Genomic DNA, 57,671 nt, shown 5'->3' with positions numbered 1-57,671 from the left:
CTGCTTCAAATGACTGATTATGCTAGACTCTAAATCATTTTCTGAGAATGACTGGTCCGGTGACATTCCTAAAAATTCCGCTACAACTGGATTCTTTATAAACTCAAGTTTATCATGCTGATAAGATGCTGTTTTTTCCTTCATCTCCTCAACTACAGGCTCTTTTAACTGTGATTTCAATATACGATAATAATACTGGGTTTCAATATTTCTCTGTAATGTACGCACAGACCATGTTTCATTGGCAGCCTCTTTCTCATACCACAATCTTGCTTTTGAATCAGATACCCGTAATAGGACAGAATAATGTGTCCAAGATAGCATAGGAGAAGATTGTGCAGTCAGTGATTGCACAATCTCTGGGAACATACGATAAAATTCCAAATATTGATATAGTGCTCTTTTGGAAAAGCCCCTCCCATACTTTTCAGTAAGCTTAGTTGAAAGTGTAGCTATAATCTTCAATCCATAATTATCTTCACGCTTGTTGCTGACCAGTTCTTCTTCAGCAATTCTCTTTCCCAATAACCAGTTTCTTTTCAACAGTTCAACATTCACCGCGTGAAAAGCTGCCTTCTGAGAATTTTCTATTATCCTGCATACATCATCAACTATATTGGTAGTTACCTCATAGTTAATATTCAGCACCTCATTGTTAGCCATAATACTGCTTCCTCCCAACTTTTATCATTTCTCCACAACATTTTGCAAACACAATTACCACCTATACATAATATTATTAATTATATATTATACTTTATCTAATAATATTACGCAATTTTATTTTATTTTCTTATTAATATTAAAAAGAAAAGACCCATGGGAAAGTTATGTAGAGTGTAGAGACCCCCATAGGTCCTTTTCAGTATCATAAACAAACTATTCAATGCTTTGATGGAACGAGCGAAGCATAAGACTCACCCATCAGAACATGCTTATACCCATCCCCTGATTCTTTCTGTGGACAGGTGAGGCTTACATCCACACAGGATTGGAATACCATAACAATGTCGCTGCCACCAAAGAGGAAATACCCCATAGGATCCCCCTTTTTGACAACATCCCCCACAGCTAGATTTTCTTCCCAGTTACAGGAACAGATCTGGGACATTCCAATCGGCAAAACAGCCACAAGACCGTACTCATCTGTATCAATAACAACGCAATCACGAGTCTCAATCATTTGCCATCCTGGGATAGCGTCAAGTAATGAATAGCGGGACAGCTTTGGATCCCATTCGGTAACTCCGCCGGCAGCGTTGGTTCCCGGGATTTTGCGTAGCTCAACAATTTTTCCGCTAACAGGGAAATGATACCGATGATAGTCATTTACATCAAGGAAAGTATGGGTTAAGGTACCACCCTTAAATGCATCGCCATAAGCGGAGCCAGGTCCCAGCAATTGAGGGATAGATGTAAAGTTAGCGGACTTAATGGCAACCCCTTCTTTTTGTATAAGATTACCTGTTTCGTCTATCTGCCAAATTCCCTGTGGGGTGGAATCTGCCGGAGCAACCACCTGGCTATCCGCAATCGGACGAACAGATGGATCTACCAAATGGCGGGCAAACCAGTCGTTAAAGCTGTTCCATACATTATGGTCTGCATACCAACCATACTGCATATTCATGGAAGGATCCTGCTTTATTCTCTGATAGTAGCTGTCCTTCCAGCTCTCCTTTGTGGAGAGGAATTTACCCCATTCCTGGGAATATTCGCGGCACCAAGTAGCTATAGGCTCATGGTACTGAAGGGAAGGATAGTAATATCCCTTGTTCTCAAGCTCCTCCAGTGGCTGATCCACTATAAACCAGAAATAATCAACGCTCTGATCTATATGGCTATATAGTGTAGGATAAGAGGCATCCGAAAGCACATTCCACGGCATACAGGTCACGGCCCAATCCAGAAATGTATATAATTCATCCACACTTTGAATTGGATTGGTGTTGTGGTCCGGATTAATTACACGGGCCTTTGCGATGGATTTTTCCATCAGCCTCATCAGCTCAGGATCATCATTCAGATATTTCATCATGGAGATAGTGGCCTGAGAATGGGGCAAACCTGATGGTGGAACTGCCGTCTGTGCCCCGATGCTGTAAAGCAGCAACACCATCCCCAACAACAACGTAACGACTTTTCTTTGCATAAAAAGAACCTCCTTCCTTTATCCGTAAATGAATAAACATATCGACACAATCTGGTTTTTACTTCGACATATTATTTGAAAAATCCTTCTGCTTTAACTGCTGACACCCCCTCGACAAGCACAAAAAATCCGCACCCACTATAAATGGATGCGGATTGCATTTAAAAATTAAATTTTAAACTTGCCGGTTTCCTGAGAAAGGTCAGTTGCAAGGGATGCCAATGCCTGGGAGGCAGAAGCAATTTCCTCGGAGGACGCTGACTGTTCCTCTGCAGCTGCAGAAATAGTCTGCGTATGGTCACTGGTAACACGGCTTACATCATCAATGTTATCAACAGCCTTTACGATATTTCTGGTACCAGAAGCAACGGTAGCAGCTGACTTACTGATAGAGTGCATCTTCTGTTCAATGCTTGTTACCATTTCCATAATCTTGGTAAACTGTACGCCTACACCCTGCACAGCCTCAGCTCCCTGCTGAACCTCAACAGAGCCCTGCTGCATTGCAGTAACAGCCGCTGAAGTATCATTCTGAACAGAGCTGATACGCTCCTTTATTTCCTCGGCAGCCGCTGAAGACTGTTCAGCCAGTTTTCTTACTTCCTCAGCAACAACGGAGAAGCCTCGTCCAGCATCTCCAGCCCGTGCAGCCTCAATTGCCGCATTAAGGGCCAACAGATTTGTCTGGTCAGCAATGCTGGCAATGGTTTCAACTATCTGACCTATCTGCTGGGAATTATCACCCAGCTTCTGAACAACGCCCTCCAGCTGACGAACTGATTTCTCAATTCCCTGCATACGCTCAGTAGCATGCTTCATCAATTCCTCGCCCTGACGAGCTGCATTGGCTGTTTCTGCAGTATCTGCTGCAACCTCCTGGGCCTCAGCAGTCATGTTATCAATATCCAAAGAAACATTATCTACATTCTCTCTGGTGCCATCAACATTCTGCAGCTGCTTTTCCATACCCTCAGCAACTTCAGTAACCGTTTCAGCTACATTAGTAGCCGCCTGAGCTGCCTGATGGGCTCCAGCAGTCAATTCCTCACTGGAAGCTGCCAACATTTCAGCAGATTTCTTAACACCGCCGATAAGCTTTTTCAGATTTTCGTTCATGTTATTAACATCGGCAGAAAGCTGTCCTAACTCATCCTCAGAATCAACATGGAGCGGACGCTGATCCAATATACCATTGGACATTTCATTAACACGGTCAGCCAAATGCTCTACGACCCTGACAATACGGGTAGAGAATTTCAAGCAAGCAAATACTATCAATAAAATACCAACTATAGTAAGAATACCATACACTATTTTCATAGTGCGAAGCTGGCTAAATACAAAGCTGGTTGGAGCTGATACTACTGCCTTCCAGCCAGAAGTAGGAATAGTAGCATAAGCAACTACCTTCTCTTCGCCACCAGCGTCAGTTACAAAAAAGCCCTTATCATTATTTTTAATCTCGGTGGCAAAGGCCTTAAGAATCGGATTATCATCCGTCTTAGACAGGTTTTCTTCTTCATTGGCAGAGGCAATAATAATACCACTCTCAGGGTTTATCAGCATACCCTTGCCCTCGCCGCGGAATTTGATGGCTTTAGCCTGCTCAGCCAGAGTATCTATCTTAACATCTTCACTAAATACGCCACCGACAGCACCCTTACGATCATAAGGGACGGCAATAGTCACAACCATACTTCCACTGCTGACGTCCTTGTATGGATCAGTATAAATAATGTGACCTGCCTTTTTTGCATCTACATACCATGGACGCTTAGTCCATTCTCCCTGTCCAGTTAAGTCCCCGTCATGCCATGCCATAGCAAATCCGTCATCCATTGCATGAATATCATCAAGGACTTCCTTATCATCGGCAATCTGCCCTACCAATTCATGACGCTTCATTATATCTGTACTATCAGCCGGAATCTGTTTAAATACATTAGCACCAGATATAACTACTTGCCCCTTGGCATTAAGCCAAGCGTCAGCCTGAGCAGACTGTCTTCCTATTTCGGCTATAATCTCTTCTTCCATAGTCTTTTCCAGTGAAGTAGATGCTGTAAAATAACCAATAATAGATACAACGGCCATTATTACACCTGCTATACCAGAAAGCATGAAAAACTTTTGTTTAATACCCATTCCTTTTTTAACACTTCCTTCTTATTTAATAAAATCAAACGCTACCATAATACCATTTACCTATTATTTTTTCAACAAAATAAATATAAAAACACATAATATAATATTTATACCATGCAAATACAGTAATTATTTATAATAATTCTATGTAGTTTGGTTTAATAATTATTTAACATTATAGATATATTGTCCTGTCTTAATGCGAATTGTACATTTTTATGTGCTTATACATAAAACTCGATATTGTTTGACTGGAAGCCATCTCAGGTAATATACTTATCCTTGATATTTTACTTTAAATGAAGGAATGTGCATTATTATGAATACAATTAGTACCAAAAAATTTCTTGCTACGTGCGCAATAATGGCCACATTTATTTCTTTTTGTTGTGTAACAGCTCAGGCAGCTGCCAATGATTACAAGCATATCCCTGCGTCCAGAGAAGAACTTAACAATGCTGAAAGGGATTTAAAGGTTCTCAAAAAAATGTATCCTGACATAGAAGAAAGTGCCTTTATTACTGATAATATTCAGGCACCGCTTATAAAAAACAACCCCGACCTATTAAAAAAAGCCATCAAAAAGCATGACGATGGCCTAAGAAAAGTATATATAATAGATAAAAAACATCCTGAAAGCGTTGGCAAGGGAATTTTCACTGTTTCAGCGGGAAATATAGCTCTTACCCAGGGCTTTATTAATGCAAAAATGGCACTGGAGTCTGGCACATATACTCCAAAATCATACAAGGATTATGATATTTATGCTACAAGCTGCCTGGCTGCCGAATATGCAAAAGAAGCCTCCCGCTGGTACTACAATGAAAAAGTACCACAGGATAATGTAAGGGCAGATAAATTTGCTGTGAATCTGTTGGATAATGTACCCACCTTCAGTGTTGGTGGCGTTCTTATGTCCCGCCAACGCATGCAAACAATAATGCAAGATGATTTCGCTACAGAAGCCAGTGAAGCTTCTTTATATGATCTCTACAGCTTTATTTTAAATACCTCCCAAAACCGCGTAGGTTTTACAAATGATGATATCAACACCAATCAGCTGCTGGTGGCAGACAAAAATGGTGACTACTGGAGTGTTTTCGCTCCCCCACAATTTGATGTGACCAAGCTGGAATTTGAACGCGCATTAGAAGATAAAACTATCATGACCCGTGGTGAGGACAGGGCTTATTATACCGCTGGACAGATTGCCTGGGCCATCAAGAACAATGCTTGGGACTCCAGACATGTTACATTTATGGATGCCCACAAGTATTTCAAGGATTTACCTAAAAATATAAACTTTACAGCTGTTATTGCCACCACTGACAAGGGAAACTGGAAGCTGATTGACTGGTACCTTTCCGACAGCAGCTATCTTACAGAAAGTCAGCAGGAAAATCTGAATTTGTATGTTGATGGCATGAAAGCCAGCTTTGACGATGCCGAAAACTGGTAAAATTTATATTATTGCAGGAGATAAACATGGATAAAAAGAGGCTTATGCAGGTGGGCGCTGGAAAAGTAAAGGCCCAGCTTGTACTAAAAAATGCTCATGTATTCGCTGGTTTTACCGGCAAGTTTATAAAAACTGATATTGCGGTGCAGGATGGGTATATTGCCGGCCTTGGCCAATATGTAGGAGAGAAGGAAATTGACCTTCAGGGGAGGTACATTACTCCCGGTTTTATTGATTCTCACGTTCATATTGAAAGCTCTATGCTGACTCCCTTTGGTTTTGCCCAAGCTGTAGTTCCAATGGGCACCACCACTGTAGTAGCTGACCCCCACGAAATTGCCAATGTAGGTGGAGAAACTGGTATTCAATACATGCTGGATGCTTCCGAAGATCTTCCTTTACAAATAAAATTCATGTTGCCATCCTGTGTCCCTGCCACTCCCCTTGAGGATGCGGGAGCTGTTCTTAATGCCAAGGAATTAAGACCTTTCCTAAAAGATAGTCGCGTTCTTGGGTTAGGTGAGCTGATGGATGTTCCCGGTGTACTCAACGAGTCTAGAACTGTCTGGGATAAGCTGAACATGATTGGTCCCCACCACTTTGTGGATGGCCACGCCCCTATGCTGAAGGGCAAGGAGCTCATGGGATATGCCGCTGCCGGTGTGGACTCAGACCATGAATGTGTAACTGTGGAGGAAGCGGAAGATCGTTTGGCTGCAGGTATGTATCTCATGATAAGGGAGGGCTCTGCCGCCCACAATTTGGAGGCACTGCTCCCTGTAATCAACGACCATAACAGCCGTTTTTGTTGCTTCTGTGCCGATGACCGTCACCCAGGTGACCTGATGAATGAAGGTGGCGTAAATGCTATGGTACGCGAAGCTATCAAGCTGGGACTCCCCGTATGGCAAGCCCTGCAAATGGCCACAGTAAATCCTGCGACCTATTTTGGTATTCGTGACACTGGTGTAATTGCTCCTGGCCGCAGAGCAGATTTGCTGATATTCCCAGATTTGGAGAACTGGGAGCCAGATGAGGTTTATACAGGTGGCAAATTGGTAGCCAAAGATGGCAAATGTATAAAGGAAATCTGGGATACCATTGAAATTCCTCCAGTGCCAACCCGTTTGAGTAAATCCGTAAATCTTCCTGAATTAAAGCTTGAACATTTTTCCTTGCCAATAAATGACAAGATGGCTAACGTAATTGGCCTTATTCCCAAACAGCTGCTTACCCATCATATTTGGCAAGAGGTGCCTGTAAAAGGTGGCATGGCAACAGCTTCCCCGGATGAAGACATACTTAAGCTGGCCGTATTTGAACGCCATCATAACACCGGCAAACGGGGTATTGGACTGGTAAAGGGCTTCGGATTAAAAAAAGGAGCCATTGCCCAAACCATTGGACACGACAGCCATAACCTTATTGTAATCGGCACCAACGACGATGATATGCTTATTGCCTCCAGGAGTCTGGAAAGCTGTGGCGGTGGTATTGCCATAGCAGTAGATGGTAAAGTTGAAGAAATACTCCCTCTGCCAGTTGGTGGCCTGATGACAGATAAATCCGCCACCGATGCTGCAAAGCAAGCGGAAAAAATGGAAAAGCTGGCCTTCAGCCTGGGTGTGGACAGAGAATATGACCCATTCCTTACTCTGGCCTTCCTTAGCCTTCCAGTAATTCCCGAGCTAAAGCTCACTGACCGGGGACTGGTAAAGGTGTTGGACGGTCGTATCATCGGCATTGACGAAAAAATGTAATCATAGTCAAAAAATAAGGCAGTAAATATCACCTGTAGCACGGATTAAATCACTAAAAATTTTCCTTGCTTTCATATAGTGAAAAAAATCATAACTCGCGTCGCTCAAACAAATGATTTTTTTCCACTAATACTAAGGTATAGCAAGTAAATTTTTTAACGTGATTTATCCTATTGCTCCAGGTGATTATTTACTGCCTTTTGTATTACATCTCTTTAATAAAACATTTTTGTCCGTGCTAACGGTGGTGGTTCACTGCCTTTTCTTCTTAGGTTACAGGTGGAAATGCTCCACCTTTACCCTGTCCCCTTCAATATTCAGTACCATAAAGGACTGGGCCTTTCCATCCCTGGGATGAGATACACTGCCAGGATTTATCACCAAACAATCCTCACCATCATCTATCACCGCCACATGGGTATGACCATATACGGCAATATCTGCTCCCTTACTGACAGCCGCCTGGCGAAGCAGTGAAATATCCCGTTTTACCCCATAAATATGCCCATGGGTCAGAAAAATCTTATGGGAGCCAACCTCTGCCAATACCTCATCATCCGTTCCAGAGCTTGGCCAATCACAGTTTCCAGCCACATTAATAACCTTCTTGTCCGTCACCATGGCCAGATATTCAGCATCTTCAATAAGATCTCCTGCATGAAGCCAGCAATCCACTTCTCCTGCCAGCTCTATAGCCCTGTCTACGGCCATGGTGTTGCCATGGCTGTCACTCATTACACCTACTCTCATTGCAAATACTCCTTTAACAGCACCGCCATTTTCCGCAAAGCCTCTCCACGATGACTGATGGCCTGCTTTTCCTCTAGAGTCAGCTCCGCCATGGACTTATCCCCCACATAAAAATATGGGTCATAACCAAAACCGCCGTTTCCCTTGGCCTCTAACCTAATTTCACCACCACAGAAACCCTGGGCCTGCAATATATTTCCATCAGTATCGGCAAAAGTCAAGGCACACTGATAGTCTGCAGGAGAGCTGATCAAGCCCAGCTTTTTCAGCTCTGCCACCAGCTTAGCGTTATTGGAGGAATCATCAGCATTCTCACCGGAATAACGGGCAGAATAAACTCCCGGAGCTCCCCCTAAAGCATCGACCTCCAGACCAGAATCATCCGCCAGGCAGGCCATACCAGTCATTTTCTGATAATGTCTGGCCTTTTTCAAAGAATTTTCCTTAAAGGTATCCCCGTCTTCCACTGCATCTGGAATATCACCATCTATCTCAGCCAAAGAAACCAGCTCCACTGGTAAATCTATAAAGGCATTCTGCATTTCTCTGACCTTTCCCTTATTTTTAGTGGCAATCACTATCTTTTTCATTGAACTATGAACCAACCTTCCCATTGTATTGTTTCTTTATATCGTTTACAAAGGTAATTTTACTACCTTTATGATTTCGAGGCAAACCATTAACCCCATAAGAAAAGGTCCGCATGACTTTTGTCAAACGGACCTGAATATTTATATATCCACGAAGGCAAGCCAATTAGAATTTAAACTGACTAAGAGCCTGCTTCTGCTCAGTTGCCATAACAGACAAGGATTCACTGGCTGAAGCAATTTCCTCGGAAGAAGCTGACTGCTCCTCTGTTGCAGCAGAAACAGATTCCATACGGGAAGATACCTCACGCCCCTTAGAATTAATTTCCACTACAGACTTGGAAATGTTCTGAGCATCCTCATTTACCTGAACAATAGCTGCATCCATAGCCTTGGTTTTCTCAGCACCATCCTGAACCAATTCATGAATGCGTTCAAATACAGACTGGAGCTCCTCAACGGACTTAGCACCATTAACAACTGCCTCACACCCCTGATTCATGGAATCAACAGCCTCTGCAGTATCCTTTTGCATTGCATTAATCAAATCGGCAATCTTATGAGCTGCCTCCTCGGACTGCTCTGCCAGCTTACGAACCTCTTCGGCTACTACAGAGAATCCACGTCCCTGCTCACCGGCACGGGCTGCCTCAATGGCAGCATTCAATGCCAATAGATTTGTCTGGCTGGCAATCTGGGAAATAGTATCAACGATGGCACCAATTTCCTCGGAACGACTACCAAGGCGGGTTACCATCTCAGCGGTACTGCTTACGGTAGACTCAACATCACGAATTTCACGAACAGATTTTTCCAGAGCCTTATTTCCTTGGGCTGCTTCACCGGCAGCAGTCATTGAGTTATTAGAAACCTCGTTGGCATGACCACGCATTGCCTGAATGGAGTCATTAACCTTAGTAAGCAACTCCTGACTATCCTTCAGCATATTCTCCTGATCCATAACCAGATGAGCTGCATCACCTACAGCCTCAGCAGACTGTACAGATGCCTGAGCGGACTGCATGGAAGCCTCCTTCAAGTTTCCGGAGGAATCATTAATATCCTGAATCGCCTTATATACGCCCTTCATGTAAGAAGCCATATTGTGTTGCATCTCAGACAAAACCTTGGAAAGATGTCCGAATTCATCTCCGCGGTCCATAGCGTGAGATGAACCACGAAAATCACCATCACGAAGCTTTTCGCAGATATGAACCATTGCAGAAAGTGCACTGGTGATATTGTTGGCAGTAAATACACTAAATATCCCCTGAATAGCTATAGCTACAATAGTAACTACAATAATCATCATAGCAGCACTACTGTTGTTATCGCTATTTGCCTGGGCTGCGGCCTCAGCTTGAGCATTAACAACGTCCTGCATTCCGTGCAAGGCATCACGCAAGCCACGGGTAGCTGGAGAACCAGCGGATTCATAATACTCCATCGCTTCTTTGCCTTTACCCTGGGAAGCTAAATCAATCGCATGGCCCATAACCTTCTTGTAGTTGGCCCACTGCTTATCAATTTCAGCAGTATCCTCCGCTGGGGTTCCCTTCACAGCATCTCTATACTCAGCCAAAGCCTTTTCAACGCTATTAACGCCATCCTGCTGTTGCTTCTTCCAGGTGTTCAAACGATCCTGGGAAACATCCTGTGCAGTGATAATCTGCAGGGTCTTTACCATCATAACACGGCTGTACTCAACAGCAGTGCCCAAATGCTGTACCCCCTGCATTTCCTTTTGGTACATACTCTGCATACCCTCATCAGCACTATTCAGTGCCCGATAGCCAGAAAAACTGATTACCAGCATAGCCACTGCGGCTACTGCTACTATCATCAATAGCTTTCCAGCCACCTTAATGTTGTTAAACAGCATATTTTTATTCCTCCTAGTAAATTTTTATTAACGCCCCTATAACACACAAAGGGACCAGGTATCCACATAAAGCAGACATCCAGTCCCTAATCAGCACTTTAACTGACCTGGAAAGCAATGTGGCGCCCTTCCACAGACAAAACCATCATTTTTTCAAGCCATTTAGTTATTTTAACATATATTTTTTTGCGGAATTATTATACCAAAATAGTGTATTTTTTTCAAATCTTTATGTATTTTTTAGTTGTTCCAATAGAAAAAGTCTAATTTCTTACCATCAAGAATATTCATATACCAAAAAGGCCAGCAACTATCATGTTTATATAGTCACTGGCCCCAATAAACGCCATCAGATATTTATCCCAATATCTTTAAGAACTCCTTGCAAATTGCTGTATTTCCAGGCCATGCAGGAGAAGTTACCAGATTGCCATCAACAACTGCTTTGTCTACATCAACATTTTGGAAATTTCCACCAGCCATGGTCACATCAGGACCTACAGCAGGATAAGCTGTCAAAGTACGCCCCTTCACCACATCAGCGGCGGTGAGTACCTGAATCCCATGGCAAATAGCTGCCACTGGTTTATTGTTATTCATAAAATACTTGGTAATACTGATTACCTTTGGGTCCAAACGGATATATTCCGGTGCCCGTCCACCAGTCAGATACAGACCATCATAATCCTCAGCGGAGACGTCATCAAAGGTGGCGTTCAGAATAAACAGATGACCTGGCTTCTCAGAATAGGTCTGATCGCCTTCAAAGTCATGAATAGCTGTTTTGATAGCTTCACCACTCTTCTTGCCTGGGCAAACCACATCAACCTGAACCCCTGCTACACCTAGCGCCTGAAACGGAACCATTACCTCATAATCCTCGGCAAAATCCCCAGCCAGCATAAGCACTTTCTTCATTTCCGGATTACCTCTCTTTCTCTACCCAAAATAGGTGCAGGAAAGCTTTATATCCACATAAATCTCCCCTGCACTAGCATGAAGGTGAACCGACTCTTTTCCCACTTCAACCTTCACTGTCCTTTATTCTATGTAATAGCTATAAATCCTGCATTATTTTTGATTTTTTTTAAAAAAACATAATGGCTAACGTATTTTTACGTTAGCCATTAATTTTTATAACATATTAAACAGGTCTTCCGCCAAGCTATACTTTGGCTTCATTACCATATTTTGCTGGGCTGTAAGAGACCTGCCATCCTCCGACTTGGGAACAGGAGAATTTGTATCCGGCACCAGCTCCAAATGAGGTGGTTTCCTATAACGCTCCTTAATCTTACTGCCTACATATTGGGTAATCATGATACTGCCATCAGGCATGTAGCGGCGGACCACTTCGGTAACCATACCTTCAGCCTTTACTGTATTGATTGCTTCCCTTTGGGCCCTCATTTCCTCAAGAGTATCCTGAATGGAACCAATCTTTTCGCATAAAATTGATTGGAATTCCTCCGGGGTACTGACTGTCTTTTTCGACGCTTCCGACGCAGCCTTAACCCCCTCCACATTAGTGGTGTTACTGGTTCTTAACGACATGAGCTCACCTTCCTTTTGCATCTTATGCAATATCCGGTGCCTTCCTTAGCTTACTTAAATCCTATACCAGCTTATCGTCATTAAGAATCAAAAACATAAATCCGTGAATTTACTTGCCATATTCTGCTGCCAGCTTTTTAAAAGCAGGGATTGATTTTTCGATTGTTTCCTGCTTTATGCAGTACGCAGCCCGGAAATAGCCCGGACAACCAAAATCAGAGCCAGGAACCAATAACAAATCGTATTTCTTGGCCCGCTCGCAGAAGGCATAATCATCATCCTCCAAAGCCTTCGGGAAAAGATAGAACGCCCCCTGAGGCTTCTGACAAGTAAAGCCCGCCTCAACAAGTCCATTATAGAGGAGATTTCCGTTTCTCTCATAAGCGGCAATATTTGATGGCTCATCCACACAACGGGCCACCACCCGCTGAAACAGTGATGAGGCATTTACATGGGTCAAAACTCTGGCAGCTCCAGCTATGCCGCCGTAAACCCTTTCAAAATCCGCCACCTCATCAGGCACCACTATGTAGCCAATACGCTCTCCTGGCAAGGACAGAGACTTACTCCAGGAGTAGCATACCAAAGTATTCTTATAGTATTTTGGAATATATGGCACCGTAATACCGCCATAAACCAGCTCACGATATGGCTCATCAGAAATAATAAATATAGGGTGACCATATTCCTTTTCCTTCTCGTTGAGAATCTCAGCCAGCTTCTTTATTGTATCCTCAGAATATACCACGCCACTTGGGTTATTAGGCGAATTAACTATTACCGCCTTGGTATCTGGGGTAAGCATCTCCTTAAATTTGTCAAACTGAATCTGGAAATCCGCAGTATTGGCAGGCACCACCTTCAGCTCAGAGCCCATTGCCTCCACAAAGCATTTGTACTCAGGGAAATATGGGGCAAAGGTGATAAACTCATTTTTTACGTCATCCTCAGTCAGTGCCTTAAAGCAAATTGTGATAGCCGCAGCTGCACCGGCAGTCATAAAGAGATTCTTTCCGGTAAAGCTGCTACCAAAACGACGATTTATACTTTTAGCGATTGTTTCTCTTACCTGGGGATCACCTGGGGCCACAGTATAGCCGTGTAGAGCCACAGAATCCACCTCGTTAAGAATATCTATAATGGCTTCCTTCACCTTGTCAGGAGCAGGAACATTCGGATTGCCAATGGAAAAATCGAAGACATTTTCCTCACCGACCTCTGCCGCCCGCTTGCGACCAAATTCAAAAATCGTTCTGATAGTGGACTTCTTGGTGCCCAGCACATAGCTCTTTTCAGAAATCATTCCAATACCCCATTTCACATATAAATCATTCAAGTAAACACAATTACTTTACAATTATACAATAAAAATAGGTGTAAGGCCAGTTTTGTGTACTGACTTTACACCTTTTGTTTACTCCATAAAGTATTGCATACTGGTTTTCTTCCATTCCCGCTCCGTAAACTGAAGCTCATACTGATCTATGCCTGTCTCCTTGGACAGCTCTCTGGCAAACTCAATGCAGCTTTCCTTGCTGTCCATGTGAATCATGGTATAGAAGTTATATGGCCAGTCCGGTGCGGTATTACGGTCATAGCAATGGGTAACCTCACTATGGGCACACATTTTGGCCGCCACCTCATCCATTTTTTCAGGAGGTACAACCCACACCACCAAGGCGTTGGCTTTAAACCCCACCTCCACATGGCGGAGCACAGCCCCCATTTTTCTAAGGATACCCTCTTTTTTCATATCCTCCAGGCGCTGCAATAGCTCCTCCTGAGAAATACCAATGTCCTCAGCTATTACTTTATAGGGCTCAGAGCAAATGGGAAAGTCACTCTGTAACGCCCGTATTATCTTCTTGTCCGTTTCCGTAAAATTCATAACCGGCCTCACTTCAATTTAAACTGCACATTTATCTTGTATTTCTTCTGAGAATACAAGTCCAGAAGGGAAATTACCCCTGGCAATGCCCGAATTTCCGACAAAATCTGATTTCGACGCTCATCATTGTTGGTAATGGCAGTAAACCACAGTACATAGCCGCAGCTTCGTTGATAATTATGAGTTATCTCAGGATATTCATTTATTTTGGTCGCCACATCCTCAACATAATCAGGTTCAATTTTTGCCGCCACCAAAGTACCGCTATAGCCCAGCTTATCGGAATTGAAGAAAGCTCCCACCTTACGGATAAAACCATCTTTTTTCAGCTCCTGCAGTCTGGAAATGACTCTATCCTCAGATACCCCCAGCTGCCTTGCCATGGCCTCATAGGGCTTGGGTACAAACTGCACACCGCCCTGCAATATATTCAGAAGCTGTTTATCAAATGCTGTTAGCTCCATATTCTCTCCTTATACACCCAAAAACTAAAAAGCTCCTTTGCCCTCAAGCAAAGGAGCCTTTATTATTCTATCAAATACTATGTTTAACAGTCAAGAAAATGTGAAGCCTATTCACTTTTTCTTACTCATTTACCTCATCATTTTCCAATAGGCAGTCCGCAATAACATTCAACAGCTCTTCACGGCCCACATTCTTTACAGATGAATAAGGAAGCACATCCAGCTCAGGCACCCCCAATGAACGTTTAATCTGGGAGATGTTTTTCGCCACAGCATTTTTACTGAGCTTATCCACCTTGGTGGCAATCACCAAAACCGGCAAATTGTGCTCCACCAACCAGCGGAACATTTCCAAATCAGAAGCCATAGGCTCATGGCGACTGTCAATAAGCTGGCACACAAACTGCAAATCCTCAGAGCCCAAAAGGTACTCATTAATGAACTTGCTCCATATCTTACGGCGCTGGGCACCGGTTTTGGCATAGCCATATCCTGGCAAATCTACCAGATAAAAGTCCTTGCGCTCCGAATTATCATCAATCTTGGCACCTATTTCATAGAAGTTTATGGTCTGTGTCTTGCCCGGCTGACTGGAAACCCTTGCCAGCTGATTAACTCTGGTGAGAGAATTAATCAGAGAAGACTTCCCCACATTGGAACGGCCAATAAACACGATTTCCTTGCGGTGAATCTCAGGATACTGCTCCGGCTTCACTGCTGAGGCCAGATATTTGCCTTGGGTAATAATAACCTTTTCTGCCATAGCTACCTCACTTCAAAAGGGCATTTTCCAGTACCTTGTCCACATGATCAACTGGTATAAACTCCAGCTTCTCACGGACATTCTCAGGGATTTCCTCAATATCACGGCGATTATCCTCAGGAAGGATAATGGTCTTTATACCCTCGCGATATGCTGCCAACACCTTTTCCTTCAAGCCGCCAATAGCCAATACGCGACCACGGATAGTAATCTCACCTGTCATGGCCACATCACTGCGCACCTTTCTGCCAGTGAGAGCGGAAACCATAGCTGTAGCCATAGTAATACCAGCAGAAGGACCATCCTTTGGCACTGCACCCTCCGGGAAATGGATATGTATGTCATTCTCCTCATAGAACTTAGGAGACAGCTTCAGCTTCTTCTGACGGCTGCGGATGTATGACAGGGCTGCCTGGGCAGATTCCTTCATTACGTCTCCCAGCTTACCAGTCAAAATAAGGTGACCCTTGCCAGGGAATACATTAACCTCTGTAGGAAGAATATCTCCCCCCACCTGGGTCCAGGCCATACCAATGCACAGGCCAACCTCTGGCTTATGCTTCTCCTTGGTGTGATGATACTTAATCTTACCCAAAATATCCACCAAGTTCTTTGTGTTCACCTTTACGGAGTCAACTTCACCCTCCACCAGCTTCTTGGCCACCTTACGACAAAGCTGGCCAATAACTCTTTCCAGCTCACGGACTCCGGCCTCACGGGTATAATCCGTTATAAGACGCTGAATCACACCAGCACCAATACGCAGATTCTTGGAGGTAAGTCCGTTGGCCACATGCTGTCTAGGCACCAGATAGCGTTTAGCTATCTCCAGCTTCTCCTGCTCGGTGTAGGAGGAAAGAGTAATAATTTCCATACGGTCACGGAGAGGACCAGGGATTTCAGCAAGATTATTGGCAGTGACAATCCACAGAACCTGAGACAAATCAAACGGCAGCTCCACATAGTGGTCGCTGAATGTATTGTTCTGGGCAGGATCAAGAACCTCCAGCAGAGCTGAAGTAGGATCGCCCTTGTAATCAGCCGCCATCTTGTCAACCTCATCCAAAAGGAATACCGGATTTTTGGTGCCGCTCTTTTTCAGGGCAGCCAAAATACGTCCCGGCATAGCCCCCACATAAGTGCGGCGATGACCTCTGATTTCAGCCTCATCACGAACGCCACCCAAAGATGCTCTTACAAATTTTCGGCCAAGAGCCCGGGCAACAGAGCTGGCCAGAGATGTTTTACCAACACCTGGAGGTCCCACAAGACACATAATAGGCGCATTCTGCCCGGAGGTAAGCTGTCGTACAGCCAAATACTCCAGAATACGCTCCTTTACCTTCTCAAGGCCATAGTGATCTTTGTCCAGAACCTCTGCGGCTTTTTTGATGTCCTTGTTATCCTCAGTGGTTTTATTCCACGGCATATCCAGCAGGGTCTCAATGTAAGTTGTAATAACACTGGCCTCCTGGGACATGTTTCCAGCACGCTCCAGACGGGTAATTTCCTTGTTTACAGTCTTTACCACGTCCTCTGGATACTTCTCGGCCCGCATACGCTTGCGGTAGCCTTCAATATCCCCCTGAACGCCGTCCTTGTCCCCCAGCTCATTGTGAATAGCCTTAACCTTCTCGCGAAGATAATATTCCTTTTGAACCTTTTCAATCTGCTTGCGGACGCGACCGCTAACCTTCTTCTCAATATCCAGAATTTCCCGCTCACGCTTCAGCACACCATAAAGACGCTCTAAACGGGTCTTTATATCAATGCACTCCAAGAGCTCCTGACGCTCCTCCAGCTTCAGATTCAAATGACCTGCAATCATATCTGCCAGACGGCCAGCATCAGAAATAATGGAAACAGAAACTATGGCATCAGCAGGAATCTTACGGGAAGTCTTTACCCACTGCTCGAATTCATGAACAACCACACGAACCAAAGCCTCCATTTCAAGGCTCTGCTCAGTTACATCCTCATATTCGTGAACATCTACATCAATGAACTCACCATCATCGTAGCAATTCACTATCTGGGCGCGATACAGGCCTTCCACCAGCACCCTTACAGTACCACCTGGCATCTTCACCAAATGCTTTATTTCAGCCACAGTACCCACAGAGTACAAATCTTCAAAGCCAGGCTTTTCAATATCTGCATCCTTTTGAGCTGTCAGCATTATAACCTTATCATCAAGCATGGCCTGCTCCAGGGCAGCCACAGACTGCTCGCGACCTGCGTCCAGATGAACCATCATATATGGAAATACCATCATACCTCTAAGTGGCAGCAATGGTAATCTTCTCAATTCATTTTTCAAAGAAAACACCTCCTGGTGCACATCTAAAAAAATATAGACGTTGCACAAGCAACGTCTATAGTAACTCACCCTTTAGGCGGAAGCTTCACTATTAGCAGAAAGCCGTGTCTTATCGTAGCTCAGAATAGGATCAACCTTATCCTCAACAACGGCCTTGGTAACCTGACACTTGGTAACGCCCTCAAGAGATGGAATTTCGTACATGACGTTCTTCATTATTCCTTCAAGTATGGAACGAAGACCACGGGCACCCGTTTTACGCTTCAGAGCCTCCTTGGCGATGGAACGCAATGCATCATCATCAAAGGAAAGACTTACATCATCCAAATCAAGAAGTGCCTTAAACTGCTTAACCAATGCGTTCTTTGGCTTTGTAAGAATCTCTATAAGGGCATCCTCATCCAGAGAATCCAAAGTAACCACCACTGGAAGACGGCCGATAAATTCTGGAATAAGTCCACTCTTCATCAAATCATCAGGTACAATGTGCTTCAGAACCTCGCCGATTTCTCCCTTTTCCTTGGAAGTAACCTTGGCGCCAAAGCCCATGTTCTTGTTACCACGACGCTTGTTTATTATTTTTTCGATACCGGCAAACGCGCCACCACAAATAAAGAGAATATTAGTGGTATCAATCTGCAGAAGCTCCTGATGTGGATGCTTGCGACCACCCTGAGGCGGTACAGAAGCAACCGTTCCTTCAAGAATCTTCAAAAGGGCCTGCTGAACGCCCTCACCGGAAACATCACGGGTGATGGAAACGTTCTCGCCCTTACGGGAAATCTTATCAATCTCATCGATATAGATAATCCCCCGCTCAGCCTTGGCAATATCAAAGTCCGCTGCCTGTATCAGCTTTAAGAGGATATTTTCGACATCCTCACCCACATATCCTGCTTCAGTGAGAGTAGTTGCATCAGCAACAGCAAAAGGAACCTGCAAAATCTTCGCCAAAGTCTGGGCCAGCAAGGTTTTACCGCTACCAGTAGGACCAATCATAAGGATATTGGATTTCTGCAACTCCACACCCACATCAAAAATCTCACCGGAGTTAATGCGCTTGTAATGATTATAAACAGCCACTGCCAAGGTTTTCTTGGCCTCTTCCTGACCGATTACATATTCATCCAAAATAGCCTTGATTTCCTTGGGTTTAGGCAGTGATCTGAGTTCCTCGGGAACAGAAGAAGCATTTTCTTCAGAAACAATCTCCTGACAAAGCTCGATACACTCATCACAAATATATACGCCAGGACCTGCCACCAATTTACGAACTAAATCCTCTGTCTTTCCACAGAATGAACAGGTCAGCTTTTCATTATCATCGAAGCTCATAACAGTGCCTCCTTACTCGTCCTTGTCAGATTTCTCCTCAGGACGAACAATAACCTTATCAACCAAACCGTATGCCACTGCCTCCTCAGCGCTCATAAAATTATCGCGCTCAGTATCAGTATTAATCTTATCCAAATCCTGGCCGGTGTGATCCGCCAAAACCTTATTAATCATATCACGAGTACGCTGCATCTCCTGGGCCTGAATCTGAATGTCAGTAGACTGACCACGGGCTCCGCCCAATGGCTGATGAATCATAATACGGGCATTTGGAAGGGCAAAACGCTTTCCCTTGGCACCTGCTGTAAGAAGCAGGGAACCCATGCTTGCAGCCTGACCCACACAGATAGTGGAAACATCTGGCTTAATATACTGCATAGTATCATAAATAGCCATACCAGCAGTAACCACACCGCCTGGACTGTTAATGTAAAGATAAATATCCTTGTCAGGATCCTCAGACTCCAGGAAAAGGAGCTGTGCCACTACAGAGCTGGCAACAGTATCATTTATCTCGCCAGTCAGCATAATAATACGATCCTTCAACAAACGGGAATATATATCGTAGGACCGCTCGCCATTACCGGACTGCTCCACTACGTAAGGTACAAAATAACTCACTGAAAATCACCTCAAATTAATATCATAACAAAACCAAGTTCAATTCTCATATTATACTATATAGTCAAAATGTCAAATATGTCAATCTTAATTTTACTACAATATCAATATAGCAGGATTTTAAAAATATGCCAAATTAAAATTAATCCTCCGCCCAAAGATGAGTCTCTGGGCGGGGGAATTAATTAAGTTATGAAATATTTCTCAAAAAATCTTATTTGGCAATGTTGTCAATTACGAAGTTAGCAGTCTTTCTTCTGAGAACAGTAGCTGCTAAATCGCCAAGACGACCCTGCTCAGCAATAATCTTCTTAACCTGCGGTGCAGTTGCGCCATAAGCAGCTGCCATAGTAGCAACCTCATTATCAAGATCCTCTGCCTCAACCTTGATGCCCTCAGCCTTTGCAATGGCCTCAAGAACCAGATCAACCTTTACGTTGGAAGCAGCAGTCTCCTTGTAATTCTCACGGAGCTTGTTAATATCAGTGCCAGCGTAAGCCATGTACTGCTCCAGCTTCAGGCCCTGCTGCTCAAGACGGAGAGCCATCTCCTGAACCATAGCGTTTACGCGGTTCTCAATCATAACCTCTGGAATATCAACCTTTGCATTATCAGCAGCCATGTTGATAGCCTTTTCACGCTTCTCGGACTCAGCCTTGGTCTCAGCGCTCTTCTCCAGATTGCTCTTCAGATCAGCCTTCAGCTCATCAAGAGTCTGGAAGGTGCTGGCCTTCTTTGCAAACTCATCATTCAGCTCAGGAAGAACCTTCTTCTTGATGCTCTTTACAGTGCACTTAAATACTGCTGGCTTGCCCTTAAGCTCCTCAGAATGGTACTCCTCTGGGAAGGTTACATTAACTTCCTTCTCCTCACCAACCTTGGCACCAATGAGCTGGTCCTCAAAGCCTGGAATGAAAGCGTTGGAACCAATCTGGAGAGGATAATCCTTGCCCTCGCCGCCAGCGAAGGCCTCACCATCTACAAAGCCCTTGAAGTCCAGAGTGATGAAGTTGTCCTTCTCAACAGCTGCACCTTCTTCAGCATCAACCATATCAGCCTGACGGTCCAGCATACGAACCAACTGCTGCTGAACTGCCTCATCATCAACTACGTCCTTCTCTACCTCTACCTTAAGGCCCTTATACTCGCCCAGCTCAACCTCTGGTTTCTTGGTGGCAACAGCCTTGAATACCAGATCCTTGCCAAGCTCTAATGTATCAACATCGATATCAGGGCGGGTAACAATATCAATCTTCTCCTGTGCGAGAGCCTCGTTCAGAGCCTTTGGAGCAACCATCTCAAAAGCATCTGTCATAACATACTCTTTACCTACGTGACGCTCTACAATCTTCTTTGGAGCCTTACCCTTACGGAAACCAGGGATATTAACGCGGTTAGCAATTTTCTTTGCTGCTGCATCGTATGCCTTGTCCAGCTCTGCTGCTGGAACAGTAATGTTCAATTCAACCTGCTGGTTCTCTAAATCTTTTACACTAACTTCCATTGTCTTAAAAGACCTCCTAATGTATTCTTTATTGGGCCGTGCCCATTATTGACCTCATTGTGCCCACATAGCATATATACTACCATAATAAAAGGGATTTTACAAGTTTAAACTATGGTGGACTACTTAGGTGGATAACGCCCTATCTCAGCACTTCCACAGGGGTCAGAATCTGTTCTCCCCGTTCATTGGAAAACACTTCAGCACGGACGCCGAAGACCTCCTTTAGGAAGGTTTCATTCATTACCTTGTCCGGGGCTCCTGCGGTGTAAATGCCCTTATTCTTTACCACCACCAGATAATCTGAATACTTCACCGCCTGATTCAGCTCATGGAGCACCATCACCACCGTAATGCCCCAGTTCTCGTTGAGGCGCTTGACGATTTCCATAACCTCCAGCTGGTGGGCAATATCAAGATAAGTGGTTGGCTCATCCAAAATGAGAATTTCCGGTTTCTGGGCCAGAGCCATAGCTATCCATGCCCGCTGTCGTTCACCACCAGATAGCGACATAACTTGGCGATGTCTTAAATGGGACACATTGGTTTCAGACATAGCCCATTCCACCGCTTCCTCATCCTCAATCTGGTTGCTCTTTTTAAACCAGCTCCGATAAGGAAACCTTCCGTAATCCACCAACTGCTCCACGGTTACATCCGGAGGAGCCTGCATCCCCTGGGGAAGCACTGCCAATTTTCTGGCCAGCTCCTTCCGCTTGATTTTCTTTAAGTCAATGCCGTCTATAATAACCTGTCCACCGTAATTGCTGTTAATGCCAGCCACTGCTTTTAATAGTGTTGATTTCCCTGCTCCATTAGGACCGATTACTGAAGTTATTTTTCCATTTGGTATGGTGGCATTGATTCCTTCCAAAATAACCTTGTCATTTATGGTAACAGACAGATTTTTTGCTTCAATTGACATTACAGCTCCCTCCTTAGCAAGAACAAGAAGAATGGAGCTCCAAATGCCGCCATTAAAATACCCACTGGCAGCTCCACAGGAGCAAAGGCCACCCGAGCCACCGTATCACAAATCGTCACCACACCAATACCCAAAAGGGCTGAAGCAGGCAACAAGAAACGATAATCAGAACCCACTATAAGGCGGGCAGCATGTGGCACAATAAGTCCCACAAAGCCCAAAAGTCCCACCACAGACACCGCACTGGCAGCCAACAAAGCCGCAATAGCTGTAAGGACAATACGGGTAAGCTCAACTCTTACTCCAAGACCCTTAGCTACTTCATCTCCCAGCTGCAAAATATTGATGTGACGGGATGCCAGCAGGGCAAGAATACCGCCCCCCAGAGAATAGGGCCAAATCATAGTCACATGAGGCCAGCTTCTGGCCGAAAGTCCTCCCACCATCCACATAAGAGCATTATGAATCTTATCACTGTTAAAAATCATCATGCCTGAAATGCCTGCACCCAAAAAGGCAGACACGGCCACACCAGCCAAAATAATGCGTACAGGCCGTATACCATTTTTCCAGGCTAAAATATAAATACACACTGCAGCTAGCATAGCCCCCACAAAGGCCACGGGAGTAACAAACATCTCATAACCGGGGAAAATCAGCATCACCATAATACCCGCAATACCAGCACCAGAGGAAATACCTATAATATGTGGATCCGCCAACGGATTTTTCATCACTGCCTGAAGTATGGCACCAGACAACGCAAGATTCATGCCCACCAGAGCACCCACCACAGTCCTTGGCAGACGGATGCTGTTTAATATTTTTTCATGGGTACCCGTGGCATTTCCCATAAGGGAATCCAGCACCTCCTGGGCCGGAATGGACACAGAACCCAACATTATGCTAAGTAAAAAGCCTACGGCGGCCAAAATGGCGAATATCGCCAAAATAGATATTCGCCACTTAACACTGCTTTTATTATCGCTCAATTTTTATGCTCCTTTAAAACAAATCAGGATATACCTTCTTGGCCATTTCCCTATAGCAGTCAGGGTATTTCAGCCCAGGACTCAGCAAAAACAAATCCTGCGGAAGGAAATATACCTTGTTGTTCTGTACCGCATTAATAGCATTCCAAGCCGGATTCTTCTTCATTTCCCCCAGGAGATTATCCTCCTGGGATTTGGCATTACCCATGGTAACCACAAAGAGAATCTCTGGATTCTGCTCAACCATGGTCTCCATGCTGTATGGGGTAGCATCTGGATTCTTTTCCATTGGGGTAAGTCCCTCTGCCACATTTTTCCAGCCAAAATCCTTTACCACAGAACCGGCAATGCTGCCGCTAAGCTGAATATTAAGATTCTGAGAGGAACTAAAGAGCACTGCTACCCGCTTTTCCTCCTTAGGGAGCTTGTCCTTAATTGCGGTAATTTCCTTGTCCATTTTGGAAATAGCATTTGCCGCCTTCTCCTTTTCCCCAGTTACCTGTCCGAAGATTTCCAGCTCGCGCTTTACATCCTCATAGGTCTTGGATTTAAGCACAATAGACGGAATACCATTATCCTCCAATACTTTTATGAGCTTTTCATTTACCCCTTGATGAATAACCACCAAATCGGGATTTAAGGACAAAACCTTTTCCACATCAATCTGAATTGACTTGCCAACTACTTCAATATCCTTGGCAAAATCCGGAGCAACCTGTGATGTTGGACGCCCTACGATATTTCCGCCCACCAGATGTAATGGCTCCAAAAATGACGCTGACAGTACCACGATACGCTTTGGAGTACCAGGAAGCACCACCTTCCTGCCCGAATCATCATTAATAACGATTTCATTACCATTACTGCTCTGCTGGGTGGCATTATTACTGCCACAACCGGCCATGCTCAACAGCATCAGAGATAATACTATAAGCATGGCAGATTTCAAAAATTTCATAGAACATCCCTCCAGTTAATCAGCCTTCCAGCTGGTCCTTTTTAACTGGCTGGAAGTTCTTAATAAATTCATCAGAAGCTATATATTGCTTCATGAAATTCAAAAATCTCTCATCCCTATCGTTAAGCTCTTTATCCTTTCCCCAATACAGGCAAATATGAACCGTAAGAGGCGGAGTTAGCTGACGACGGACGAATTTAGTTTCCTCCCTGGTGACAAAATCCGGAAGTACAGATATACCAAGTCTGTTGGCCACCAACTGCTTTATGGTTTTCAGCTGGGTAGTACAAAGCAAAATATTCGGTACAAATCCACGCTCAACACAACGCTCATATACATGCTGATACTGATATGTATTGGACTGCTGCATAATGAACTGTTCATTGCGAAGGTCATCAAATTCAATATGATTTTTATTTGCCAGCTCCAATTCCGGGCTGACACACAAGCTTAAATTATCTGTCTGAATCAGCATTTCATGGTCGCTGTCACTCAATTTATCTGTAAAGATAATTCCAAAATCCAGCTCCCCCTTGTCTGCCTTCTGCAAAACCTCGGTGGAATCACTGTACTCCTTCACATCCAGGCTCATATCTGGATACATATCCTTGAAGCTGGTGAAAAGATCCGGAAACAGATAGGCTTCCACCATAGGAGGAATACCGAAATGAACCGTACCCAACTTTTCCTGCTGGAAACGGGCCATATCATTTTTAGTGTCCTCCACATCCTTCATAATCTTTTCTGCATGAAGCAAAAATGCCTTTCCCTCTTTAGTCAGGGTAACATGCTTTTGGCGGCGGTCAATAAGTGTCAGCTTCAGCTCACTTTCCAGTGCCTTAATGGCCTTTGTTACCGATGGCTGGGAAACATGCAAATACTCAGCAGTTCTCGTGAAGTTTTCCAGTTTGCTGATGGCACAAAAATACTCCAACTGTCTAAAATCCATTATTATGCCCCCAAACATTTCATTTCAAATCATAAAAATCGGTGCTTTTCGCACTCTATATATTAATTACAAAACAATAAAGCAAAAGGTTGTATTATGGAAGCAATTATGGACATTGCCGGTTGCTTTGGAAATTATAGGACAAAATTCGCCATAGGAGTACATTCCCGAGAATCTGATATTACGAGGTACAACCGCAGAGTATCCCTTGGTCTCATCCACCATATCATCATTTGTAAAGGTCATAAGCCGTGAAACACAGGAAGTAATAATGGCAGATGTATACTCGTATTTATGTTCGTTACCCACATCCACAATGGCGGATTGAATTGCCTTTGCTACAGATTGGACCACATCCTTTCGGCTGAACATGGCCAGCTGAATATGGGCTCCCTTAGGCACATTGCCCAGAAAAACTCCAGCGCCGTTTTCCAGATCAATACCGTCGAGATTGCGAATAACCTGAATTTCATCGCCCTCAGGAGATGTAAAGGTCACAAGAAACGGCGAACCAACAAATTGCATCACCAAGTCCTTGGCATCCAAGTTAAATCCAGCTGTCCGCAGGGCCTCCACCATAGTTTTGTTTCCCAGCTTATAAACCACATTTCCCCTGGCTTCCGTCACAGTCTCATCAAAATCGGCCACAGTTTCCACGGAAAACTCGCCCTTGAGCACTGGCTTGGTATCGCCCCCAATAAGGACCATAACCATCCCGGAGTGGCTTTGCTGGGAGTTAAGCATTACACTGCATTCACTGAACACAAAATTGTCAGAGCAGAAGCCTCCAAAAACAGGTATTCCACCGCTGGCATCATCAAGGACATTAACAAACTCATCACCGGGTATCTTCGGATTTTTTACTGCGTAGGTAATAATTACCTTTGGTCTCCATCCTCCCAAATCATTTTTTAGCTTATTAAAAGTCCTTTTTATCTCCGCCTTATAGTTGTCCTCTGTCAATTCTGCCGTCATACCGGCGGCAAAGCTGCAATCATCAGCAGTGAAAACGTGGAAGGAAATACCCTCCTTTGCATATCCCTGCTGCTCTGAAAACAGTGACATGGCACTACAACCCATAATAGGAAAGTTGAATTCTTCCCTCAGCTTTTCTCCTAATTCCTCAAAATCTGTTTCTGCGTGGGCAAACACCACTCCCAAGGAGTTTCTGCCAAGCTTAAAATCCTTCAGCTTCTCCTTAAGCTCCGCCACACCCAAATCCAGGTCATCCATATTTTTTGTAAAAACGGCTAATGACCGCATTCTATTCACCTCTAAAATTACGTTTTACTCCATTGATTAATCAGCTCCTCCAAAGCATCATAATCAAAATCATTTCCTGCATCCTTCATCTTGTTCAAAAGCTCACGCTGCTCGTCGCTTACCTTGAACTTGGACAGCTTGGTTCTCAGCTCCTCGAAAAAATCCAGATCGAAGTCTCCAATGGCCGATTCCATACTATCTATAATACGGTCCATCTCCTGCTGAGAAATCTCTACTAAATTTTCTTCTTCCTTTTTATCATAAATATCATCAGCAAAATAATCACCCAGATAGGCTATAACTGATGCATACTTTGCCATGAGCTTATCAAAGTTTCGGCGTATAAAGTCATAGTTACCGTCCTTGCCGGCCATTTCATGCTCCCTGGCCATCTGGGACAGCTCCTTTTGATTGATTATGGCCGCCACTGTCTTAAGTGCGTGAACCTCGATGATATAGTTAGCATAATCCTCATTTTCAATGAGGCTGCCCAACAGCTTCATCTTCTTTCGGCCATCAGTATACACCTGCTTTAATATATCCTGATCAATAGTATCCGTCTGGGAAGTAAATGGCTTTTCCAGCTTATTTATCTTCTCCTCCGGCAAGAACTGCTTTAAGCACTCGTCAAGCTCCTTGGCCTCAATAGGCTTGGCCAAAAAGCCCTGGAAGCCGTATTCACAATACTGCTCCTTCATACCGCTGATGGCATTAGCCGTAAGAGCTATGACTACCGTATACTGACACCCCGGAATCTCACGTATCTTATACATACATTCCACGCCATCCATAACCGGCATCATGTGGTCCATAAACACGATATCAAATTTCTCATTGGTCAACAGGTTCAAGGCCTCAGCACCGCTCTCCACACAAGTTGTTTTAACCTTGTATGGTGCCAGCATCCCCTCAGCCACCTTCAGATTTACTCTGTTGTCATCCACAATCAGAGCAGTAGCCTCCTCGGCCGTAAAGTTATATTTAAAGAGCTTGCGCTGGAACAGACTATCATCCTTGTTCAGCTTGCCCATTGGTTTCCAGTCATCCACCTTATTGACCACAGTCCATGTAAATATACTGCCCTTGCCGTAAATACTGTCTACAGTAATATCTCCTCCCATGGAGCGGCAAAGGCGCTTACTGATGGCCAGGCCCAAACCAGTGCCCTCCACTGAGCGGTTTCTCTTTGTATCCACCTGTTCAAAGCTGGAAAACAGCTTTACCAGATCCGTTGGCTTAATACCACAGCCAGTATCCTCCACACAGGAGAAAATCTTAACGGCATTTCCCTCCGGCATTTTTTCAAACCACATCTTCATCTTGATGTATCCGTTATGGGTAAACTTAACTGCATTATTCAGGAGATTTACCATAACCTGTTTGATACGGATTTCATCACCTATCAGGCTATAAGGGATATTTTCGTCAATATCCATAATCAGCTCCACATCTTTATCCTTAAGACGAATACTAATCATGGTCATAACATCATTAATGATGGAAGACATCTGATATGGGGTATTGATAATATCCATTTTGCCCGCTTCTATCTTGGAAAAATCCAAAATATCGTTGATAATGGCCAACAGTGAAGCTGATGCACTCTTTATCAGCAATGCATTTTCTCTGGCAAAGGAATCCGTAGTGTCACGTATAATAAACTCCGACATACCATTTATGGCATTCATTGGAGTCCGGATTTCATGGGACATATTGGCAAGGAAGCTGGATTTGGCCCTGTCAGCGCTTTCTGCCCTCTCCTTGGCCCTGATAATATCGGTAATATCCACCATAATCAGCATAACACCTGCTATTTCCTTATCCTGATTAATAGCCGGTCTTACATAAATATCAAAATTCTCCTCCATACCATGAACCTCCATGCGGTCCATGTACTGGATATTTTTTCCCTCGTCCCTGGTTTCCTTGCACATTTCCTCAATGTGGCGACGCCCGATATTGTCCATAAGGCCCTCGAACAGGTCATAAATATACACGCCATCATTAACCTGCTCAAAAGTATAGCTGGAACGCTGAAAAAACGGCTCCGTGGCCATAACTGTATTCAAGTCCATATCCAACATTATAGATATATTCGGTGAATTCTGAAGCAGCATGGCATTATAAAAAACCTGCTGGCCCTTGGAGTGTTCGCTGTATTCACGGAACTTATTGGCCTGCTCCGCCAGTGCCGCAAGGATGTTATTTTCTCTTTGAAGACGCTTTATCTCACGATTGGCACGTTTCAGCTCAATCTGCAGCGATTTCAAGGTCGCCTCATTATCCTGCATCACGTTACCTCCTATGCCAAATACTGACCTACCAGTTTAAGCAAAGCATCCTGCTTAAACGGCTTCAGCAAAAAGCCCTGTGCTCCCACTGTCTTTATTCTCTCCTGCAGCCCCTCATCCTCTTCAGCTGTCAAAAACAACACTGGAACGTCTGCCACACCCGGCATTTTTCTGATTTCCTCAAGCACCTGATAACCATCCATTTCTGGCATGAGAATATCCAACAAAATCAGATCTGGAACATTTTTCGACAAAAACTGAAGCGCCTTGCTGCCACTTGGAACCAGCACAGGCTTATATTCCTCGTTTGACTTGAGCATTTTGTCCACAAATTTTAGATTAACCACATTATCATCTACAACTAATATTTTCTTCATGAAAAGATCTCCCTTCTATTCATGTAGCGTAAATCCAAAGTCATCATCAATTATTTGCAGCATAATACTGCCTATTATAGGGTCAAATTGAGATCCAAGTCCCTTTTCCAGCTCACTTCTGACCTTTTCCTGTGTAAGCATCCCCCTGTATGAACGGTGTGAGGTCATGGCATCATAGGAATCAGCCACATTGATGATTCTGGCTATTTCTGGAATCCCCTTGCCGTACAATCCCTCCGGATACCCACTGCCATCATAATGTTCATGGTGATACATGGCACCATCATAAATATCCTTCACTGAGGTTATCGTCTTTAATATATCGCCGCCAATAACAGGATGAGTCTTTACCATCTCAAATTCCTCATCCGTCAAAGGACCTGTTTTATTGATAATCCCATCCGGAATACCTATCTTGCCGATATCATGAAGGAGGGCCGCATATTTTAAACGCAGCAGCTGCATCTCCGTATAGCCAAGCTGTTTTCCAATCATTACGCTATATTTTGAAACCCTGTCAGAATGGCCCTTGGTGTATTTATCCTTGGCATCAATAGTATTGGCCAGAGCCTGAATAATCTCCTCAAACATAATGGTCATTTGCTGGGTTTTGTCCAGAATGGCCTGTGTTCTGATCTGGATTTCCTCCTGGAGCTTTGACTGCAAATAATACAAATCCAAAATTCTGTTTATTCTCGCCATCAGCAGTGCCGGATTAAGAGGCTTGGTTATAAAATCTACTGCTCCTTCCTTAAAGCCCTGCAGCTCCGTGGACAAATCGTTATCATGGGTCATAAACACCACGGGAATATGAACATACCTTTCATCTGCCTTCAGCTTTCCGATAATATCGTGCCCATTTTCACGGGGCATGTGCACATCCAAAAGCACCAAATCAGGCAGAATCCCTTCCTCCAGCTGCTGAAAAAATTCCTGACCGGAGGCTGCCTCCTCAATATTATATGTATTTGAAAGAACCTCAACCACCACCTGACGATTAAGGCGGCTGTCATCCACCACAAAAATCGTAAACTGCTTTATCTGGGAGCTGGCCTCCAAATTTATGCGCTTTGGCAACACCGCAGTGATGTTTCTCAGTAAATCCTCATACATAGCCACCAGATGATGATGGTTCATGTTGATATATTCAACATCCTCCTGCTTGGCCGCATCCTCCATGCGCTTCGCTTTTGCCCGCAGCTCTTCAGCACCAATATAAGCAGAGGAGCTTTTCAGTGCATGAACCTTTACCCTATATCCACTCCAGTCATTCCCCAAGTAACAGGTCTGCATATCCTCCAGAACATTATCCTCCACAAAGGTGCTGACAATATCCAGATAAAAGTCCTCATCGTCCATACATTGCTGGAGGCCCTCCTGGGTATTCAAAAAAGTTAATTGCTTTATTATTTCACCAGTATCACCGGTATTTTCCCCATCAAATTGTCTTACATCATGTTCCATATTATCACCATCATGTAATGAATTTTCGTATAAATCCCCTACTTTATATATTACCTTATTTAAGCTATTTGTCAAAATGTTTTATACCATTGAAAAGGGCAGAATAGTAGTCTTTTTAGTAAGAATTACTGTATAATAGAAAACAAGATATACATTTAGGGGATGTGGCGATTATGAGTACAGATTTTGCACATAGATTAAAGGAATTGCGGCTGGCAAAGGACTTGACCCAAAAGGAATTTTCCGAGTTATCCAAAATAAGCCAAAACGCTATTTCCATGTATGAAAGCGGACAACGGGAACCTACCCTTGAGGTTTTGGATATTTTTGCCAAGTTTTTCAAGGTGGATATGGATTATATGTCCGGAAAATCCCAAAAGCAAAAACCAATGGCCATTGATATCATCTCCCCGGCCCCTGAGGACCCGAACCCTGATAATAAATCTGACAAAAAGCTTCTTGATGCCTACCACAAAGCCCCAGAGCATATCCAAAGAATCGTTTCCGTATGTCTGGAACCATATATAGAAGAAAAATAAAACAGCACAAACAAAAATCACTGGCTTAGAGCTGATCATCAGCCCTACACCAGTGATTATTACTTTCAATAATTATGTTAAATATTGATCTTATTTTTATCAGTGAGATTCAACAAGAGCATGTACTCTCTTGCGGCGGCCATAGGTCTTCAGCACAAGAGCAATAAGGAAGTTAATCACAAAGCAGCCGGCAAAGAAATACAGCGTATAATCATAGCCGCTGGTGTTTTCCCTAAACACCGCGATAATAGATGGGCCTGCAATACCTGCCAGCCCCCAGGCGGTGAGAATTCTGCCGTGGATGGCGCTAAGCTCTCTTGTACCAAACAAATCGGAAAGATAGGCTGGCATACAGGAGAAGCCACCACCATAGCAGCTAATAATAAGCAGAATAAGAAGCTGGAATACCATGGCATCCACAGTGTTGGCCAAATGATAGAAGGCGGCAATTTCAATAAGGAAAAACATAATATATGTCATACCCCTGCCAATGTAATCAGAAACTGTGGACCAGATTATTCGTCCCGCACCATTTAAAAGGCCGATAATACCTACCATAGAAGCAGCTGCTGCCGCATCCATGCCCACTACCTCCTGGGCCATTGGGGAAGCCACGGAAAGAAGGCCAATACCGCAGGTGATATTTACGAAGAAAATCCACCAAAGAGCGGAGAACTGCCATGTCTTTACCGCCTCGTTGGCTGTAGCCCCCTGATGGGTGTGCTCTGCCGCCTCAGCAACACTGCTCGTTACTGGTGCCTTTAAATAAAGGGAAGACATACTCATAATCACAATATATACTGCACCCAATATCAGAAAGTTGTTTCTTAAGCCAAATTCTCCTGTGAGATACTGCATAACAGGACCAGCCACAAGAGCTGCAAAGCCAAAGCCCATAATGGCAAGGCCAGTGGCAAAGCCCCGATGGTTAGGGAAATACTTTACCAATGTGGATACTGGTGTAATATAGCCAATCCCCAGGCCTATACCACCGATAATACCATAAAACAGATACAGCATGGCAAGACTGCCTGCTTCAACAGCAAAGGCTGTACCCAGCATCCCCGTACCAAAAAACAGAGTAGCCAAAAGACCGCTTTTCTTTGGTCCCAGCTTTTCCACAAAGCTGCCCAAAAAGCCGGCTGACAGGCCAAGAAAGAGAATGGCCAGTGAAAAGGTCCAGGTGGTTTCCTTCAGGGTAATTCCCATCTCGGCCATAATAGGCTTGGTTAATACACTCCAAGCGTAGACACTGCCGATGGATATGTGAATCCCAATGGCAGCCAGGGCAATAAGCCAACGATTTCGCATGTACATCAATCCTTTCTGCATCACAAAAAGGATTTGCCGAAAACAAAAAACCGTCCGGACAAATCCTTGCCCAGACGGTCGGCTTATCATGGTTTTTCGGTACATGTGGTGAACTCCACTGATCCGTCAGCACCGAAAAACCTATTCATTTCAACGCAATCATTTTATATTTTTTTCCAATACATGTCAATAAAAAAAACTGGAGAACTATCTGTACATCAGTACAATATTTCTCCAGTTTTAATTATTCATTTTCTGCTGATACAGTTGCTGCCACAACCGCAGCCACAATCTGAGCCGCAACAATCATGCTTTCCGGAACGGAAATTGTTCCACACATGACGTCCGGCAAAACCGAGTAATACCAAAAGTATTAAACCAATTACGTAAGTTGCCATATTAGGAGCCTCCTTTATTCAAAGCCCAACAACTTTCCTCCCTGGTATACTATCAGAGAAACTACCCATGCCAAAGCAAACATATAACCAGCGGCGAAGAACATCATCTTCCAGCTGTTGGTTTCCTTCTTAATGGTACCCAATGCAGTTACACATGGAGTATAAATCTGGGAGAATACCATAAAGGCCAAAGCAGACAGGCTGGTGAAGGCCGCTGCCATACCAGTAGCACTAAGGGCCTCAGCAGTCTCTACAGCATCCTCAGCCTCGGCAGAAATATCTGGGAGACCATAAAGAACACCGATAGTGGAAACAACGGATTCCTTGGCCAAAATACCGGAAATAACGGCTGCGCCAGCTTCCCAGTTGCCAAAGCCATGGAAGGTAAAGAGGGCACCAACAACTGCACCGATGGAAGCCAGGAAGGACTCACTCTGCTCCTCTACCATACCATCCATATTAAATGCACCCAAGAACCAAATGAGTACGCAACCAACAAAAATAATAGTACCAGCTTTTACCAGATAACCTTTACCCTTATCCCAGGTTTCCAGAAGAACGGTCTTCATATCTGGCATTCTGTATGGAGGTAACTCCAACAGGAAGGTAGCTGTTTCATCCTTATATTTGGCCGCAGTTAACAGCTTAGTAGAAACAATTGCCATAACTACGCCCACGATATACATAGCAAATACCACATTAGCGGCATTATCTGGGAAGAACATGGCAGCGAAAAGAGCCATGATAGGCAGCTTCGCTCCACAGGTCAGGAAAGGCGCTGCCAAAATGGACAGAATACGGTCCTTTTCATTATCCAATGCACGGGCGCCCATGATGGAAGGAACACCACAGCCAAAGCCCATCATCAAAGGCATAACGCTCTTACCGCTGAGACCAGCCCGACGCATAATAGGATCCATGATGAACGCAACACGGGCCATATAACCAGTACCATCCAGGAAACTCAAGCAGAAGAACAGCATGAAAATAAGAGGAACGAAAATAATAACGGAACCAACTCCGCCAATAATACCATCAAGAATAAGTGCCTGCATCCAATCGGCAACCTCGGCCCCTTCCAGAGCACCAGCTACCCATTCGGTAAAGTCGCCGGTAATAACCTCCTCCAAAGCATCAGCAATCGGCTGACCAATCCACTCGAAGGTAATCTGGAAAACAGCATAGAGAATAGCCAAGAATAATGGCAATGCCAAAACGCCATTGGCCAGAACGGAATCCAGCTTCTCAGTAAGGGTGGAACCCACACTGGAGAACTCAGCCACATCAGCCAGTATCTCATCAATAAACGCATAACGCTGCTTGATGATTGCCTCCTGAAGGTCCATACCAGTAAGACCGCTGTTCTCGATTTCCTGAATCTTGGCAATATGGGCCTGAAGATCTTCACTAGGACCATAGCTTTCCATGGAAACGGAGGTAAATACATTAAGGAGATTCTTTATGCTCTTGCCATCCCGTGCCACGGTAAGTAACACCGGATAACCCAGCTTCTTTTCCAGCTTCTTGACATCAATCTTAATGCCACGACGCTTTGCCTCGTCCTGCATATTCAAGTCCAGCATAAGTGGAATACCCTTTTCCAATAGCTGTACAGTCAAGAACAGGTTTCTTTCCAAGTTGGAGGAGTCAATAACATCCACTACCAAATCCAACTGAGCTTCCTGCAAATAATCAATTACGATTTTTTCCTCAGGACTTCTTGCATTTACACTGTATGTACCAGGCAAATCAATTACTTGAATGTGCTTGCCCTCGAAGGTCACATGACCTTCCTTCTTGTCTACTGTAACACCAGGCCAGTTACCAATTTTCTGTCTAGCCCCGGTTATTTCATTAAAAATAGTAGATTTACCAGTATTAGGATTACCAGTAAGTGCTACCCTTATGATGTTATTATCCATTGCCATTGTTGCCATTATCATCCCACCTGCGTAACTTCAATCTTGTCTGCATCTTCACGGCGCATTGCCAAGTTATAAGAACGAATACCGATTGCCATTGGGTCACCCAACGGTGCCGAGCGAAGTACCTTCACAGTAGTACCTGGAATAAGTCCCATAGTCATGAGCCGCTCTTTTAATAATGAATCACCAATGTTCTCCACTCTCACGGACATGCCAGTTTTGCACTCTTTAAGAGTCATTTTCATACCTCCCTACAACTCTATTCATCGTTTTAGGGCTTTACAACTTCCACGTTATAAAATTATTAAAACGATAATTACTTTCATTAGCATAGACAATGATACCCTTTCTCATTTTGTTTGTCAAGTGAAAAGAGCTATCATTTTCAAGGAAATTGCTGTTTTTGTCACATCTTTTTAAACAAAACAAAAAATAGCAGTTAGCCGCATAAAGCGATAACTGCTATTTCTGTATATTCTGCTCTTTTAATTGATTAAGATATTTAATATCGTCCTTGGTCAGCTCTGCTGTTTCCAGCAAATCTGGACGATTGCGCAGGGTAATCTCCAAGGATTTTTCACGGCGCCACTTGGCAATCTTGGCATGGTCACCGGACAATAACACATCTGGCACCACCATACCTTCAAATTCCCGTGGACGGGTATACTGGGGATGCTCCAACAGGCCATTATAGAAAGAATCCGTTGGTGCAGATTCCTCAGAGCCCAATACTCCGGGCAGCATACGGGACACCGCATCTGTAATAATCATTGCTGGCAGCTCACCGCCGGTAAGGACAAAATCCCCTATGGAAATGATTTCATCAGCCAGATTCTCACTTATACGGGCATCAAAGCCCTCATAATGACCACAAATAAAAATCAGCTGATCATACTGGGCCAACTCTCTGGCCTTGGCCTGATTAAATACAGTACCCTCGGGACTCATTAAAAGCACCCGCCGATTGGCATAATCCGTTGTTTCCTTCACATGGCGGACTGCTTTAAACATAGGCTCCGGCTTTATAACCATACCACTGCCGCCGCCAAAGGGAGAATCATCCATCTGCTGATGCTTGCCTTCTGCAAAATCCCTGGGGTTGGTAATCTTTATGTCAAGAATACCATTCTCCACTGCCCGTCTTGTAATGCTGTCCCCAAAGGGACCATCAAACATGGCAGGAAAAAGGGAAAGAATATCTATTCGCATCAGATTTCCTCCGGCATATCCACAAACATGCGGCCCTCTTTGATGTTGATTTCCTTTACCACAGCTTTAAGGGCAGGAATCATCAGCTGCTTGGCCTCACCCTTCTTGGAAGCCACATAAACATCGTTGGCACCAGTCTTTAATACATCAGTAACAAAGCCCTGGGATACGCCATCCATGTCAAAGACCTCCAGGCCAATTATGTCAAAGGTGTAATATTCCCCTTCTTCAAGAGGCATAGCGTCCTTCTTATCCACGTAGAGCAAGGAACCGGTAAACTTGGCTACCTCCTCACGGGAAGGATACTGCTTAAATTTAAGGATAACAAACTGCTTGTGGTATTTTACGGAAGCCACATCCAGCAGCTCATCACCTACATAAACCTCTTTTAATTCTTCAAACCGCTCTGGAAAATCTGTCAAAGGAATAACACGGAGCTCGCCACGAATACCGTGAGGAGCTCCTGCTTTACCAATGACAATTCGATTATCAGCTGCGGATGGCGATGATAACGTCATCTTCAACAACAACCTCCACATTAAACTGGTCACGAACATTGTCGCCTTTTTTCAGTTCAACGAAACGCTCAGTAGTACCCTGAACGATTTCTGCACCCAGAACCAGCTTCTCAGTATCAGTGATACGAGCCTCAGTCTGAGCAATGAAATCCTCACGCTTCTGACGCTCAATACCGAAATGCTGATGAATCATAGCCAACTGCTCCTGGTCTTCTTCACCGACCTCGGAAACAGCACGATTTTCCTGGATGTTAATCTGCTGAATTTCAAGCTGGGCCTGATTGATGCCGGTACGGAACTCCTCCAGCATCTTTTCTCTCAGCTTTTCAGTCAGCTTAGCCTTAATGGTCATTGGGAACTTTACCAATACACTGTCCATCGTAAAAAATCCTCCAATTATAGAAATTGCGGCAAGCATCCCCTAAATTGGACACACATTGCCGCATATTAAGCCGATGCCTCAGCTTATGATTTCTACATTAACTTTTTTATCCTCGCGAGTAGCAGCAGCCTTGACAACGGTACGCAATGCTTTTGCAATGCGGCCCTGCTTGCCAATTACTTTACCCATGTCCTCTGTAGCAACATGAAGCTCATAGATGACTACATTATCTTCTTCCTTCTCGTTGATAACAACTGCGGAAGGATTGTCTACCAGGGACTTCGCGATAATCTCAACTATCTCTTTCATGCTATGCCTCTTTCTTAGTTCTTAGCATGCTTAGCTGCATCAAACTTAGCCATGATGCCCTGCTTGGAGAATAAGGAACGAACGGTATCAGTAGGCTGTGCACCCTTTGCCATCCATTCAAGAGCCTTCTCTTCGTCGATGTTAACAACTGCTGGCTCCTTAGTGGAGTCATAGTTACCAACAACCTCGATGAAACGGCCATCACGTGGAGCACGGGAATCAGCTACAACAATACGATAGAATGGGGACTTCTTAGCACCCATACGGTTCAGACGAATCTTTACTGCCATTTGAAATTCACCTCCTTAAGAAATGGTATATCTAAATTCTAAAGTATAGAAGATATACGTCAACAATAAGCCTTCCCCTCTGCGACACGAAGCTAGTCCCGTAGGGAGGGAAGGTGCCCGAAGGGCGGATGAGGTTTTAATGCATGAATGGAAGCTTGAAGCCTCCGAAGCCTTTGCGGCCTCCCTGCATCTTTTTAACCTTCTTCATCATCTTGCGCATTTCCTCAAACTGCTTTAAAAGACGGTTGACATCCTGCACTCTGGTGCCGCTGCCTGCTGCAATACGCTTTCTGCGGCTGCCATTGATGATGCTTGTATTTGCCCTTTCCTTTGGTGTCATGGAGCGGATAATTGCCTCCACCTGACGCATTTCCTTGCCATTAAGGTCAATTTCTCTGTCGCCAAGCTTTTTCTTTATATCCCCCATGCCAGGAATAAGGCTCATTATATTTTCCAGGGAACCCAATTTCTTGATCTGCTGCATCTGGGCAAGGAAATCATCCAGAGTGAAGTCATCCTTGCGGAACTTCTTCTCCATTTCCTTGGCCTGCGCCTCATCAAAGGTGGCCTGGGCCTTCTCAATCAAGGAAAGGACATCGCCCATTCCCAAAATTCTGGAAGCCATGCGATCTGGGTAGAATGGCTCCAAAGCTTCCAGCTTCTCGCCCATACCCACAAATTTTACAGGACAGCCAGTAACTGCCTTTACGGAAAGTGCCGCACCACCGCGGGAATCACCATCCAGCTTTGTAAGCACCAGACCATCAAGGCCCAAGTCCTTATTAAAGCTCTCAGCTACGTTTACAGCATCCTGACCGGTCATGGCATCAACCACCAGAAGAATCTCGTGTGGCTTCACCTGACCCTTTATATCCTTTAACTCCTGCATCAACTCTTCATTGATGTGAAGTCGACCAGCGGTATCGATGATGACCACATCATTGGCATGAGTGAATGCGTAGTTTAAAGATGACTTTGCTATAGTAACAGCATCAGTACCCGGCTCCATGGAGAATACGGGAATATCCAGCTGCTTACCAATTACCTGCAGCTGAGTAACAGCCGCTGGTCTATATATATCTGCCGCAACCAGCACCGGGCGCTTGCCCTGCTTTTTAAGGGAAAGACCCAACTTACCAGCTGAGGTAGTCTTACCAGCACCCTGCAGACCCACCATCATAATAATAGTAGGTGGATTTGGGGACATATTGATACGGCTCTGGGAGCCGCCCATCAACTCTGTGAGCTCCTCATTAACAATCTTGATAACGAGCTGAGCCGGTGTAAGTGCCTCCATGACGTCCTGACCGATGGCACGCTCTTTTACGCGTTTTACAAAGTCCTTAACGACCTTGAAGTTTACATCGGCCTCAAGAAGTGCCATTCGCACTTCCCGCATGGCTTCATTTACGTCATCCTCTGTGAGCTTGCCATGTCCGCGAAGCTTTTTAAATGTTTCCTGCAGACGATCTGCCAAACCTTCAAAAATCAATCTAATTCCTCCTGAACCTTGCTGGTATATGGAGCAAGCTTCATAAGTATATGATTTGCTTCCTTCTCATCAATCTTTTTATTGGAAGAAAGCTGGGAAATATCATCATAAATCTCAGTAAGCTCATGGCGCTGTTCTCTAAGGCGCTGTGCCAAACCGAGCTTTTTTTCGTAGGCTGCCATGGTCTGCTCCGAGCGGTGCAATATATCATATACAGCCTGTCTGGAAACTGCCAAATCCTCCCCTATCTCTGACATGGAGAAATCCTCAAAAAGGTGCATACTTAAACACTTCTGTTGTTTATCCGTCAGCAGTGGCCCGTAAATATCAAAGAGCTCTGCCAGATATAAACGCTGTTCAAGCATTGAAAACACCCACTTTCAAGGCACAGTTTATCCCGACCATAGTTATTATAGCCATCCCCCTATAGGTTGTCAAGTATTTTTCCTTGTCAAATATTTATATATTTAAAATACCAGCCGGAGATACCCATGCGGAACGCTGCACTCTCTAGCTGCTTTTAAGATAGTATAAGAAAAGCCGATAACTTCCGTTATCGGCTTTTCTTATGATATATCAATCGATATTTTGCACAAAATTAGAGGGCTCTTTCAACCTTACCGGTACGCAGGCAGCGAGTGCAAACATTTACACGCTTGATTTCGCCTTCTACAACGGCACGTACGCGCTGGATATTTGGCTTCCAGGAGCGCTTGGTCTTCAGATGGGAATGGCTGACATTGTTACCGGACAGCTCACCCTTACCGCATACTTCACATAAACTTGCCATATAGCACACCTCCTTAACGTTTCATCGGCGCATAGTCGCATATATGTAAATTATCTGTACATAGTCCTATACACACAAACAAAAAGATTATAGCACAATAAGGCTGTCAAATGCAACCCCTTGGCAGCAATTATTTTTGCTGTCCATAACGCCAAGTTCATCTTGCATTCAACTGTATAATCTGTTGCTTGACTATACTATCATTTTTCTAAAATAAATGCAAGGGCTCAATCATAAAGCCCCTGCATTTAACACAAAATTAATTATCTTACGCCGTCTGCCAGCTTCATGAGATGCTCCAGCTCGTCCTTTTCATACTGGTACTTCTCGCCACAGAACTGACAGCATACCTCAGCATGGCCATCCTGTACCAGCTGCTCCATATCCTTATGACTAAGGCTAAGAAGAACATCCTCGATTCTTTCACGGTTACACTTGCACTTAAAGGCCAGATCCGTAGTAGTGAGATAATCCACATCAAAATCTGCCATAAGCTCCGCAATAATTCCCTTGGCGTCAACGCCATCAGCAATCATGGAGGAAACAGGACGTACCTTCTTCAGAGCCTCCTCCACACGGGTAATAATCTCCTCGTCAGCATCCGGCATCATCTGAAGGATAAAGCCACCAGAGGCCATTGCTCTGCGATCAGTACCCACCAATACGCCAAGGCCCACACTGGAGGCTGTCTGCTCAGATACAAAGAGATAATTGGTAAGATCCTCGGCAATTTCCCCGGACACGATTTCCGAGCTGCCCCGCATTGGGTCGCCAAGACCGGTGAAGCGGGTTACTTGCACCATACCCTGACCTACTGCACCACCCACGTCCAGCTTGCCATTTTCCTTTAATGGGAGATCCACATGGGGATTCCCCACATAGCCACGTACATAGCCCTCAGGAGTAGCGTCAGCGGTAATGTAGCCCAATGGGCCATTTCCCTGAAAGCTGACTGTAAGAGCCTCCTTATTTTTAAGGTTAGCTGCCATCAAAAGGGCACCCGTCATGGTACGTCCAAGAGCTGCTGCTGCAGTTGGAGAGCAGTCATGACGACGGATAGCCTCATTTACCAGATCAGTGGTAACTGCCGCGTATATCCTTACGCCCTTGGTAATTGCTTTTACTAAAGTATCAGACATTTCATCAATCCTATCTTAGAGCTGCTTTAAAAGATTTGCCATCTCAATAGCGGTCATGGCACCATCAGCACCCTTATTACCAGCCTTGGTACCAGCACGCTCAATAGCCTGCTCGATATTCTCGGTGGTAACAACACTGAAGGTTACAGGAACGCCGGTGGACATGCTGGCCTGGGCAATGCCCTTGGCAGCCTCGTTGCAAACATAATCATAATGGGTGGTAGAACCACGGATTACAGTACCCAAAGCGATAATAGCATCGTACTTGCCGGACTCAGCCATCTTCTTGGAAACCAATGGCAGCTCATAGGCTCCCGGAACCCAAGCTACAGTAATATCATCCTCATCAGCACCATGACGATGTAGGGTGTCCAAAGCGCCACCAAGCAGCTTAGATGTCAAAAACTCATTAAAACGGGCAACAACAATACCAAACTTCATGCCCTGAGCATTAAGCATACCTTCCAAAACTTTAACTTCTTTCATATTATATTCCTCCATAAAAAGATTGTATTATCAAAACAAAAATCAGATTTTTTCAGCTAAAATATGACCCATCTTGGTCTTCTTTACCTTCATATAGTTCTGGTTGTACTCGTTGGTAGGTACCTCCAGAGACACTCTGTCCACAATCTTAAGGCCATAGCCCTCGAGACCGGCACGCTTTGCAGGGTTGTTTGTCATAAGGCGAATGGTGGTCAGTCCCATATCCGCCAAGATCTGGGCACCGATACCATAGTCACGCTCATCTGGAGCAAAGCCCAGCAGTACATTAGCTTCTACAGTATCCTTGCCATGATCCTGCAGCTCATAAGCGCGCATCTTGTTGCCAAGACCAATGCCACGGCCCTCCTGGCGCATGTAAAGAACCATACCTTCCCCTTCAGCCTCAATGCGCTTCAAGGCTGTAGCCAGCTGTTCACCGCAGTCGCAGCGCAGGGAACCAAGGGCATCACCAGTGAGACACTCGGAGTGAACACGAACCAAAACATTCTCCTTGCCCTTAACATCGCCCTTTACAATAGCCAAATGGCACTTGCCGTCCAGCTTACTCTCATAAGCATGAATGCGGAAGTGGCCATACTTGCTAGGAAGATCTGCCTCGGCAATTTTCTCCACGAAGCACTCAGTACGCTTTCTGTACTCAATCAGAGCCTTTACAGTAATGAGCTTCAGACCATGCTCCTTGGAAAACTCAATAAGGCGTGGAGTACGCATCATGTGGCCGTCATCATCCATAATCTCACAGCAAAGGCCTGCTGGAGCAAGTCCTGCCAGCTTAGCCAAATCAGTAGTAGTTTCGGTATGGCCAGCGCGACGGAGCACACCGCCTGGAACACTGCGCAATGGGAATACATGACCCGGACGACGGAAATTCTCAGGCTTAGCCGTTGGGTCAATGAGGCGTTTTACGGTTTCACAACGCTCAAAGGCGGAGATACCTGTAGTGGTGGTATCAGCATCCACAGATACAGTAAATGCTGTTTCATGGTTATCAGTATTATTGGACACCATTGGGAAAATCTCCAACCGATCCAAATATTCTGCCTCCATAGGGGTACAAATAAGCCCTTTGGCATAAGTAGCCATGAAGTTGACGTGCTCAGGGGTCAATGTCTCGGCGGCAACAATAAGGTCACCTTCATTTTCCCTGTCCTCGTCGTCAACTACGACTACCATATTTCCTTTACGAATTTCTTCGATTGCTTCTTCAACTGTTGCAAAATCTGACATAATCTCGCTCCTTAAAAACCATTATTTTTCAGAAAATCCATGGTGATACGGCTTACATTTTCCTTAGGTGTCTCCTGAGGCTGCATGAGCTTCTCCACGTATTTTCCGATAACATCATTTTCAATATTAATTGTTGAGCCCGTTTTTTTGCTGGACAAATTGGTCACCTGCCGTGTATGTGGTATCAGTGAAACGGTAAAATCACTGTCAGTAACCTCCGCCACTGTAAGACTGATACCATCAAGAGCCACAGAGCCTTTCTCCACGATATGTCTCAAAATATCCTTCTCTGCGGAAATCCTCATCAGCACAGCATTCTGTTCCTCCTTCAGAGAAACAATATACCCTACTCCATCAATGTGACCGCTGACGATATGGCCACCCAAACGGCTCTGCAGGGTAAGGGCCCTTTCCAAATTAACCGGGCTGCCTTTTTTTAGCTCTGCCAATGATGTACGACGAATAGTTTCCGGCATCACATCGGCATCAAAGCTGCCCCTGTCGAATCTGGTAACCGTCAAGCATACGCCATTTACGGCAATGCTGTCTCCCAGCTGCACATCCTGAAGGACCTTGGAAGCCTTTATAGTAAGGTTCCCGCCACCAATGCTGTGCACAGAGCCAACCTCTTCAATTATTCCTGTAAACATCTAATCACCCATTTTACTTCGCTACATTGGCTGTAATAAGAATATCACCGTCAATAAGCTCAGTTTCTGCATTTTCAAGCTCCACGGCCTGACTTAGCTCACCAAAGCCATCCCCCTCCACCGGAGTAAGGGCGTCTCTGCCTCCAATTAGCTTTGGTGCAATAAAGGCATAAATCTTGTCCACAAGCCCCGCCTTCAGCATAGAGAAGTTAAGCTGGCCGCCGCCTTCTACCAAAACTGAACAGATATTCATTTCAGCCAATTTCTTTAACAGCTGGGGCAAATCCACTTTGTCCTCACCAGCAGAAATCACCTGAACTCCTGCATCCCTAAGGTCCTGGACCGCCCCGGCACTGGCTGCACCAGATACGGCCACTATGGTCTGGGCCTTACCATCAGTTACCAGATTGGAATCCAATGGCAGTCTTGCTTTACTGTCCACCACTATACGCACAGGATTTTTTCCCATATTATCGGGGAGCCTTGTAGTAAGACTCGGATTATCCTTAATGGCGGTGTTTATACCCACCATAATACCATCGTAGACATCCCGCAGCTCATGGGTTCGCAATCTGGAGGCCTCGTTGGTTATCCACTGGGACTGCCCCGTGGCTGTGGCAATCTTTCCGTCCAGTGACATGGCGGTCTTTAGCGCCACAAATGGCATTTCTTTGGTAATCCACTTTAGAAATACCTCATTGAGCTTTTTTGCTTCCTCCTCCAGCACCCCGGTCACAACATCAATGCCCGCATTCTGAAGAATTTTTACGCCTCGGCCCGCCACCTTTGGATTTGGATCCAGCATGGCCACTACCACCTTGGCTACCCCTGCTTCCACCAGCGCATTGGCACATGGACCTGTCCGACCATAGTGGGAGCATGGCTCCAAGGTAACATATACTGTTGCCCCTTTGGCCAGCTCACCGGCCATATTCAGAGCATGAATTTCAGCATGGGGAGTTCCAGCCTTACGATGCCAGCCTTCAGCAATGATTCTGCCATCCTTGACGATAACAGCACCCACTAAAGGATTTGGCGACGTTCTGCCAGTGGCATTTCTGGCCACCCGCAGGGCCTCACTCATATAAAACTCATCCTGCAATTCTATCACCTCTTTCCTATAGAAAATGAGATACACAGAACAGCCTATATCAAATAGAAAAGGCTGTTGAAGAAAGAAACTCTTCAACAGCCCCAAATGCACACAAAAACAATGTACATACAAGTCTTTTCTCATCCAGACTATACTGTCGGCCACGGAATCTCACCGTGTCATGCCAAAACGGCTCGCGGGCTATACCGCCGGTAGGGAATCACACCCTGCCCCAAAGACTGTATCTGTATTTCCATTAACCATTGTAACACATCACTTATCCCACTGCAACCTTATGGTTACTGCATTCGCCCTTCACCTTGTACATCACAAGGCCAATTGCAAAGCCCACCATGGCAGGTACCAGCCAACCGAAGCCCTGGGCAAAGAAAGGAAGATACTCAGTTGCAAAGCCAACCATAGAGGATACGAAGGCAGAACCAGCCAATTCCTTAGGCAGTGCATTCATAAGGTCAAATACAGCCGCAATAAGGGTAAAGAAGGTAACCATGCCATATACCCACTTGGAATGATTGAAATAGCCACCCATCAAGCCCAACAAAGTTAGGGTAATGGTCAATGGATACAGGAACATCAACACTGGAATAGCATAAACTATAATCGCTGTAAGTCCAACATTGGAAATTAACAGGGAAACTGCCCCAAAGATGCAGGCCCAAGTACGATATCCAGGACCACCCGGGAACATTTCACAGAAGGTCTCAGAACAGCTGGTTACAAGGCCAATAGCTGTTTTAAGACAAGCAAATGTAGCAATACCAGCCAATACAAATACGCCAGCGGCACCAAAGTAGAAGCCAGAAATATCAGACAGAGCTACACCGCCATTTTCAGCCATTGGGAATACTCCCATACTCATGGTACCCATGAGGATAATCATCAAATAAATAACGGACATGATTATACCGCTGAGAACACCGGCCTTAATAGTGGAAGAAGCAATAGCCTCATTGGTTCGCAGGCCAAGATTCTTCATACTGTTTACTACAATAATACCGAAAGCCAAACCAGCCATGGCATCCATGGTGTTATAGCCTTCCAAAATGCCCTTGGCAAAGGCACCAGACTCATAATCTGCAGATGGTGCAATATTGGCAATACTGTTCACCATTGGGTTAGCAAAGGCAACCAGCAGAAGGCTTCCAAGGAATACAAGAAAAATAGGTGTCAAAATCTTTCCAACCCAGGTAACAATTCCACTTGGTCTGAGGGAAAAGAACATGACAATGGCAAAAAACACCAAAGAAAAACCAAAAAGTGCCATTTCAGGACTTACGCCGGTAATCATTGGCGCAATACCCATGGAAAATGGAACTGTGGCACAACGAGGAATAGCAAAGCAAGGACCAATTGTTAAATAAAGCATGCAAGTAAAGAACATGGCATACTTTTTGTTAACTCGGCTGGCCAAATCCTGCAAGCCGTTACCACCGGACATACCAATGGCTGCCACTGCCAAAATAGGAATACCCACACCAGTCAAAATGAAGCCGGCAATAGCTGGCCACACGTTGCTGCCTGCCGCCTGTCCCAGATGAACAGGGAAGATAATGTTACCAGCGCCAAAGAACATACCAAACAGCATACTGGCAACAAAAAGATAATTTTTCCAACTCAATTTTTCATTCACATTAAACGCCCCTCATATTTATAATCACAGCAAATAAAATGTTACCACTGAGAAACAGGGATGTCAAAGAAATGGAATAAAATGTACACAAAAGTGTAATGTCTATTGGTAACAGACATTTATTACTGTCATCGATATCCTTTATTCACATGTTTTGTGCATCATAACAATGTATCCTTGCTGATACTTGTTCCAAACAAAATAACACACAGCTGCTGCTACAATAACACCAGTGCAAACCACACTATACATAAAGGTATAGCCATAGCCAGCTGCGACTATCCCCAAAAGGCCAGCTGCCAGTCCGACACAAATATCCAGGGACCAGAAATAGGTAGCTGTAGCCACACCGCTACGCTCCATCGGTGCACTTTGGATAGCCAATGTCTGAAAAGCCGGGCTCAAAGCGCCAAAGCCTATGCCCAATATTGCAGCTGACACTAAAAGCCCCAGCATGGTGGAAATCTGACCAAAAACAACCATTCCCAAAGCGAAACACAGAAAACCAGGATAAATTGTATAATCCGGTCCCTTGGTATCAAATATTTTTCCAACGATAGGACGGGTCAGCACAATAACAGTGGCAAATACGGCAAAGAACATACTGGTTTCCTGCTGCAGACCCAAGGATTTCGCATAAAGGGGAATAAATGTCAATACGCCACCGTAAGCAAAGAATACCAGGCCACCAATGGAAGACATAGCCACAGACCTGCGTTCAATAAAATCACTGATGGAGATGACATGGCGCTGCTTTTTAGCAGGCAAAATAACTGCATCAGGAAGTCTACGATGATTTGCCACAACAAAGGTAAATAATGCCAACATCACCATGAATGGGAAAAACATCTCAGCTCCCCAGCTGCCGATTATTACCAATCCCAGCAAAGGACCTACAACCATAGCCAAATTTGTGGTCAAGGCAAAATAACCAATACCCTCACCCTTGCGCTCTGCAGGTAATACCATTGCGGCCATAGCAGCAGCTGCCGTAGTTGCAATAGCAAAAATCACACCATGAAACAGGCGCAAGCTATAAAGCCCTGTAAGGGTCTGAAAAAAGTTGAACCCAAGCATAATAAGCCCAAAACAGAGTGTCGCCACCAACATCAATGTTCGCTTATTCACGCTGTCGATAAGTTTTCCAGCCAATGGACGGCAGGCCACAGTTCCAATCTGGAAAAAAGTCATGGCCATTCCGGCTTCCAGTTCCCCACCCTGCAAATCATCCATAATAAAAATTGGCAAGGCTGCAATCATAATATACTGGCTCATAAATACCAGAAAGTTACAGCCGCCCATACTAATAAATTCCGTTGTCCAAAGTTTGTTCATTCCCTGATCATTTCCTCTATTTTTAGTAACATTTTCTTCATATTTACTGTATCAGCCTCACCCAGCCCCAGCTCTAATTGCCGGTTTTCCCGTTCATCTTCCTCAGCCAGCTTATCCACAAGCTCCTTACCAGACATGGTCAGCTGCAAGAGAAAGGCACGTCGGTCAACTTGATTTGGCTCCCTTTTTACATAATCCTTCTTAAGCAATCTATCCACAATCGCCTTCACTGTATTGGGATCTCGTTGCATTTGTCCGGATAATTCTTTTTGGCTGATATCCGGATGCTCAGCTAATATCTTCATAGCCACCCATTGCTCTACAGTCAGTCCGTATGGGCTGAATATTTTCTCGGTATGGCGATGAACCTTTCTGGCCGTTCGACATAACAGATAGCCCAATGTATCATCTATCTGCATCGTGATTTCACCTTCTTTTTGTATTTATCGAACTTTCATGATGATCTCATAAAAATAATACGTTAACGTACTTTATATTAGTACGCTAACGTATTATTGTCAACAAGATATTATTAATTGTTACGTAAATCGTAAACAGCTACCACTTTGAGTTCCCTTTCATTTACAGAGAATTTGACCTCCACATTCCCAAAGGGCATTCCGTAAACACGATCGGGATCGTGATGATAAGACGGTCTTGGGTCATTGGCCAATACCTCTATCAGGGACTTATGCTGTTTTTCCGGAACCTTTGCCAGCAGTTCCGGAGGGAAATCCACCTCCAGCATTCGGTTCCACCCACCACTTCTAAAGCCCTCAGTAGCCTCTGGGTGACTATCCGCATAGGGAATATAGGGCTTTATATCAAGAATTGGTGTGCCATCCATAAGATCTGCACCACTAACTACGAGGACCGTACCATCATGGGGATCTACCTCCACCCCTTCCAGCTTCACTGATGATAAACCAATAGGATTAGGGCGAAATGGTGACCTGGTGGCAAACACTCCTACCCGTGTATTACCTCCTAAAATTGGTGGTCTGACCGTTGGGGACCACCCCTCACGAACATTTTCGGAAAATTGCCAGATAAGCCACAAATGTGAAAAGCCTTCTATACCTCTGAGAGCATCCTCATTACGATATTCCGGCTCGAAAACAATACGTCCCTTCAGCTCCTTCACCACCCCACTCTGCCGGGGAATGCCAAACTTGGTTGGAAAATCCGTATGAATTCTTCCTATTATTTTTGTTTCTATAATATCAGCCATGCCTTCAAATCCTTTTCATTTTTTACACATTATTAAACGCATTTCTATCAGTATAGCATACTAATTCAAGACTGACTCCTTACCGTACAGAACATGGCAAAAGAAAAAGCCCTCCCCGAAGGGAAGGCCAACCCTATATAATCACATACATTTTAAAAAAAATAACCATACCACCAGTTCCTTTTAGCAACTGGTGGATATGAATTTATTTATACCACAGGATATGGTTATTTAATTACTATTTTTCGTCTTCCAATAGCTGTTCCAACATATACTCTCTCCGGTTTATAAAAAGTGAAGTAACCTGATAGCTATCTGTCTCCTCATAGGAAGAAATATGAACGCCCTTTTCATCAAAGACAAGTATTTCTGAATAAGGTATCCCTAATAAGATTGGAGAATGGGTAACGATGAAAAACTGTGCCCCATCCTTAACGCTAAAGTATATTTTTCTGAGCAAAGCAAGCTGTCTCTGTGGGGATAATGCTGCCTCTGGCTCATCAAGAAAATAAAGACCATTCTCTTTGAACTGGCTATCAGCAATCCTAAAAAAGCTCTCACCATGAGACATTTCGTGAAAATGCTCAGGTACGCCGCCAATTTTGCTATATTCATCTTCCTTAGTAGCCACATTATAAAAACTCTCGGCACGCAGAAAATATCCCCATTGATTTCTCCTTGCACTTTTTATTAAACGTATGGCATCACACAAATCAGAATGGGAATCATAGGTTGAAAAAGCATAATTTTTCGTGCCGCCCTCCGGGTTAAACCCTGATGCCACAGCCATTGCTTCTAACAGCGTTGATTTACCCATGCCATTTTCTCCAGCGAACAAAGTAATTGGTGCATGAAATTCCAGCTCATCAATAGAATCTATTGCTGGTATATTCCTCAAATAGCTATGGCCGTCTATTTTATCCCAATCAATAATCAACTTACTAATAAACAATGAACTATTCATATTGCTTAATCCCCTAAAAATGAAACCACGATGTGTGCATAAGTAGCAAACCTGAACCCATTACATATCCACTGCTAAAATCTCCATTTCTTCCTCAAATGAAAAATCATAGTGGTTATTTACATTCAAGCCATTCTCATTCCCAATCAATCCCAGGGCAAATGCTTTTATTATTAGCAACTGTCTTATATTTATTTCATCACCATAAGAACCGGAACTAAATCCCATGAATCCATACTTTTTAAGACACTCAGTAAAACATTTTGAGGTAGCATAGCATAAATCTCTATACTTGATCTCCATGATAATTTCTCTATCCTCTTGCGCATATCTATTCTTTAACATAATGGTGACCTTAACTACGAAGTTCGGCTCACCAAATTCTGTAGGATTTCAGCAATATCAAAATAACCAAAATCCAACACCTGACGATAAAGCATTTTCTCCGATGATCGTATGTCACGAATACGGTCAAGAAGCTCTTTCCAGTAATTGCCGCCCCCGACTTTTTTCAACCGCTCATCATCCATCGTAAAGCCCTTGATGATGTATTCCTTCAGCCGTTCCGTTGCCCAGCGGCGGAACTGAGTTCCACGAAGGGACTTGACACGATAGCCTACGGAAATAATAACATCTAGATTAAAAAACTCAACCTGATAATTTTTGCCATCAGAGGCAGTTGTTGCATTTTTTGCAACAACTGCCTCACGCACTAATTCCCCTTCAGAAAAAATATTTTTTATGTGGCGTGAGATAGTTGACTTATCACGACCAAATAGTTCTGTCATTTGATTAAGCGTAAGCCAAACAGTATCATTTTCAAACCGAACATCTATCTTCGTTCTGCCATCATCGGTCTGATAAATGATGATTTCCCCTTGTTCCTCTCTCCCATTATCTATTGTTGCCATATTTTGCCTCTTTCACACTTTCATGGATGTTTGCTGTGTTTATTCTAACATATGTTCGTATAATTGTCCACAAAAAAAGGCCTTCCCCGCAGGGAAGGCCCGATCCTATAATATTTTACACACACAATACACTCGTATAATTATAGCTTAAACTTGCTGATTTCATTCTGCAGCTCCATTGCCATCTTGGAAAGGCTATCGGACGCATTGGAAATCTCCATTACGCTGGCACTCTGCTCCTCTGTTGCGGCAGATACGGTCTCAGCTTCCTCAGCTGCCTTTCTGCTGGCATCACCAATGGTTCTAATATGCCCCATAACTTCCTCTCCGTTGGCAGCCATGCCACTGATAGCGGAGGAAATATGCTGAACCTGACCGGAAACTGTCTCAACGATTTCAATAATCTTGCGGAAGCTCTCACCCATGCTGATAATATTCTGAGTACCAACACGAACCTCCTCGCTGCCCGCCTGCATACCAGCAACGGCATTGTCGGTATCCTTGCGGGTCTGCTGAATAAGATCAGCAATCTGGTTAGCTGCCTCCTGAGAGGACTCAGCCAGCTTACGAACCTCATCTGCTACTACGGCAAAGCCTCTTCCATGCTCACCAGCACGGGCAGCCTCAATAGCTGCATTTAGGGCCAACAGGTTTGTCTGTGCAGAGATATTTGAAATGGTATCCACGATCTGACCAATTTCTGCAGAGCGCTCACCCAATGCAGTAACCACTTCTGTAGACTCATTGGTGCTCTGCTCTATGCGCTTAATCTGTCCAATGGCCTGCTCCAGAGTCTTGCCTCCATCACGGGCTACCTCTGCGGCTTCACGGCCATGGGCTGCTGCTGCATCGGCTTCACCGGCAACTGTCTGAATGGTGTCGTTCAATTCCTCGATGGCCGTTCCAGTGGAGCTAACTGCTTCCAGCTGTTCATTAGTACCTTGGGCAACATTTACAATGGAATTTGCCACCTGGTTGGAGGCCTGTGCAGACTGCTCAGTGGTGGCATTCAGCTCCTCAGCGGCTGCAGCCAGACTATCAGAGGAACCGCTAACCTGCTTCATAACATTGCTTACACCCTGACGCATTTCACGAACCGCCGCAGCCAAAGCTCCCAACTCATTATTGGAGGTAATACGGCTTGGACGATTACGGAAATCACCTGCTGCCAAAAGATGCATTTCATCCATCATAACTGCAAGAGGTGCCATGGCTTTATTCACAGTAACAAGAACTCCCAAGGAAATCAAAACTATAAGAAGCAGGCTTATTCCTACCATGATTTTAAGTACATTGCCTACAGGGGCAAACAGCTCATCCTGATATGCAATGGTAGCCATACCCCAGCCAGTAGCCTTAATTGGGTTATAGAAGGCAATCATATCGTCGCCATCTTTATTGGTAAACTTATAGACACCGGCATCACCGGAAAGCATCTTTTCACCCAAAGTCTTGATTTCAGGATCACTGTCCTCAGAAATCTTTTTCTTCATGATGGCTTCTTCATCAGGATTTACAATGTAAGTTCCCTCCTTGGAAACCAAAAGGCTGTAGCCCTTTTCACCAAGCTTAAAGTCACTTACCTTCTCCATAACTGCATCAACATAGATAGCAGCCAATACCATACCTACATTCTGTCCATTATTGTCCTTTGCCAAAGCAATGGAATTCACAATAATCTTACCAGTGGCCTGGGAAATTACAGGGGATGCCATAAAGGAATCCTTGGCACCAGTCATGGTTTCCTTGTACCAAGCCTTATCTGCATTATGCATTTCCTTGAAGCCGGACTTTGTCTCACCATACAATACGCCAGAGCCATCAAAGGGACCCCAGCTGACGGAGTCATAAACCCCCGGATAAATCTTGTTCATGAGAGCAAGACGATATTTATTGTTCTCATTCATCCCCGCTGGATTATCCTTCAGCACCTTTGCAGAAGGAATATTTGCAGCATTCTGGGTCTCCAACATACGCGTCTCCAGCCATGCAGATACACCATCGGAGACCTCCTGAGCATTGTTCAGAGAGCTGCGTGTCAGCTGATCCTCAAAGGTACTTCCCACATACTTGAAGATTATTCCAGACATAATCACCAGGCCTATTATTACAATAGGCAACACATACATCAGGATTTCCGTCTTTACAGTACGGACATTCCCCTGATTTGAAATGTTGTTATTCGACATAATAACTCCATCCTTTCTTTTAGTTATCAAACTACATATTTGCTATGTAATTTTAGCCACTTTACAAATTATTTTTTCTACATTTATTGGCATATTCCTGCTTTTATCTGCGAAATATTTCTATAGATAATTTCTTTAAATTGAGTATTATTTTTCTTTTAAAGCAGGAAATTATTTATCAATAACGAATTTTAACAATGTACAGTGATTGTGTTACTAACGTAAAAGGACTTTATATAGGAGGTCACAGATTATGTTCGATAGTTTATTCAAATCAAATCAACCCAAAGCTGCCGCACCATCACCAGCAGAACGGATAGCCCCTAAGGCTGTTCGTCCGGCAGCTACACCTACTGCCAGTGCTGCATCCACCCCAGATACCAAGGTGGCTTATCTGTCCACCAGCGAGCTGAATTCTTCAGCATTAACTCCCCTCTTTGACGTTGCCGAAGGGCCTGCACTGGTTATCGGCTATGTTTCCCCAGACAACGACATGAATGATGTCGCTTCCAGCATAAAGGCCGTATTGCCTCCAAATGCCAAGCTGATTTTGTTAACCACCTCCGGTGAGCTGTGCAGACATGCTAGCAGCCGTACATTATATTGCGAAGCACCAGACAATCGTCGCAAGGTTTTACTTCAAGTATTTTCCCGCCGCATGATCGACAACATGTACATCATGACCATCAAACTGCCTAATGATGATCTGCGTCAAGGTCGCGTTGACATGAGCGTTGAAGATCGTGTTAGAAGAATGCAGCAGGAAATTGATAAACATAAGATTCCATTCCGCATGAATGTTAACCATACCTTTGGTTTATTATATATCGATGGTCTTTCCAACTGCGAATCCTTCGTTATGCAGGCATTCTACCAGAATGGTATGTTCCCTATTCCGTTTATCGGCGGCAGCTCCGCCGGTCTGTTGGATTTCCAGCATACTTATATCTACAACGACAGCCAGGTTCTGGAAAATGTTGCTGTGGCTGTTATCGTTCACACATCCAAGAACTATCGCTATGGTATTTTAAAGACTCAGGCCGTTGAAAGGGTAGGCAAATACTTCGACGTAGTAAATGCCAACTCCGCTCTGCGTTACATTTCCACTGTAGAAGACACCAACGGCGATGCTGTTCCATTCATTGATGCCCTTAAGAGAGAGCTGGGATGCTCCAGTGTCTCTGAGCTTAACGCAAAGATGCAGGAATACACCTTCGCCACCGATATAAAAGGTGAAAACTTTATCCGTTCCATTTCCAGCATTGATGAAAGCAACTACCGCATTAATTTCTTCTGCGATATTGAGTCCGGCGAGCGCCTCTACCTTATGAAACGCGTAGGACTGGAAAATGACCTCAAAAACGCTGTGAGAGAGTTTAATCAGGGCAAGCCTGCTCCAATTGGCGCTATCTTAAATGACTGCATACTCCGCCGTCTAGGTTATCCTGAAGAAATCAAGCACATTGATATGTTCAACGAATATCCTGTGGCTGGTTTCTCCAGCTTTGGTGAAATCAGTGGTCTGCACATGAACGAAACATTGACAGCTATTTTCTTCTACTATGAACCAAATGGCACTTCCTTCCACGATCAGTATCTGGATTATTTTGCTGGTCATTATGCGGCTTGTCAGGAATTCTTCCTCACCCGTGTAATCGCCCGTCAGCAACGTGTAGGTGTACTGAAGGATCAGGTGCTTGACCTCTTTGACGAATATCAGCAGAGCCTGCCATCCATTATCCGTACCATTTCCCAGATGTCCAAGGACGTTGATGCGGTTAAGGATTCCATGCAGGAGCTTTCCGGCGGTATCGATGAGCAGGGCTCCTACTTCTCACAGCTGCTGGAACGCAATTCAGAGATTACGCCAAAGCTGAAGCTCCTAAGCTCCAGCACTGAAAAGATAAATGATGTAATGCAGATTATTACAGATATTTCTTCCCAGATTAATCTGCTGGCTCTCAACGCCGCCATCGAGGCCGCCCGTGCCGGTGAACATGGCCGTGGCTTCGCTGTTGTAGCCCAAGAGGTTGGTAAGCTGTCCAAGAGTACCCAGGAGAGTGTTCAAAGCTCCGATGAAGCCATTAACACTCTGGTAAACGATGTTAAGGCCATCGATACCATTTTGGCAAAGAACAAGGAATTTGAAGCCAAAATTGATGAGTTTGATCAGCGCTTCTCCAAACAGGTAGCATCCGTTCACGATAGCCTGCAGCACAGTCTGGAGCAGATTTCCAAATCCACTCAGGTTATCAATGATTTGGACAGCGTTAACGCCACAGTTACCGAAAAACTCAAGGTTCTGCAGGAGACCATCCGCAACATCGAGCTTGGTATTTAATCAACTTCTAATGTAAAAAATTGCCGGTTCCTTTTGGGGCCGGCATTTTTCTTCGATATTCTTATAGAAAGGAGAGATTATTATGGATAAATTCAAAATTCTGCTTTTGACATTCAGCTTTATGCTATTATCTATATCCAGCTGTTTTGCTTGGGGATGGGGCTGGAATGACCTTGATGATATTGGTGACCGCCCCCTGATTCAGTATTATGCACACACTCTGGAAAACGGCTGGTCAGACCGGGCCAATGACGGTGAAGCCGCCGGAGATCCTTACGGTACTCAGACTATTGATGCCATACGGGTACAGTTTCTCACAGGGCGAAATATGTATGTCATGTATCGTGTTCACGTGCAGAATGGTGAATGGACTGGCTGGGCCATGAACGGATCCACAGCCGGTATCTATGGCAAGCCTATTGATGGTATACAAATAGCCTTAGGTAGCTGGAGAGGCGATTTATGGTCCGTTTCCTACAAGGGACGCATCAAGAATCAGGGCTGGTCCAGGGAATGGCTGCCAGAGGGAGAAATATTAGGCAATTTAAATGACCCTATTCTTTCATTTAGAGTAAGGATAGAATAATATATAAAAAAGCATTTTACCAAAATACAAAGAGCAGGGGTAATTGCCAACAGCAATAGGATTTAGATCTTTAAGAAATTATTTTTTACAAACCTGCATTAGTGATAAAAATTATTTGTTTGAGCGAAGCGAGTTATAATTTTTATCGCTATTAACAATAATGTAAAAAATAATTTTAGATCTTAATCCGTGCTGGAGGTAATGCCCCTGCTCGTTTTACAATATATTGTTTTATGATACTGTCTCTGGCTGCTGAGCCTTAATATACATACACCGCATAGCATTAAGAATAGCCAAAACTGCCACTCCCACATCGGCAAATATAGCCGCCCACATGCTGGCAAAGCCAAGGGCACCAGCGACTAAAACCAATACTTTAATACCAATGGCAAACCAGATATTCTCCTTTACAATTCTGAGGCACTTACGGGACACGCGGATGGCTGTGGCAATCTTAAATGGATCATCATCCATCAAAACTACATCGGCAGCCTCTATGGCCGCATCACTTCCCATGGCTCCCATGGCAATACCGATATCTGCCCTGGAAAGCACAGGTGCATCATTAATACCGTCCCCCACAAAGGCCAATGCTTCATCCTCACTACGTTTACCGGCGAGTAGCTTCTCCACTTCACTGACCTTATCCTGAGGCAACAAATCACTTCTTACCTGGTCAAGGCCAAGCTCTGCTGCGACAACGTCAGCTACAGCCTTTGCGTCACCAGTCAGCATAATGGTCTCACGGATTCCCTGGGCCTTAAGTGCTTTTATAGCCGCCTTACTATGTGGCTTAGGAGTATCAGCAACCACGATATGACCCTCGTATTCACCATTAATGGCCACATGGACTATAGTGCCACTATGCTCACAAGGCTTCCAATTAATGCCAAGATCCTCCATCATACGCGCATTTCCAACACAAACCGTATCGCCATTAATAATGGCCTTAATACCCCGGCCGGCAATTTCTTCTGTATTTTCTATATGGCAATCGTCATGCTCATTCGGATAGGCCTCCAAGAGAGAAAGGGCAATAGGATGGGATGAATAGCGCTCCACATGGGCTGCCAAATGGAGAAGCTGGTTTTCATCCAGCTTTTCCGGATGAATAGCTACTACACTAAATGTGCCCTTAGTCAGAGTACCAGTTTTATCAAATACAACTGTTTTAGTTTCCGACAAGGTTTCCATATAATTGGAGCCCTTTACCAGAATACCATGACGACTGGCCGCCCCCAGTCCTGCAAAAAAGGATAAAGGAATAGATATAACCAGTGCACAAGGGCAACTGATTATCAGGAAGGTCAAGGCCCTATACAGCCACTCCCCCCACATGGGTTCACTGTCCATAACAGTTAAAACCACTGGTGGAATTACGGCCAAGGCGATAGCTGCCCACACTACAATAGGGGTATATACCCGGGCAAACTTAGTAATAAATTCCTCAGACTTAGACTTTCTGGAGCCTGCATCCTCGATAAGTTCAAGGATTTTAGAGGCCGTAGACTCACCAAATTCTTTAGTGGTACGCACCTTCAGCAAGCCATTTAAATTGATACTGCCGGAAATTATTTCATTACCTGGTTCAACATCCCTAGGAAGTGATTCACCAGTAAGAGCTGCTGTATTTAAAGTAGAATGACCTTCTAACACAATTCCGTCAATAGGAACCCTTTCACCGGGCTTAACCACAATAACAGAACCAATTTCCACATCATCTGGGTCCACCTGCTCCAACTGGCCATCCTCATTTTCCATATTGGCATAATCCGGAGCAATATCCATTAAGTCTGCAATATCCTTGCGGCTCTTGCCCACGGCATAGCTTTGGAACCATTCGCCAATCTGATAAAACAACATTACCGCAATAGCCTCTACATAATCACCACTACGATACAACGCCAGGGCAATGGCACCTAAAGTGGCAATTGCCATCAGCAGATTCTCGTCAAAGGGCTGACGGTTTCTGATTCCCTTCACAGCCTTTATCAATATATCATGTCCGATTATAAAATATGGAATGATATATAAGGTAAACCTGAACATTCCATCAGCCTCGATAAAATTTAAGGCAATCATAATGACGGAGGTGATGACTATGCGTATCAGATTTTGTTTTTGTTTTTCATTCATGGCAATCTCCCCTTGCAGCTTAATACTGCTCTCATTTATTCAAAGAAGATTTCGCAGTCTGGTTCCACCTTGCGGCAATCAGCCAATACATTTTTCATAACCTCATTTGGCTCAACCCCATCTTCAAATTCAACCTTCATCT

At 44.4% G+C, this 57,671-nt stretch carries 56 protein-coding genes and 2 riboswitches (2 of these 58 only partly in view); of the genes, 5 read left to right on the top strand and 51 right to left on the bottom strand.

Going from position 1 to position 57,671, the window contains the following annotated elements; translation table 11 throughout:
* The 3 genes from T355_RS0103100 to T355_RS0103090 form a co-directional block, all read right to left on the bottom strand.
* Positions 1–663: the 5' portion of a PDDEXK nuclease domain-containing protein gene (locus T355_RS0103100; protein WP_027396480.1), read on the bottom strand. Its footprint begins 402 nt before the window's first position; 663 of the gene's 1,065 nt are visible here — the first part of the coding sequence; the start codon lies at positions 661–663; its stop codon lies beyond the left edge, outside the window.
* A 220-nt stretch (positions 664–883) separates the two neighbouring features.
* Positions 884–2,152, bottom strand: coding sequence for a phosphatidylserine decarboxylase (locus tag T355_RS0103095; RefSeq protein WP_027396479.1), 1,269 nt, complete (start codon positions 2,150–2,152; stop codon positions 884–886).
* Between the two features lie 168 nt (positions 2,153–2,320).
* Positions 2,321–4,297: a methyl-accepting chemotaxis protein gene (locus T355_RS0103090; protein ID WP_027396478.1), complete on the bottom strand. Its 1,977-nt coding sequence runs from the start codon at positions 4,295–4,297 to the stop codon at positions 2,321–2,323.
* A 319-nt stretch (positions 4,298–4,616) separates the two neighbouring features.
* On the opposite strand from T355_RS0103090, the gene T355_RS0103085 reads away from it, so the two are divergent.
* Both T355_RS0103085 and ade read left to right on the top strand, forming a co-directional pair.
* The gene (locus tag T355_RS0103085; RefSeq protein WP_027396477.1) at positions 4,617–5,756 is read left to right on the top strand and encodes a hypothetical protein; all 1,140 of its coding nucleotides are present in this window, start codon (positions 4,617–4,619) and stop codon (positions 5,754–5,756) included.
* 26 nt (positions 5,757–5,782) lie between these two features.
* Positions 5,783–7,516: an adenine deaminase gene (gene ade / locus T355_RS0103080; RefSeq protein WP_037329706.1), complete on the top strand. Its 1,734-nt coding sequence runs from the start codon at positions 5,783–5,785 to the stop codon at positions 7,514–7,516.
* 273 nt (positions 7,517–7,789) lie between these two features.
* Here the strand turns inward: ade and T355_RS0103075 are convergent, their stop codons facing one another.
* The 21 genes from T355_RS0103075 to T355_RS0102975 form a co-directional block, all read right to left on the bottom strand.
* Complete coding sequence (locus T355_RS0103075) at positions 7,790–8,266, bottom strand: metallophosphoesterase (protein ID WP_027396475.1); 477 nt, start codon at positions 8,264–8,266, stop codon at positions 7,790–7,792.
* On the bottom strand, positions 8,263–8,856 hold the full coding sequence (gene rdgB, locus T355_RS0103070) for an RdgB/HAM1 family non-canonical purine NTP pyrophosphatase (protein WP_027396474.1): 594 nt from the start codon (positions 8,854–8,856) through the stop codon (positions 8,263–8,265). The genes T355_RS0103075 and rdgB overlap by 4 nt, the downstream gene beginning before the upstream one ends.
* 166 nt (positions 8,857–9,022) lie before the next feature.
* Complete coding sequence (locus tag T355_RS0103065) at positions 9,023–10,738, bottom strand: methyl-accepting chemotaxis protein (protein WP_027396473.1); 1,716 nt, start codon at positions 10,736–10,738, stop codon at positions 9,023–9,025.
* A gap of 357 nt (positions 10,739–11,095) precedes the next feature.
* The gene (locus tag T355_RS0103060; RefSeq protein WP_027396472.1) at positions 11,096–11,656 is read right to left on the bottom strand and encodes a DJ-1/PfpI family protein; all 561 of its coding nucleotides are present in this window, start codon (positions 11,654–11,656) and stop codon (positions 11,096–11,098) included.
* Positions 11,657–11,872: 216 nt separating this feature from the next.
* Positions 11,873–12,292: a hypothetical protein gene (locus tag T355_RS0103055; RefSeq protein ID WP_197019539.1), complete on the bottom strand. Its 420-nt coding sequence runs from the start codon at positions 12,290–12,292 to the stop codon at positions 11,873–11,875.
* 109 nt (positions 12,293–12,401) lie between these two features.
* Entirely contained in the window at positions 12,402–13,595 is a 1,194-nt protein-coding gene (locus T355_RS0103050; protein ID WP_027396470.1) for a pyridoxal phosphate-dependent aminotransferase, read from the bottom strand.
* 111 nt (positions 13,596–13,706) lie between these two features.
* Positions 13,707–14,180 carry an AsnC family transcriptional regulator gene (locus T355_RS0103045; protein ID WP_037329705.1) on the bottom strand — a complete coding sequence of 158 codons (474 nt, stop codon included), beginning with the start codon at positions 14,178–14,180 and terminating at the stop codon, positions 13,707–13,709.
* Positions 14,181–14,188: 8 nt separating this feature from the next.
* Positions 14,189–14,644 (bottom strand): AsnC family transcriptional regulator, encoded by a 456-nt coding sequence (locus tag T355_RS0103040; protein WP_027396468.1) that lies wholly within the window; start codon positions 14,642–14,644, stop codon positions 14,189–14,191.
* A gap of 121 nt (positions 14,645–14,765) precedes the next feature.
* Entirely contained in the window at positions 14,766–15,407 is a 642-nt protein-coding gene (yihA, locus tag T355_RS0103035; protein WP_027396467.1) for a ribosome biogenesis GTP-binding protein YihA/YsxC, read from the bottom strand.
* Positions 15,408–15,414: 7 nt separating this feature from the next.
* Positions 15,415–17,727: an endopeptidase La gene (lon, locus tag T355_RS0103030; protein WP_027396466.1), complete on the bottom strand. Its 2,313-nt coding sequence runs from the start codon at positions 17,725–17,727 to the stop codon at positions 15,415–15,417.
* A 72-nt stretch (positions 17,728–17,799) separates the two neighbouring features.
* Positions 17,800–19,062 carry an ATP-dependent Clp protease ATP-binding subunit ClpX gene (gene clpX / locus T355_RS0103025; protein ID WP_027396465.1) on the bottom strand — a complete coding sequence of 421 codons (1,263 nt, stop codon included), beginning with the start codon at positions 19,060–19,062 and terminating at the stop codon, positions 17,800–17,802.
* A 12-nt stretch (positions 19,063–19,074) separates the two neighbouring features.
* On the bottom strand, positions 19,075–19,683 hold the full coding sequence (clpP, locus tag T355_RS0103020) for an ATP-dependent Clp endopeptidase proteolytic subunit ClpP (protein ID WP_027396464.1): 609 nt from the start codon (positions 19,681–19,683) through the stop codon (positions 19,075–19,077).
* 214 nt (positions 19,684–19,897) lie between these two features.
* A complete protein-coding gene (gene tig / locus T355_RS0103015) occupies positions 19,898–21,187 on the bottom strand; it encodes a trigger factor (protein ID WP_027396463.1) in 1,290 nt (429 codons plus the stop codon).
* 142 nt (positions 21,188–21,329) lie between these two features.
* Positions 21,330–22,112 (bottom strand): ABC transporter ATP-binding protein, encoded by a 783-nt coding sequence (locus tag T355_RS0103010; RefSeq protein ID WP_027396462.1) that lies wholly within the window; start codon positions 22,110–22,112, stop codon positions 21,330–21,332.
* On the bottom strand, positions 22,112–23,104 hold the full coding sequence (locus T355_RS0103005) for a FecCD family ABC transporter permease (protein ID WP_027396461.1): 993 nt from the start codon (positions 23,102–23,104) through the stop codon (positions 22,112–22,114). The genes T355_RS0103010 and T355_RS0103005 overlap by 1 nt, the downstream gene beginning before the upstream one ends.
* Before the next feature lie 13 nt (positions 23,105–23,117).
* Positions 23,118–24,062, bottom strand: coding sequence for an ABC transporter substrate-binding protein (locus T355_RS0103000; RefSeq protein ID WP_027396460.1), 945 nt, complete (start codon positions 24,060–24,062; stop codon positions 23,118–23,120).
* 19 nt (positions 24,063–24,081) lie between these two features.
* Positions 24,082–25,011, bottom strand: coding sequence for a LysR family transcriptional regulator (locus tag T355_RS0102995; RefSeq protein ID WP_027396459.1), 930 nt, complete (start codon positions 25,009–25,011; stop codon positions 24,082–24,084).
* 66 nt (positions 25,012–25,077) lie between these two features.
* Positions 25,078–26,274, bottom strand: coding sequence for an FIST signal transduction protein (locus tag T355_RS0102990; protein WP_027396458.1), 1,197 nt, complete (start codon positions 26,272–26,274; stop codon positions 25,078–25,080).
* Positions 26,275–26,291: 17 nt separating this feature from the next.
* A complete protein-coding gene (locus T355_RS13330) occupies positions 26,292–28,565 on the bottom strand; it encodes an ATP-binding protein (protein WP_051555333.1) in 2,274 nt (757 codons plus the stop codon).
* A gap of 11 nt (positions 28,566–28,576) precedes the next feature.
* Entirely contained in the window at positions 28,577–28,942 is a 366-nt protein-coding gene (locus T355_RS13325; RefSeq protein ID WP_051555332.1) for a response regulator, read from the bottom strand.
* A gap of 15 nt (positions 28,943–28,957) precedes the next feature.
* Positions 28,958–30,406 (bottom strand): HD domain-containing phosphohydrolase, encoded by a 1,449-nt coding sequence (locus tag T355_RS0102975; protein WP_051555331.1) that lies wholly within the window; start codon positions 30,404–30,406, stop codon positions 28,958–28,960.
* 173 nt (positions 30,407–30,579) lie between these two features.
* Here T355_RS0102975 and T355_RS14615 point away from each other — a divergent pair, with 173 nt between their 5' ends.
* On the top strand, positions 30,580–30,945 hold the full coding sequence (locus T355_RS14615) for a helix-turn-helix domain-containing protein (protein ID WP_051555330.1): 366 nt from the start codon (positions 30,580–30,582) through the stop codon (positions 30,943–30,945).
* A 99-nt stretch (positions 30,946–31,044) separates the two neighbouring features.
* Here T355_RS14615 and T355_RS0102965 read toward each other — a convergent pair whose 3' ends face one another.
* The 25 genes from T355_RS0102965 to T355_RS0102845 form a co-directional block, all read right to left on the bottom strand.
* The gene (locus T355_RS0102965) at positions 31,045–32,262 is read right to left on the bottom strand and encodes an OFA family MFS transporter (protein ID WP_331279574.1); all 1,218 of its coding nucleotides are present in this window, start codon (positions 32,260–32,262) and stop codon (positions 31,045–31,047) included.
* Between the two features lie 55 nt (positions 32,263–32,317).
* Positions 32,318–32,400: riboswitch (ZMP/ZTP riboswitch) on the bottom strand.
* 104 nt (positions 32,401–32,504) lie between these two features.
* Entirely contained in the window at positions 32,505–32,654 is a 150-nt protein-coding gene (locus T355_RS14920; protein WP_071997152.1) for a FeoB-associated Cys-rich membrane protein, read from the bottom strand.
* A gap of 14 nt (positions 32,655–32,668) precedes the next feature.
* Positions 32,669–34,591: a ferrous iron transport protein B gene (gene feoB / locus T355_RS0102955; protein WP_027396455.1), complete on the bottom strand. Its 1,923-nt coding sequence runs from the start codon at positions 34,589–34,591 to the stop codon at positions 32,669–32,671.
* A gap of 2 nt (positions 34,592–34,593) precedes the next feature.
* Complete coding sequence (locus T355_RS0102950; protein WP_027396454.1) at positions 34,594–34,818, bottom strand: FeoA family protein; 225 nt, start codon at positions 34,816–34,818, stop codon at positions 34,594–34,596.
* A 223-nt stretch (positions 34,819–35,041) separates the two neighbouring features.
* Positions 35,042–35,788: a tRNA (guanosine(37)-N1)-methyltransferase TrmD gene (gene trmD / locus T355_RS0102945; RefSeq protein WP_027396453.1), complete on the bottom strand. Its 747-nt coding sequence runs from the start codon at positions 35,786–35,788 to the stop codon at positions 35,042–35,044.
* Positions 35,788–36,306, bottom strand: a complete 519-nt coding sequence (gene rimM, locus T355_RS0102940) for a ribosome maturation factor RimM (protein WP_027396452.1) — start codon at positions 36,304–36,306, stop codon at positions 35,788–35,790. The genes trmD and rimM overlap by 1 nt, the downstream gene beginning before the upstream one ends.
* On the bottom strand, positions 36,278–36,685 hold the full coding sequence (locus T355_RS0102935; protein ID WP_027396451.1) for a YlqD family protein: 408 nt from the start codon (positions 36,683–36,685) through the stop codon (positions 36,278–36,280). Before T355_RS0102935 ends, rimM begins: the two co-directional genes overlap by 29 nt.
* A gap of 81 nt (positions 36,686–36,766) precedes the next feature.
* On the bottom strand, positions 36,767–36,997 hold the full coding sequence (locus T355_RS0102930; RefSeq protein WP_027396450.1) for a KH domain-containing protein: 231 nt from the start codon (positions 36,995–36,997) through the stop codon (positions 36,767–36,769).
* A 14-nt stretch (positions 36,998–37,011) separates the two neighbouring features.
* Positions 37,012–37,287 (bottom strand): 30S ribosomal protein S16, encoded by a 276-nt coding sequence (gene rpsP / locus T355_RS0102925; RefSeq protein WP_027396449.1) that lies wholly within the window; start codon positions 37,285–37,287, stop codon positions 37,012–37,014.
* Between the two features lie 136 nt (positions 37,288–37,423).
* Entirely contained in the window at positions 37,424–38,779 is a 1,356-nt protein-coding gene (gene ffh, locus T355_RS0102920) for a signal recognition particle protein (RefSeq protein ID WP_027396448.1), read from the bottom strand.
* Positions 38,776–39,144: a YlxM family DNA-binding protein gene (gene ylxM, locus T355_RS0102915; RefSeq protein WP_027396447.1), complete on the bottom strand. Its 369-nt coding sequence runs from the start codon at positions 39,142–39,144 to the stop codon at positions 38,776–38,778. Before ylxM ends, ffh begins: the two co-directional genes overlap by 4 nt.
* Before the next feature lie 233 nt (positions 39,145–39,377).
* Positions 39,378–39,569: a 50S ribosomal protein L28 gene (gene rpmB / locus T355_RS0102910; RefSeq protein ID WP_027396446.1), complete on the bottom strand. Its 192-nt coding sequence runs from the start codon at positions 39,567–39,569 to the stop codon at positions 39,378–39,380.
* A 263-nt stretch (positions 39,570–39,832) separates the two neighbouring features.
* Entirely contained in the window at positions 39,833–40,708 is an 876-nt protein-coding gene (gene hslO / locus T355_RS0102905) for an Hsp33 family molecular chaperone HslO (protein ID WP_027396445.1), read from the bottom strand.
* 15 nt (positions 40,709–40,723) lie between these two features.
* Positions 40,724–41,194, bottom strand: coding sequence for a 6,7-dimethyl-8-ribityllumazine synthase (ribE, locus tag T355_RS0102900; RefSeq protein WP_037329704.1), 471 nt, complete (start codon positions 41,192–41,194; stop codon positions 40,724–40,726).
* A 42-nt stretch (positions 41,195–41,236) separates the two neighbouring features.
* A complete protein-coding gene (locus T355_RS0102895) occupies positions 41,237–42,442 on the bottom strand; it encodes a bifunctional 3,4-dihydroxy-2-butanone-4-phosphate synthase/GTP cyclohydrolase II (protein WP_027396443.1) in 1,206 nt (401 codons plus the stop codon).
* Positions 42,443–42,453: 11 nt separating this feature from the next.
* Positions 42,454–43,092: a riboflavin synthase gene (locus T355_RS0102890; protein WP_027396442.1), complete on the bottom strand. Its 639-nt coding sequence runs from the start codon at positions 43,090–43,092 to the stop codon at positions 42,454–42,456.
* A 13-nt stretch (positions 43,093–43,105) separates the two neighbouring features.
* Positions 43,106–44,194, bottom strand: a complete 1,089-nt coding sequence (ribD, locus tag T355_RS0102885) for a bifunctional diaminohydroxyphosphoribosylaminopyrimidine deaminase/5-amino-6-(5-phosphoribosylamino)uracil reductase RibD (RefSeq protein ID WP_027396441.1) — start codon at positions 44,192–44,194, stop codon at positions 43,106–43,108.
* A 119-nt stretch (positions 44,195–44,313) separates the two neighbouring features.
* Positions 44,314–44,429: riboswitch (FMN riboswitch) on the bottom strand.
* A 33-nt stretch (positions 44,430–44,462) separates the two neighbouring features.
* Positions 44,463–45,836 carry a branched-chain amino acid transport system II carrier protein gene (brnQ, locus tag T355_RS13315; protein ID WP_037329703.1) on the bottom strand — a complete coding sequence of 458 codons (1,374 nt, stop codon included), beginning with the start codon at positions 45,834–45,836 and terminating at the stop codon, positions 44,463–44,465.
* Positions 45,837–45,977: 141 nt separating this feature from the next.
* A complete protein-coding gene (locus T355_RS13310; protein ID WP_051555329.1) occupies positions 45,978–47,171 on the bottom strand; it encodes an MFS transporter in 1,194 nt (397 codons plus the stop codon).
* Positions 47,168–47,590, bottom strand: coding sequence for a MarR family winged helix-turn-helix transcriptional regulator (locus T355_RS0102870; RefSeq protein ID WP_027396440.1), 423 nt, complete (start codon positions 47,588–47,590; stop codon positions 47,168–47,170). The genes T355_RS13310 and T355_RS0102870 overlap by 4 nt, the downstream gene beginning before the upstream one ends.
* Before the next feature lie 113 nt (positions 47,591–47,703).
* Positions 47,704–48,402: a tRNA (N6-threonylcarbamoyladenosine(37)-N6)-methyltransferase TrmO gene (gene tsaA / locus T355_RS0102865; protein ID WP_027396439.1), complete on the bottom strand. Its 699-nt coding sequence runs from the start codon at positions 48,400–48,402 to the stop codon at positions 47,704–47,706.
* Between the two features lie 238 nt (positions 48,403–48,640).
* Positions 48,641–49,366: an AAA family ATPase gene (locus T355_RS0102860; RefSeq protein WP_027396438.1), complete on the bottom strand. Its 726-nt coding sequence runs from the start codon at positions 49,364–49,366 to the stop codon at positions 48,641–48,643.
* 60 nt (positions 49,367–49,426) lie between these two features.
* Complete coding sequence (locus T355_RS0102855; RefSeq protein ID WP_155851656.1) at positions 49,427–49,711, bottom strand: hypothetical protein; 285 nt, start codon at positions 49,709–49,711, stop codon at positions 49,427–49,429.
* Between the two features lie 14 nt (positions 49,712–49,725).
* On the bottom strand, positions 49,726–50,277 hold the full coding sequence (locus T355_RS13305; RefSeq protein ID WP_081777590.1) for a virulence RhuM family protein: 552 nt from the start codon (positions 50,275–50,277) through the stop codon (positions 49,726–49,728).
* Positions 50,278–50,417: 140 nt separating this feature from the next.
* On the bottom strand, positions 50,418–52,466 hold the full coding sequence (locus T355_RS0102845) for a methyl-accepting chemotaxis protein (RefSeq protein WP_027396436.1): 2,049 nt from the start codon (positions 52,464–52,466) through the stop codon (positions 50,418–50,420).
* Between the two features lie 253 nt (positions 52,467–52,719).
* On the opposite strand from T355_RS0102845, the gene T355_RS0102840 reads away from it, so the two are divergent.
* Both T355_RS0102840 and T355_RS0102835 read left to right on the top strand, forming a co-directional pair.
* Positions 52,720–54,807, top strand: a complete 2,088-nt coding sequence (locus tag T355_RS0102840) for a methyl-accepting chemotaxis protein (protein WP_027396435.1) — start codon at positions 52,720–52,722, stop codon at positions 54,805–54,807.
* An 82-nt stretch (positions 54,808–54,889) separates the two neighbouring features.
* The gene (locus tag T355_RS0102835; protein ID WP_027396434.1) at positions 54,890–55,393 is read left to right on the top strand and encodes a hypothetical protein; all 504 of its coding nucleotides are present in this window, start codon (positions 54,890–54,892) and stop codon (positions 55,391–55,393) included.
* Between the two features lie 231 nt (positions 55,394–55,624).
* Here the strand turns inward: T355_RS0102835 and T355_RS0102830 are convergent, their stop codons facing one another.
* Together T355_RS0102830 and T355_RS0102825 are read right to left on the bottom strand one after the other, a co-directional pair.
* The gene (locus T355_RS0102830; protein ID WP_027396433.1) at positions 55,625–57,529 is read right to left on the bottom strand and encodes a heavy metal translocating P-type ATPase; all 1,905 of its coding nucleotides are present in this window, start codon (positions 57,527–57,529) and stop codon (positions 55,625–55,627) included.
* 35 nt (positions 57,530–57,564) lie between these two features.
* Positions 57,565–57,671 carry the end of a cation transporter gene (locus T355_RS0102825; protein ID WP_027396432.1) on the bottom strand. 115 nt of this gene lie beyond the right edge of the window, so only the last 107 of its 222 coding nucleotides appear in the window; the start codon falls outside the window, past its right edge — the gene reads right to left on this strand; the stop codon is at positions 57,565–57,567.

Origin of the sequence: Anaerovibrio lipolyticus LB2005 (genome assembly GCF_000621545.1) — a bacterium.
Classification (GTDB): Bacteria; Bacillota; Negativicutes; order Selenomonadales; family Selenomonadaceae; genus Anaerovibrio; species Anaerovibrio lipolyticus_A.
Note: the sequence above shows the minus strand (reverse complement) of the source record. Positions and strands in the feature narration are given on the sequence as shown.

Bases quoted from the DNA above. Each gene is read 5' to 3' on its own strand.
- T355_RS0103060 (WP_027396472.1), bottom strand. From the start codon at position 11,656: ATGAAGAAAGTGCTTATGCTGGCTGGGGATTTTGCCGAGGATTATGAG.
- tsaA (WP_027396439.1), bottom strand. From the start codon at position 48,402: ATGGCTGATATTATAGAAACAAAAATAATAGGAAGAATTCATACGGAT.
- T355_RS13330 (WP_051555333.1), bottom strand. From the start codon at position 28,565: ATGCAGGATAATGAGGCGACCTTGAAATCGCTGCAGATTGAGCTGAAA.
- T355_RS0102950 (WP_027396454.1), bottom strand. From the start codon at position 34,818: ATGACTCTTAAAGAGTGCAAAACTGGCATGTCCGTGAGAGTGGAGAAC.
- T355_RS0102995 (WP_027396459.1), bottom strand. From the start codon at position 25,011: ATGGATTTTAGACAGTTGGAGTATTTTTGTGCCATCAGCAAACTGGAA.
- T355_RS0103075 (WP_027396475.1), bottom strand. From the start codon at position 8,266: ATGAGAGTAGGTGTAATGAGTGACAGCCATGGCAACACCATGGCCGTA.
- T355_RS0102860 (WP_027396438.1), bottom strand. From the start codon at position 49,366: ATGAATAGTTCATTGTTTATTAGTAAGTTGATTATTGATTGGGATAAA.
- yihA (WP_027396467.1), bottom strand. From the start codon at position 15,407: ATGGCAGAAAAGGTTATTATTACCCAAGGCAAATATCTGGCCTCAGCA.
- T355_RS0103040 (WP_027396468.1), bottom strand. From the start codon at position 14,644: ATGGAGCTAACAGCATTTGATAAACAGCTTCTGAATATATTGCAGGGC.
- T355_RS0103085 (WP_027396477.1), top strand. From the start codon at position 4,617: ATGAATACAATTAGTACCAAAAAATTTCTTGCTACGTGCGCAATAATG.
- T355_RS0103050 (WP_027396470.1), bottom strand. From the start codon at position 13,595: ATGATTTCTGAAAAGAGCTATGTGCTGGGCACCAAGAAGTCCACTATC.
- T355_RS0102855 (WP_155851656.1), bottom strand. From the start codon at position 49,711: ATGTTAAAGAATAGATATGCGCAAGAGGATAGAGAAATTATCATGGAG.
- T355_RS14920 (WP_071997152.1), bottom strand. From the start codon at position 32,654: ATGGCAACTTACGTAATTGGTTTAATACTTTTGGTATTACTCGGTTTT.
- T355_RS13310 (WP_051555329.1), bottom strand. From the start codon at position 47,171: ATGAACAAACTTTGGACAACGGAATTTATTAGTATGGGCGGCTGTAAC.
- rdgB (WP_027396474.1), bottom strand. From the start codon at position 8,856: ATGAAAAAGATAGTGATTGCCACTAAAAATAAGGGAAAGGTCAGAGAA.
- T355_RS13305 (WP_081777590.1), bottom strand. From the start codon at position 50,277: ATGGCAACAATAGATAATGGGAGAGAGGAACAAGGGGAAATCATCATT.
- rpsP (WP_027396449.1), bottom strand. From the start codon at position 37,287: ATGGCAGTAAAGATTCGTCTGAACCGTATGGGTGCTAAGAAGTCCCCA.
- T355_RS0103095 (WP_027396479.1), bottom strand. From the start codon at position 2,152: ATGCAAAGAAAAGTCGTTACGTTGTTGTTGGGGATGGTGTTGCTGCTT.
- ade (WP_037329706.1), top strand. From the start codon at position 5,783: ATGGATAAAAAGAGGCTTATGCAGGTGGGCGCTGGAAAAGTAAAGGCC.
- T355_RS0102870 (WP_027396440.1), bottom strand. From the start codon at position 47,590: ATGCAGATAGATGATACATTGGGCTATCTGTTATGTCGAACGGCCAGA.
- T355_RS0102830 (WP_027396433.1), bottom strand. From the start codon at position 57,529: ATGAATGAAAAACAAAAACAAAATCTGATACGCATAGTCATCACCTCC.
- ribE (WP_037329704.1), bottom strand. From the start codon at position 41,194: ATGAAAGAAGTTAAAGTTTTGGAAGGTATGCTTAATGCTCAGGGCATG.
- T355_RS0102840 (WP_027396435.1), top strand. From the start codon at position 52,720: ATGTTCGATAGTTTATTCAAATCAAATCAACCCAAAGCTGCCGCACCA.
- T355_RS0103010 (WP_027396462.1), bottom strand. From the start codon at position 22,112: ATGTCAATTGAAGCAAAAAATCTGTCTGTTACCATAAATGACAAGGTT.
- T355_RS0102930 (WP_027396450.1), bottom strand. From the start codon at position 36,997: ATGAAAGAGATAGTTGAGATTATCGCGAAGTCCCTGGTAGACAATCCT.
- T355_RS0102890 (WP_027396442.1), bottom strand. From the start codon at position 43,092: ATGTTTACAGGAATAATTGAAGAGGTTGGCTCTGTGCACAGCATTGGT.
- tig (WP_027396463.1), bottom strand. From the start codon at position 21,187: ATGGAAGTTAGTGTAAAAGATTTAGAGAACCAGCAGGTTGAATTGAAC.
- T355_RS0103065 (WP_027396473.1), bottom strand. From the start codon at position 10,738: ATGCTGTTTAACAACATTAAGGTGGCTGGAAAGCTATTGATGATAGTA.
- T355_RS0102895 (WP_027396443.1), bottom strand. From the start codon at position 42,442: ATGTCAGATTTTGCAACAGTTGAAGAAGCAATCGAAGAAATTCGTAAA.
- T355_RS0102965 (WP_331279574.1), bottom strand. From the start codon at position 32,262: ATGTACATGCGAAATCGTTGGCTTATTGCCCTGGCTGCCATTGGGATT.
- T355_RS0103000 (WP_027396460.1), bottom strand. From the start codon at position 24,062: ATGAAATTTTTGAAATCTGCCATGCTTATAGTATTATCTCTGATGCTG.
- feoB (WP_027396455.1), bottom strand. From the start codon at position 34,591: ATGGCAACAATGGCAATGGATAATAACATCATAAGGGTAGCACTTACT.
- T355_RS14615 (WP_051555330.1), top strand. From the start codon at position 30,580: ATGAGTACAGATTTTGCACATAGATTAAAGGAATTGCGGCTGGCAAAG.
- rpmB (WP_027396446.1), bottom strand. From the start codon at position 39,569: ATGGCAAGTTTATGTGAAGTATGCGGTAAGGGTGAGCTGTCCGGTAAC.
- trmD (WP_027396453.1), bottom strand. From the start codon at position 35,788: ATGCGAATAGATATTCTTTCCCTTTTTCCTGCCATGTTTGATGGTCCC.
- T355_RS0103090 (WP_027396478.1), bottom strand. From the start codon at position 4,297: ATGGGTATTAAACAAAAGTTTTTCATGCTTTCTGGTATAGCAGGTGTA.
- T355_RS0102845 (WP_027396436.1), bottom strand. From the start codon at position 52,466: ATGTCGAATAACAACATTTCAAATCAGGGGAATGTCCGTACTGTAAAG.
- T355_RS0102935 (WP_027396451.1), bottom strand. From the start codon at position 36,685: ATGGACAGTGTATTGGTAAAGTTCCCAATGACCATTAAGGCTAAGCTG.
- T355_RS0102835 (WP_027396434.1), top strand. From the start codon at position 54,890: ATGGATAAATTCAAAATTCTGCTTTTGACATTCAGCTTTATGCTATTA.
- T355_RS0103055 (WP_197019539.1), bottom strand. From the start codon at position 12,292: ATGTCGTTAAGAACCAGTAACACCACTAATGTGGAGGGGGTTAAGGCT.
- T355_RS13325 (WP_051555332.1), bottom strand. From the start codon at position 28,942: ATGAAGAAAATATTAGTTGTAGATGATAATGTGGTTAATCTAAAATTT.
- hslO (WP_027396445.1), bottom strand. From the start codon at position 40,708: ATGTCTGATACTTTAGTAAAAGCAATTACCAAGGGCGTAAGGATATAC.
- T355_RS0102975 (WP_051555331.1), bottom strand. From the start codon at position 30,406: ATGGAACATGATGTAAGACAATTTGATGGGGAAAATACCGGTGATACT.
- T355_RS0103045 (WP_037329705.1), bottom strand. From the start codon at position 14,180: ATGAATTTTACGGAAACGGACAAGAAGATAATACGGGCGTTACAGAGT.
- ylxM (WP_027396447.1), bottom strand. From the start codon at position 39,144: ATGCTTGAACAGCGTTTATATCTGGCAGAGCTCTTTGATATTTACGGG.
- clpX (WP_027396465.1), bottom strand. From the start codon at position 19,062: ATGAGCTTCGATGATAATGAAAAGCTGACCTGTTCATTCTGTGGAAAG.
- T355_RS0102990 (WP_027396458.1), bottom strand. From the start codon at position 26,274: ATGCGGTCATTAGCCGTTTTTACAAAAAATATGGATGACCTGGATTTG.
- rimM (WP_027396452.1), bottom strand. From the start codon at position 36,306: ATGACGTTATCATCGCCATCCGCAGCTGATAATCGAATTGTCATTGGT.